Origin of the sequence: Rhodococcus sp. I2R, from assembly GCF_020889545.1 — a bacterium.
In the GTDB taxonomy this organism is placed as follows: domain Bacteria; phylum Actinomycetota; class Actinomycetes; order Mycobacteriales; family Mycobacteriaceae; genus Rhodococcoides.
In genome coordinates this window covers 1-57,671 of sequence record NZ_JAHUTG010000025.1, presented here as the reverse complement: position 1 = coordinate 57,671, position 57,671 = coordinate 1, and the positions used below count along the sequence as shown (strand labels likewise).

52 protein-coding genes and 1 riboswitch are annotated in these 57,671 nt (G+C 64.0%); of the genes, 27 read left to right on the top strand and 25 right to left on the bottom strand.

The window, feature by feature from the left end:
* The first annotated feature begins 60 nt into the window (after positions 1–60).
* The 8 genes from KVY23_RS21090 (at position 61) to KVY23_RS21055 (ending at position 11,973) form a co-directional block, all read left to right on the top strand.
* Positions 61–1,710, top strand: a complete 1,650-nt coding sequence (locus KVY23_RS21090) for a DEAD/DEAH box helicase (protein ID WP_374108754.1) — start codon at positions 61–63, stop codon at positions 1,708–1,710.
* Positions 1,711–1,878: 168 nt separating this feature from the next.
* The gene (gene gndA / locus KVY23_RS21085; RefSeq protein ID WP_206511471.1) at positions 1,879–3,330 is read left to right on the top strand and encodes an NADP-dependent phosphogluconate dehydrogenase; all 1,452 of its coding nucleotides are present in this window, start codon (positions 1,879–1,881) and stop codon (positions 3,328–3,330) included.
* A gap of 71 nt (positions 3,331–3,401) precedes the next feature.
* Positions 3,402–4,709, top strand: a complete 1,308-nt coding sequence (locus KVY23_RS21080; protein WP_230558112.1) for a DEAD/DEAH box helicase — start codon at positions 3,402–3,404, stop codon at positions 4,707–4,709.
* A complete protein-coding gene (locus tag KVY23_RS21075; RefSeq protein WP_206511469.1) occupies positions 4,706–5,563 on the top strand; it encodes a DMT family transporter in 858 nt (285 codons plus the stop codon). Before KVY23_RS21080 ends, KVY23_RS21075 begins: the two co-directional genes overlap by 4 nt.
* An 18-nt stretch (positions 5,564–5,581) precedes the next feature.
* Entirely contained in the window at positions 5,582–7,018 is a 1,437-nt protein-coding gene (locus KVY23_RS21070) for a GuaB1 family IMP dehydrogenase-related protein (RefSeq protein ID WP_230558111.1), read from the top strand.
* Positions 7,019–7,047: 29 nt separating this feature from the next.
* Positions 7,048–7,959: a 3-methyladenine DNA glycosylase gene (locus KVY23_RS21065; RefSeq protein ID WP_230558122.1), complete on the top strand. Its 912-nt coding sequence runs from the start codon at positions 7,048–7,050 to the stop codon at positions 7,957–7,959.
* A 62-nt stretch (positions 7,960–8,021) separates the two neighbouring features.
* Positions 8,022–10,211, top strand: a complete 2,190-nt coding sequence (locus tag KVY23_RS21060; protein ID WP_230558109.1) for a malate synthase G — start codon at positions 8,022–8,024, stop codon at positions 10,209–10,211.
* A gap of 22 nt (positions 10,212–10,233) precedes the next feature.
* A complete protein-coding gene (locus KVY23_RS21055) occupies positions 10,234–11,973 on the top strand; it encodes a substrate-binding domain-containing protein (protein ID WP_230558108.1) in 1,740 nt (579 codons plus the stop codon).
* Between the two features lie 18 nt (positions 11,974–11,991).
* Here KVY23_RS21055 and KVY23_RS21050 read toward each other — a convergent pair whose 3' ends face one another.
* Positions 11,992–12,660, bottom strand: a complete 669-nt coding sequence (locus tag KVY23_RS21050; protein WP_075840306.1) for a TetR/AcrR family transcriptional regulator — start codon at positions 12,658–12,660, stop codon at positions 11,992–11,994.
* Positions 12,661–12,871: 211 nt separating this feature from the next.
* On the opposite strand from KVY23_RS21050, the gene KVY23_RS21045 reads away from it, so the two are divergent.
* From KVY23_RS21045 to KVY23_RS21030, 4 genes are all read left to right on the top strand, one after another.
* The gene (locus tag KVY23_RS21045) at positions 12,872–13,777 is read left to right on the top strand and encodes a metal-dependent hydrolase (RefSeq protein WP_075840290.1); all 906 of its coding nucleotides are present in this window, start codon (positions 12,872–12,874) and stop codon (positions 13,775–13,777) included.
* Entirely contained in the window at positions 13,777–14,880 is a 1,104-nt protein-coding gene (locus tag KVY23_RS21040) for a PDR/VanB family oxidoreductase (protein WP_230558106.1), read from the top strand. Before KVY23_RS21045 ends, KVY23_RS21040 begins: the two co-directional genes overlap by 1 nt.
* Before the next feature lie 95 nt (positions 14,881–14,975).
* Entirely contained in the window at positions 14,976–16,496 is a 1,521-nt protein-coding gene (locus KVY23_RS21035) for an NAD(P)/FAD-dependent oxidoreductase (RefSeq protein ID WP_230558104.1), read from the top strand.
* A complete protein-coding gene (locus tag KVY23_RS21030) occupies positions 16,496–17,389 on the top strand; it encodes a short-chain dehydrogenase/reductase (RefSeq protein WP_230558103.1) in 894 nt (297 codons plus the stop codon). The genes KVY23_RS21035 and KVY23_RS21030 overlap by 1 nt, the downstream gene beginning before the upstream one ends.
* A 28-nt stretch (positions 17,390–17,417) precedes the next feature.
* On the opposite strand, the gene gcvP is transcribed toward KVY23_RS21030, so the two are convergent.
* The 12 genes from gcvP to KVY23_RS20970 all read right to left on the bottom strand — a co-directional run bounded on the left by gcvP (position 17,418) and on the right by KVY23_RS20970 (position 29,067).
* Positions 17,418–20,348, bottom strand: a complete 2,931-nt coding sequence (gene gcvP / locus KVY23_RS21025) for an aminomethyl-transferring glycine dehydrogenase (RefSeq protein ID WP_374108753.1) — start codon at positions 20,346–20,348, stop codon at positions 17,418–17,420.
* A 104-nt stretch (positions 20,349–20,452) separates the two neighbouring features.
* Positions 20,453–20,550: riboswitch (glycine riboswitch) on the bottom strand.
* A 14-nt stretch (positions 20,551–20,564) separates the two neighbouring features.
* Positions 20,565–21,194: a MerR family transcriptional regulator gene (locus KVY23_RS21020; protein ID WP_075840293.1), complete on the bottom strand. Its 630-nt coding sequence runs from the start codon at positions 21,192–21,194 to the stop codon at positions 20,565–20,567.
* Positions 21,195–21,459: 265 nt separating this feature from the next.
* Positions 21,460–21,933 carry a bifunctional nuclease family protein gene (locus tag KVY23_RS21015; RefSeq protein ID WP_206511465.1) on the bottom strand — a complete coding sequence of 158 codons (474 nt, stop codon included), beginning with the start codon at positions 21,931–21,933 and terminating at the stop codon, positions 21,460–21,462.
* Positions 21,934–22,051: 118 nt separating this feature from the next.
* On the bottom strand, positions 22,052–22,789 hold the full coding sequence (locus KVY23_RS21010; RefSeq protein WP_075840294.1) for a MerR family transcriptional regulator: 738 nt from the start codon (positions 22,787–22,789) through the stop codon (positions 22,052–22,054).
* Complete coding sequence (garA, locus tag KVY23_RS21005) at positions 22,786–23,283, bottom strand: glycogen accumulation regulator GarA (RefSeq protein WP_075840295.1); 498 nt, start codon at positions 23,281–23,283, stop codon at positions 22,786–22,788. The genes KVY23_RS21010 and garA overlap by 4 nt, the downstream gene beginning before the upstream one ends.
* A 211-nt stretch (positions 23,284–23,494) precedes the next feature.
* Entirely contained in the window at positions 23,495–23,899 is a 405-nt protein-coding gene (gene gcvH, locus KVY23_RS21000) for a glycine cleavage system protein GcvH (protein WP_206511464.1), read from the bottom strand.
* Between the two features lie 47 nt (positions 23,900–23,946).
* A complete protein-coding gene (locus KVY23_RS20995; RefSeq protein ID WP_075840308.1) occupies positions 23,947–24,660 on the bottom strand; it encodes a DUF881 domain-containing protein in 714 nt (237 codons plus the stop codon).
* 61 nt (positions 24,661–24,721) lie between these two features.
* Entirely contained in the window at positions 24,722–25,051 is a 330-nt protein-coding gene (locus KVY23_RS20990) for a small basic family protein (RefSeq protein ID WP_075840307.1), read from the bottom strand.
* Positions 25,052–25,184: 133 nt separating this feature from the next.
* Positions 25,185–26,036, bottom strand: coding sequence for a DUF881 domain-containing protein (locus KVY23_RS20985; RefSeq protein WP_230558098.1), 852 nt, complete (start codon positions 26,034–26,036; stop codon positions 25,185–25,187).
* Entirely contained in the window at positions 26,029–26,640 is a 612-nt protein-coding gene (locus KVY23_RS20980; protein ID WP_230558097.1) for a CDP-alcohol phosphatidyltransferase family protein, read from the bottom strand. Before KVY23_RS20980 ends, KVY23_RS20985 begins: the two co-directional genes overlap by 8 nt.
* A 64-nt stretch (positions 26,641–26,704) precedes the next feature.
* The gene (locus tag KVY23_RS20975) at positions 26,705–27,325 is read right to left on the bottom strand and encodes a CoA pyrophosphatase (protein WP_075837661.1); all 621 of its coding nucleotides are present in this window, start codon (positions 27,323–27,325) and stop codon (positions 26,705–26,707) included.
* Positions 27,326–27,405: 80 nt separating this feature from the next.
* Positions 27,406–29,067: an FAD-binding dehydrogenase gene (locus KVY23_RS20970; RefSeq protein ID WP_230558096.1), complete on the bottom strand. Its 1,662-nt coding sequence runs from the start codon at positions 29,065–29,067 to the stop codon at positions 27,406–27,408.
* Positions 29,068–29,287: 220 nt separating this feature from the next.
* On the opposite strand from KVY23_RS20970, the gene KVY23_RS20965 reads away from it, so the two are divergent.
* The 3 genes from KVY23_RS20965 to KVY23_RS20955 all read left to right on the top strand — a co-directional run bounded on the left by KVY23_RS20965 (position 29,288) and on the right by KVY23_RS20955 (position 32,105).
* On the top strand, positions 29,288–30,622 hold the full coding sequence (locus tag KVY23_RS20965; protein ID WP_230558094.1) for an EAL domain-containing protein: 1,335 nt from the start codon (positions 29,288–29,290) through the stop codon (positions 30,620–30,622).
* Positions 30,623–30,687: 65 nt separating this feature from the next.
* Positions 30,688–31,785 carry a M4 family metallopeptidase gene (locus tag KVY23_RS20960; protein ID WP_230558093.1) on the top strand — a complete coding sequence of 366 codons (1,098 nt, stop codon included), beginning with the start codon at positions 30,688–30,690 and terminating at the stop codon, positions 31,783–31,785.
* A gap of 26 nt (positions 31,786–31,811) precedes the next feature.
* Entirely contained in the window at positions 31,812–32,105 is a 294-nt protein-coding gene (locus KVY23_RS20955; RefSeq protein WP_075840297.1) for a protealysin inhibitor emfourin, read from the top strand.
* Between the two features lie 21 nt (positions 32,106–32,126).
* Here KVY23_RS20955 and KVY23_RS20950 read toward each other — a convergent pair whose 3' ends face one another.
* Both KVY23_RS20950 and KVY23_RS20945 read right to left on the bottom strand, forming a co-directional pair.
* Positions 32,127–34,301 (bottom strand): cation-translocating P-type ATPase, encoded by a 2,175-nt coding sequence (locus KVY23_RS20950; protein ID WP_230558119.1) that lies wholly within the window; start codon positions 34,299–34,301, stop codon positions 32,127–32,129.
* Between the two features lie 38 nt (positions 34,302–34,339).
* Positions 34,340–34,624 carry a DUF1490 family protein gene (locus tag KVY23_RS20945; protein WP_075840299.1) on the bottom strand — a complete coding sequence of 95 codons (285 nt, stop codon included), beginning with the start codon at positions 34,622–34,624 and terminating at the stop codon, positions 34,340–34,342.
* A 184-nt stretch (positions 34,625–34,808) separates the two neighbouring features.
* Here KVY23_RS20945 and KVY23_RS20940 point away from each other — a divergent pair, with 184 nt between their 5' ends.
* On the top strand, positions 34,809–35,963 hold the full coding sequence (locus KVY23_RS20940) for an alpha/beta hydrolase (protein ID WP_230558092.1): 1,155 nt from the start codon (positions 34,809–34,811) through the stop codon (positions 35,961–35,963).
* A 63-nt stretch (positions 35,964–36,026) separates the two neighbouring features.
* Here KVY23_RS20940 and KVY23_RS20935 read toward each other — a convergent pair whose 3' ends face one another.
* Both KVY23_RS20935 and KVY23_RS20930 read right to left on the bottom strand, forming a co-directional pair.
* A complete protein-coding gene (locus tag KVY23_RS20935; protein ID WP_230558089.1) occupies positions 36,027–37,403 on the bottom strand; it encodes an MCE family protein in 1,377 nt (458 codons plus the stop codon).
* Positions 37,404–37,499: 96 nt separating this feature from the next.
* A complete protein-coding gene (locus tag KVY23_RS20930; RefSeq protein WP_230558088.1) occupies positions 37,500–38,402 on the bottom strand; it encodes a CPBP family intramembrane glutamic endopeptidase in 903 nt (300 codons plus the stop codon).
* 181 nt (positions 38,403–38,583) lie between these two features.
* Between KVY23_RS20930 and KVY23_RS20925 the strand changes: the two genes are divergently transcribed.
* Positions 38,584–39,045 (top strand): MarR family winged helix-turn-helix transcriptional regulator, encoded by a 462-nt coding sequence (locus tag KVY23_RS20925; protein WP_206511457.1) that lies wholly within the window; start codon positions 38,584–38,586, stop codon positions 39,043–39,045.
* A 22-nt stretch (positions 39,046–39,067) separates the two neighbouring features.
* Here KVY23_RS20925 and KVY23_RS20920 read toward each other — a convergent pair whose 3' ends face one another.
* Together KVY23_RS20920 and KVY23_RS20915 are read right to left on the bottom strand one after the other, a co-directional pair.
* The gene (locus KVY23_RS20920; protein ID WP_230558087.1) at positions 39,068–40,093 is read right to left on the bottom strand and encodes a Gfo/Idh/MocA family protein; all 1,026 of its coding nucleotides are present in this window, start codon (positions 40,091–40,093) and stop codon (positions 39,068–39,070) included.
* 24 nt (positions 40,094–40,117) lie between these two features.
* Positions 40,118–41,023 carry a sugar phosphate isomerase/epimerase gene (locus KVY23_RS20915; protein ID WP_075837611.1) on the bottom strand — a complete coding sequence of 302 codons (906 nt, stop codon included), beginning with the start codon at positions 41,021–41,023 and terminating at the stop codon, positions 40,118–40,120.
* A 233-nt stretch (positions 41,024–41,256) separates the two neighbouring features.
* Here KVY23_RS20915 and KVY23_RS20910 point away from each other — a divergent pair, with 233 nt between their 5' ends.
* Complete coding sequence (locus KVY23_RS20910; RefSeq protein WP_230558118.1) at positions 41,257–42,249, top strand: LacI family DNA-binding transcriptional regulator; 993 nt, start codon at positions 41,257–41,259, stop codon at positions 42,247–42,249.
* 119 nt (positions 42,250–42,368) lie between these two features.
* Positions 42,369–43,520: an acetyl-CoA C-acetyltransferase gene (locus KVY23_RS20905; protein ID WP_230558086.1), complete on the top strand. Its 1,152-nt coding sequence runs from the start codon at positions 42,369–42,371 to the stop codon at positions 43,518–43,520.
* A 99-nt stretch (positions 43,521–43,619) separates the two neighbouring features.
* Here KVY23_RS20905 and KVY23_RS20900 read toward each other — a convergent pair whose 3' ends face one another.
* The 4 genes from KVY23_RS20900 to KVY23_RS20885 are packed head-to-tail and all read right to left on the bottom strand — an operon-like array spanning position 43,620 to position 47,087.
* On the bottom strand, positions 43,620–44,681 hold the full coding sequence (locus tag KVY23_RS20900; protein ID WP_230558117.1) for a nitronate monooxygenase family protein: 1,062 nt from the start codon (positions 44,679–44,681) through the stop codon (positions 43,620–43,622).
* Between the two features lie 2 nt (positions 44,682–44,683).
* On the bottom strand, positions 44,684–45,436 hold the full coding sequence (locus KVY23_RS20895) for a CoA-transferase subunit beta (RefSeq protein ID WP_206511859.1): 753 nt from the start codon (positions 45,434–45,436) through the stop codon (positions 44,684–44,686).
* Positions 45,433–46,299, bottom strand: a complete 867-nt coding sequence (locus KVY23_RS20890) for a CoA transferase subunit A (protein WP_075837608.1) — start codon at positions 46,297–46,299, stop codon at positions 45,433–45,435. The genes KVY23_RS20895 and KVY23_RS20890 overlap by 4 nt, the downstream gene beginning before the upstream one ends.
* A complete protein-coding gene (locus KVY23_RS20885; RefSeq protein WP_230558085.1) occupies positions 46,296–47,087 on the bottom strand; it encodes an enoyl-CoA hydratase family protein in 792 nt (263 codons plus the stop codon). Before KVY23_RS20885 ends, KVY23_RS20890 begins: the two co-directional genes overlap by 4 nt.
* Positions 47,088–47,197: 110 nt before the next feature.
* Between KVY23_RS20885 and KVY23_RS20880 the strand changes: the two genes are divergently transcribed.
* Both KVY23_RS20880 and KVY23_RS20875 read left to right on the top strand, forming a co-directional pair.
* Positions 47,198–47,986 carry an SDR family oxidoreductase gene (locus KVY23_RS20880; protein WP_206511856.1) on the top strand — a complete coding sequence of 263 codons (789 nt, stop codon included), beginning with the start codon at positions 47,198–47,200 and terminating at the stop codon, positions 47,984–47,986.
* On the top strand, positions 47,983–48,891 hold the full coding sequence (locus KVY23_RS20875; protein ID WP_230558084.1) for an SDR family oxidoreductase: 909 nt from the start codon (positions 47,983–47,985) through the stop codon (positions 48,889–48,891). Before KVY23_RS20880 ends, KVY23_RS20875 begins: the two co-directional genes overlap by 4 nt.
* A gap of 4 nt (positions 48,892–48,895) precedes the next feature.
* Here the strand turns inward: KVY23_RS20875 and KVY23_RS20870 are convergent, their stop codons facing one another.
* Both KVY23_RS20870 and KVY23_RS20865 read right to left on the bottom strand, forming a co-directional pair.
* Positions 48,896–49,738, bottom strand: coding sequence for an SDR family oxidoreductase (locus KVY23_RS20870; RefSeq protein ID WP_230558083.1), 843 nt, complete (start codon positions 49,736–49,738; stop codon positions 48,896–48,898).
* Positions 49,735–50,922 (bottom strand): acyl-CoA dehydrogenase family protein, encoded by a 1,188-nt coding sequence (locus KVY23_RS20865; RefSeq protein ID WP_230558082.1) that lies wholly within the window; start codon positions 50,920–50,922, stop codon positions 49,735–49,737. Before KVY23_RS20865 ends, KVY23_RS20870 begins: the two co-directional genes overlap by 4 nt.
* Positions 50,923–50,968: 46 nt before the next feature.
* On the opposite strand from KVY23_RS20865, the gene KVY23_RS20860 reads away from it, so the two are divergent.
* Genes KVY23_RS20860 through KVY23_RS20835 form a run of 6 tightly spaced genes read left to right on the top strand, consistent with a single transcriptional unit; the run spans position 50,969 to position 57,431 of the window.
* Positions 50,969–52,525 (top strand): FadD3 family acyl-CoA ligase, encoded by a 1,557-nt coding sequence (locus KVY23_RS20860; RefSeq protein ID WP_230558081.1) that lies wholly within the window; start codon positions 50,969–50,971, stop codon positions 52,523–52,525.
* Entirely contained in the window at positions 52,522–53,415 is an 894-nt protein-coding gene (locus KVY23_RS20855) for an enoyl-CoA hydratase (protein ID WP_230558080.1), read from the top strand. The genes KVY23_RS20860 and KVY23_RS20855 overlap by 4 nt, the downstream gene beginning before the upstream one ends.
* A 6-nt stretch (positions 53,416–53,421) precedes the next feature.
* A complete protein-coding gene (locus tag KVY23_RS20850; RefSeq protein ID WP_230558079.1) occupies positions 53,422–54,561 on the top strand; it encodes an acyl-CoA dehydrogenase family protein in 1,140 nt (379 codons plus the stop codon).
* Entirely contained in the window at positions 54,558–55,571 is a 1,014-nt protein-coding gene (locus tag KVY23_RS20845; protein WP_230558078.1) for an acyl-CoA dehydrogenase family protein, read from the top strand. Before KVY23_RS20850 ends, KVY23_RS20845 begins: the two co-directional genes overlap by 4 nt.
* The gene (locus KVY23_RS20840; RefSeq protein WP_230558077.1) at positions 55,568–56,731 is read left to right on the top strand and encodes an acyl-CoA dehydrogenase family protein; all 1,164 of its coding nucleotides are present in this window, start codon (positions 55,568–55,570) and stop codon (positions 56,729–56,731) included. The genes KVY23_RS20845 and KVY23_RS20840 overlap by 4 nt, the downstream gene beginning before the upstream one ends.
* Before the next feature lie 31 nt (positions 56,732–56,762).
* Positions 56,763–57,431 carry a TetR/AcrR family transcriptional regulator gene (locus KVY23_RS20835; RefSeq protein ID WP_230558076.1) on the top strand — a complete coding sequence of 223 codons (669 nt, stop codon included), beginning with the start codon at positions 56,763–56,765 and terminating at the stop codon, positions 57,429–57,431.
* Positions 57,432–57,671 lie beyond the last annotated feature (240 nt).

Genomic DNA, 57,671 nt, shown 5'->3' with positions numbered 1-57,671 from the left:
GGGTGTTTCTGTACAGCTGTTGCTCTGTGGCGTGCCCGCAATCCGGAGAGGTTCAACTGCGTGACTCACGCTGTCTTGACTAGTACACCCGACGTTTCTGCTACACCCGAGGTTCCAGGCGCTGATTCGTCTGTCGCGGCCGACGTCATCACCTTCGCCCAACTCGGACTTCCCGAGCCCGTAGTCGCGGCGCTCGCACGAAACTCCATCACCATCCCCTCGCCCATCCAGGCGAAGGCTCTACCGGACGCGATCGCCGGCAAGAACGTGCTCGGCCGCGCGCAAACCGGCTCGGGCAAGACGCTGGCCTTCGGTCTGCCCATCCTTGCCCGTCTCGCACTGCATACCGACCGCCCATCCGCGAAGCGGCCGCGCGCACTCGTGCTCGTCCCTACCCGTGAACTGGCCTTCCAGGTTGTCGAGTCGATGGCACCGTACGCCGGTGCCCAGGGCTTGACGGTGCGCGCCGCAGTCGGCGGCACCCCATTCAACAAGCAGGTCGAGCAACTGCGTCGCGGCGTCGACGTTCTGGTCGCAACTCCGGGTCGCCTCGCCGACCATCTGCGGCAAGGTACTTGCGTGCTCGATTCCATCGAGATCACAGCGCTGGACGAAGCCGACCAGATGGCCGACATGGGATTCCTCCCCGAGGTCCGCGCCGTACTCTCCGACACTCCGGCAGATGGACAGCGAATGCTGTTCTCCGCCACTCTCGATCGCGAAGTACAGTCCATCGTTCGCCAGTTCCTGCCCGACCATGTCGAACACTCGACGCAGGACGGCAAGGCCAGTGTCCGGACCATGGACCACTACATGCTCATGGTCGACCGGGGCCAGAAGGACATCGTGTTGTCCGAGATCGGGGCACGCGAGGGTCGCACGATCATGTTCGCGCGCACCAAGCTCGGCTGCGACGGCATCACCGACCGTCTGCGCGCACTCGGCATCGCCGCTGAGTCGCTCCACGGTGGCAAGGCCCAGAACCAGCGCACCCGCGTGCTCGATCGATTCAAGAATGGCCGAACCCCGGTTCTGGTGGCTACCGATGTGGCCGCACGCGGAATCCACGTCGACGGGATCGATCTCGTCGTGCACGTGGACCCGCCTGCCGACCACAAGGACTACCTCCACCGTGCCGGCCGTACGGCACGCGCCGGCGAAAAGGGCACTGTCGTTGCGATCGTCCTGCCGAATCAGCGTCGACAGGTTCAGAAGTTGACGGGAATGGCCGGAGTCAAAGCGACCTCGGTGAATGTCTCGCCAGGTTCGACCGAACTGTCTTCCATCACGGGCGCGAAGAAGCCGACCGGCGAGGCACTGCGTGCAGAGAACTCCAGCCCGCGTGACCGCCGCGACAGCCGTCCCCGCACCGGCGGCTACCAGGGCGACCGTCCCCGCACCGGCGGCTACCAGGGCGACCGTCCCCGCACCGGCGGCTACCAGGGCGACCGCCCCCGCACCGGCGGCTACCAGGGCGACCGCCCCCGCACCGGCGGCTACCAGGGCGACCGTCCCCGCACCGGCGGCTACCAGGGCGACCGCCCCCGCACCGGCGGCTACCAAGGTGACCGTCCCCGCACCGGCGGCTACCAAGGTGACCGTCCCCGCACCAGCGGCTACCAGGGCGACGACACTCGATCGGGCGGATTCCGTAGCCGCACCGACCAGCGTTCGTACGACGGTTTCGACGGTCCCGCACGCAATAGCTGATGCGTGACCGCTGAACCACAGCACGGCACACCGGGCGCCGCCTCGAATGAGAATTCGAGGCGGCGCCCGGTTTCGTTTGCGCCCGAACAGGCTCGGTGGACGAGAAGGTGTCGCAGCCGCAGGAGCCCCCGACTTTCCTCCGACGGCTCGGCAAGGAAAGCTGTACCCATGACCTCAGCAGTGGAAAAGACGGACCTTGCCCAGATCGGCGTCACCGGACTCGCCGTGATGGGTTCGAACATCGCCAGGAACTTCGCACGGAACGGACATACGGTCGCGCTGCACAATCGCAGCATCGAGAAGACCGATGCACTTCTCGCCGAGCACGGGAGTGAAGGCAACTTCGTCCGCACCGAAACCATCGAGGAATTCGTCGGTGCGCTCCAGAAGCCGCGACGGGTCCTGATCATGGTGAAGGCCGGCGACCCGACGGATGCAGTGATCGAAGAGTTGGCGAGCGCCATGGAAGAGGGCGACATCATCATCGATGGTGGAAACGCTCTCTACACCGACACCATTCGACGCGAGGCTTCGATGAAGGAGCGCGGACTGCTGTTCGTGGGCGCTGGGATCTCCGGCGGTGAAGAAGGCGCGCTCAACGGACCATCGATCATGCCCGGCGGACCAGCCGACTCGTACAAGGCGCTGGGCCCGCTGCTGGAATCAATCGCCGCGCAGGTCGATGGCACACCGTGCTGCACGCATATCGGACCCGACGGATCCGGTCATTTCGTGAAGATGGTGCACAACGGAATCGAATACGCCGACATGCAGCTCATCGGCGAGGCCTACCACCTCTTTCGCGACGCTCTCGACTACACCCCCGCACAGGTTGCGGACGTCTTCTCCGAATGGAACAAGGGCGATCTGGAGAGCTACCTCGTCGAGATCACAGCCGAGGTACTGAACCAGGTCGACGCGAAGACCGGTCAGCCGCTCGTCGACGTCATCGTCGACGCCGCAGAGCAGAAGGGCACCGGCCGTTGGACCGTTAAGGCGGCCTTGGATCTGGGAGTGCCGGTCACTGGCATCGCGGAGGCCGTGTTCGCTCGCGCGCTGTCGGGCTCGCGCGGTCAGCGAAAGGCCGCCGTCGGTCTCGCCTCAGGAACTCTGGCGGCAAAGCCGTCCGACGCCGAGCAGTTCACCCACGACATCAGCCGAGCTCTGTACGCCTCCAAGATCGTTGCCTACGCCCAGGGCTTCGACCAGATCGCCGCCGGCAGTGTCGAGTACGACTGGAACCTGCACCCCGGCGATCTCGCCACCATTTGGCGCGGCGGCTGCATCATTCGCGCCCGGTTCCTCAACCGCATCAAGGATGCCTACGACGACAATGCCGACCTGCCGAGTTTGATTCTCGCGCCGTACTTCCGAGATGCGATCGAGGATGCGATCGACAGCTGGCGACGAGTCGTCGTGACCGCCGCTTCACTCGGCATTCCGGTACCTGCCTTCGCCTCGTCGCTGGCGTACTACGACGCACTTCGCGCCGAAAGGTTGCCTGCAGCGCTGACGCAGGGCCAGCGCGACTTCTTCGGTGCACACACCTACGAGCGAGTGGACTCCGAAGGCAAGTTCCACACCCTGTGGAGCGGCGACCGGAGCGAAGTCCAAGCCTGACGCACGCTCGATCCGCGGCCGGCGACCCAAGTGTGGTCCCGGCCGCGGTCGACCGGCGGTAGTGTTTTCTCATGCTCGGCCCCTCGCCCTCGTTCGCAGATCTCGGGCTCCGCCCCGTCGTGATTCACGCTCTGCGAAAAATGGGTGTCGAGTCCCCGTTCCCGATCCAGGCCGCGACCATCACCGATGCTATCGCCGGTCGAGACGTTCTCGGGCGGGCACCCACGGGATCAGGCAAGACTCTCGCCTTCGGACTCCCACTGCTGCACCGGCTTTCGGGTAGCGCAAGCCGTCCCCAGCACCCTCGTGGCCTGATCCTGGTACCAACCAGGGAGCTGGCGCTACAGATCGACAGTGCGCTCGAAGAACCCGCACTCGCATCAGGATTGCGAATCTCGAGCCTCGTCGGGGGTGTGCCCCTCAAGCGCCAGATCGACAGACTGGGACGCGGGGTGGATGTCGTCGTCGCAACACCGGGTCGTCTCGAGGACCTCGTCGGCGCGGGTCACCTCTCGCTCGCACAAATCACCACGACGGTGGTCGACGAGGCCGACCGTATGTCAGATCTAGGATTTCTCCCCCAGGTCACCGCCCTGTTGAAGCGAATTCCTGCTGGCGGACAGACCATGTTGTTCTCGGCCACCCTCGACGGCGATGTCGACGAACTGATCCGCAGGCATCTCGACAATCCAGTGCTGCACAGCGCGGAGCCCCCGGTCGTCGAAGCCGCGGATCATCACTTCTTCCGGGTCACGCAGCAGGACAAAACTTCCGTTGCGGCGGCTATCGCGGCGCGTGAGGGCAAGACAATCATGTTTCTGCGTACCAAACACGCTGTGGACCGCTTCACCGAATCACTCCTCGCAGTCGGGGTGTCGGCGGCCGCCCTGCATGGAGACAAGACACAGGCGAATCGCACACGTACGCTCGCCCAATTCGCCGACGGGTCGGTGCCGGTGCTTGTCGCCACAGACGTCGCGGCCAGGGGGATCGACGTCGACCACGTTTCGCTGGTCGTCCACGTCGACCCGCCCGAGGATGCAAAGGACTACACCCACCGTGCCGGGAGAACCGCGCGCGCAGGGCGCGGTGGAACCGTGGTGACGCTGGTGACCGAAAGCCAGGTCGAGCGCTTCCTCGCCGTGGCCGGACAGTCGCGGATCGGGATCGATGTCGTGGACGTCGGCCCGACGAGTCCGCTGCTCCGCGCCACCACCGGTGCCCGACAACCGCCGGGTCCGCCGCCACCCACGAACGAGGGGCCCACGGCCGGCACACGCAGTGCTGCTCGGCCCGGTTCTGCTCGATCCGGTTCTGCTCGGTCCAAGTCCGGAGTGAAGTCGCCGACGCATCGGTCGCGCCGAACCGGTCGCCGATGAACTGGCTGCCGATCGTACTTGCGCTCCTCGCGGCCTTCCTGTTCGCCGGCGCCTCGGTCGCCCAGCAGAGCGCCGCCGCGGCTGTCCCCGAGGGTGCATCGTTGATGGCATCGCTGCTGCGAAGCCCCCGTTGGTGGGCCGGGGTCATCGGTGACGTCGGTGGCTACGCCGTTCAGGTTGTGGCCCTGTGGGTCGGTTCGGTGCTGATCGTGCAGCCGCTGCTGGTGTCGATGCTCCTGTTCGCGCTCCCCCTGTCGGCCAAGTTCTCCGGATACGCGATGACACGTTCGACGTGGTTTCTCGCGTTTGCTCTGGCGCTGGCGCTCGCTGTGTTCATCGTGGTGGGCGACCCGACGGAGGGGCATTCGAACGCGTCGTTCGCGGAGTGGATCGGCCCGCTCGCCATCGCACTCGGTCTCGTGTCGGCCTGCACGATCGCTGGGTTGACACTGCGCGACCCCGGAATGCGGGCCCTGTTGCTGGGAGCGGCCGGCGGACTGCTCTTCGGGATGGCCGTCGCCTTCACCAAGTTCGTGACGGACGTGGTGGAAAAGGAGCGCCTCGGAGCGCTGGCTGCGTGGCAGACGTACGCGCTCGTCGGCTGCGGCGCCTTCGGCTTCTACCTGCAGCAGCGCGCCTTCCAATCCGGTCCCCTGTCGGCGTCACTGCCGGCTGTCACCATCGGTGAACCCTTCGGCGCCGCGTTCCTCGGAATCACTGTTCTGGACGAACGCGTCAGAGACGACGCGTTCGCGCTCGTCGTCATCGCAGCCTGCGTGGCGGTCATGGTGTATGCCACCATCGCGTTGTCACGGTCGCAAGCGCAGGTCGCCGAGCGCGTCGATACACACTGACCGGTACGCTGGCACAACGTGCAGTTCCTCGATGGCCACCGGCCCGCTTACGACCTGACCTACGACGACGTCTTCTTCGTTCCCAACCGAACCGATGTGACGTCGCGATTCGATGTCGATCTGTCCACCTCGGACGGTTCCGGTACGACGATTCCCATCGTTGTCTCGAACATGACCGCCGTGTCCGGTCGTCGTATGGCAGAGACAGTGGCCCGACGCGGTGGCATCTCGGTTCTTCCGCAGGATCTTCCGATCGACGCGGTCGTCGAGACCATCGCGTTCGTCAAGAGCCGCGATCTGGTGGCCGATACACCGGTGGTCCTGGGACCGGACGCGTCGGTATCGGATGCGCTGGCGCTGATGCACAAGCGCGCACACGGTGCAGTCGTCGTGGTCGAGGCAGGACGCCCGGTGGGTGTGGTCACCGAGGCCGCGTGCGCCGACGTCGATCGGTTCGCCCGCTTGCAGACCGTTGCCGCGACCGACTTCGTCACGGCGCCGGCGGATGCAACTCCCCGTTCGGTATTCGACAAGCTCGACGGAGTCCACGAGGGCCTCGCGGTGCTGGTCGGGCCCGACGGGTCACTCGCCGGAGTACTCACCAGAACCGGTGCCGTGCGCGCCGGAATCTACTCACCTGCGCTGGACGCCCAGGGCCGACTGCGGATAGCCGCCGCGGTCGGTATCAACGGTGACGTCGCGGCAAAGGCACGGGCGCTGAAAGAAGCCGGCGCCGACCTGCTCGTCATCGACACCGCCCACGGGCATCAGGCGAAGATGCTGGACGCGCTGACGGCAATCAAGTCGCTCGATCTCGGGGTGCCGTTGGTCGCCGGAAACGTCGTGTCCGCCGCCGGCACCCGCGACCTCGTGGCAGCGGGAGCGGACATCGTCAAAGTCGGTGTAGGTCCGGGCGCGATGTGTACGACGCGGATGATGACCGGCGTGGGTCGCCCGCAGTTCTCGGCTGTCGCCGAATGCTCCGCAGCGGCCGCCGAGCTGGGCGCATCGGTGTGGGCCGATGGCGGTGTCCGGCATCCTCGCGACGTCGCGCTGGCATTGGCAGCGGGTGCCGGCAACGTGATGATCGGATCATGGTTCGCCGGCACCTACGAATCGCCGGGTGACCTGCGCTTCGACACTGCCGGCAACGCCTACAAGGAGAGTTTCGGCATGGCGTCGAAACGCGCTGTCGCGGCCCGCACGGCTACAGACAGCGCATTCGACCGAGCACGTAAGGGACTGTTCGAAGAAGGCATTTCCAGTTCACGTATGCGACTCGATCCCGACCGCCCTGGTGTGGAGGATCTACTCGATCACATCTGCGCAGGTGTTCGCAGCACCTGCACCTACACCGGTGCCCGCTCCCTTGCGGAGCTTCATCAGCGCGCGGTCATCGGCGTTCAGTCCGCAGCCGGTTTCGCCGAGGGCCGTCCGCTACCAAGCGGTTGGTGAGACGCCTCATCGATTACGTATCGACGACCATGATCACCGTTGTAGCGGAGTCGGAGTGGACGGTGGCGCGAGCGGCGCACATCGACCGCATCGAGCATCTCGTCGGCGACTACCTGGCAGATCGTGGCCGCGGGACCTATCATCCCGTGCTCGACTTCCTTTTCACCTACTACAGCTTCAAGCCAGGTCACCTCAAGCGATGGGGGCCGGGGTACGGGGTCGTACTGGGAGGTGAGCAGTCTGCGGACTATGCCGGATTCGCCTCGTACGAACCGATCGATCTCGGTTTCGGTCCCGCCGGATACCGGGTGCGGGCGTCGTTGCTCGAACAGCGGCGTTCCGCCATCGAATTCACACTGGGGTTGCTCACCGCGACGACGGAGCGGCAACCGAATCTGGGCTGCTTCGGGCTGCACGAGTGGGCAATGGTGTACCGAGGCGGTGACGATGCGCTACGCCACGGCTCGGTTCCGCTCCGCCTCGGACACGAGGGCACCGACCAGGTGGTGGAGTCGATGAACTTGCGGTGCACGCACTACGACGCCTTCAGGTTCTTCACCCGCGACGCTGTCCCACGCAACGCGCTCCCCCTCGAGCCGACGGGCCGAACACAAAGCGAACAGCCAGGCTGCGTGCACGCCACGATGGATTTGTACAAGTGGAGCTACAAACTCGCCCCCCTTATCGAATCTCGGCTGGTCGCAGACTGTTTCGAACTCGCGCTGTCCGCGAGAGGCATCGACATGCGGGCGAGTCCGTACGACCTGTCGGAGTACGGACTCGATCCGATAGCCATCGAGACGCCCGCCGGCCGTGCCGAGTACGTGCGCGCGCAGACCGACCTCATGGCCAGGGCTGCCCCTCTCCGATCGGAACTGATCGCTCGGTGCCAGAATCTACTGGTGAGCGTCGATGCAATCGCTGGACTTACTGCCGAGTAACATCGATGTCGATGTCGTTGGGGCACTCTCGAGTGCCCGTGACCGGAAAGAGCGAGGGATTCATGACCGAACGGATACGTGTTGGCGGTCTTCAGGTTGCCAAGGTGCTGTACGACTTCGTCCAGAACGAGGCCCTTCCGGGTACCGGTGTCGAAGCCGAGGCATTCTGGGCGGGCGCGGAATCGGTAATCACCGACCTGGCCCCGAAGAACAAGGCACTCCTGGCTGTCCGTGACGAGATCCAGGGCAAGCTCGACGCCTGGCACGGTGAACACGCCGGCCCCGATTACGATCGCGCAGCCTACAAGAACTTCCTGAAGGAAATCGGCTACCTGCTGGACGAGCCCGCCGACTTCCAGATCACCACCTCCGGCGTCGATACCGAGATCACGTCCACTGCGGGACCGCAGCTGGTGGTTCCGGTGCTCAACGCACGTTTCGCGATCAACGCCTCGAACGCTCGGTGGGGATCGCTGTACGACGCGCTGTACGGCACCGACGCCATCCCGGAGACGGACGGTGCCGAAAAGGGCAGCTCGTACAACAAGGTTCGCGGCGACAAGGTCATTGCGTTCGCCCGTGACTTCCTCGACGAGGCCGCCCCGCTGTCTTCGGGCAGCCATGTCGGAACCACGAAGTACGTCGTCGACGCAGCGTCGCTGACAGTCACCCTCGCCGACGGCAACATCGTCGGATTGGCTGACCCGTCGCAGCTGATCGGCTTTCAGGGCCAACCCGACGCGCCCACTGCAATCCTGCTGAAGAACAACGGATTGCACTTCGAGATCCAGATCGATCCGAAGAGCCCCGTCGGTTCCACTGACGCCGCCGGTGTCAAGGACGTACTGCTCGAATCCGCCGTCACCACGATCATGGACTTCGAGGACTCCGTCGCAGCCGTCGACGCCGACGACAAGGTTCTCGGCTACCGCAATTGGCTCGGCCTCATGCGCGGCGATCTCACCGAGGAAGTCAGCAAGGGCGGCAAGACATTCACCCGCACCCTGAACAAGGACCGCAGCTACACCCCGATCGGTGGCACTCCAGGCGAGGGTACGGAACTCACCTTGCACGGCCGGTCGCTCTTGTTCGTCCGCAACGTGGGTCACCTGATGACCTCGGATGCGATCCTGGACGCCGACGGCAACGAGGTGCCCGAGGGCATACTCGACGCCCTGTTCACCTCGCTGACCGGTATGCACTCGCTGACCGGTGACAACGAGCTCACCAACAGTCGCACCGGTTCGCTGTACATCGTGAAGCCGAAGATGCACGGCCCCGACGAGGTCGCGTTCACCGTCGAATTGTTCGGGCGCGTGGAAAATGTTCTCGGACTTCCGGAGAACACCCTCAAGGTCGGCATCATGGACGAGGAACGCCGCACCACAGTCAACCTCAAGGCCGCCATCGACGCCGCGAAAGAGAGAGTGGTGTTCATCAACACCGGGTTCCTCGATCGCACGGGCGACGAAATCCACACCTCGATGGAAGCCGGGCCTGTGGTCCCCAAGGGCGAGATGAAGGCCCAGAAATGGATTTCCGCCTACGAGGATTTCAATGTCGACACGGGTCTGGCCACCGGGTTGAAAGGCAAAGCACAGATCGGGAAGGGCATGTGGGCGATGCCGGATCTCATGGCGGACATGCTCGAGCAGAAGATCGGCCACCCGAAGGCCGGAGCAAATACCGCGTGGGTGCCGTCGCCGACGGCCGCGACATTGCACGCACTGCACTACCACAAGGTCGATGTCTTCGCCCGCCAGGAGGAGATCGCGAAGGCCAAGCGAGCAACCATCGACGACATTCTCGAAATCCCTCTCGCACCGTCCACCGACTGGTCGGAGGAGCGTAAGCGCCGGGAGCTCGACAACAGTTCGCAGTCGATCCTTGGCTACGTGGTGCGGTGGATCGACGATGGCGTGGGGTGCTCGAAGGTGCCCGACATCGCCGACGTTGCGCTGATGGAAGACCGCGCCACGCTGCGGATCTCGAGTCAGTTCATCGCTAACTGGCTGCGCCACGGTGTGGTCACCGAGGAGCAGGTCCGCGAGTCGCTCGAGCGCATGGCACCGGTGGTGGACCGCCAGAACGCCCAGGATCCGACGTACACACCCCTCGCGCCGAATTTCGACGACAACATTGCGTTCCAGGCTGCCAGTGACTTGATCTTCCAGGGCACCAGCCAGCCGAACGGGTACACGGAGCCGATCCTGCACCGCCGCCGTCGCGAGTACAAGGCCGCTGCACGCTGAGTGGACTTGTAGCCTTTCCTTCGTGGGCCAACATCGAACCTCGGGAGAATCCCGAGGTATCAGCAGAGGTATCAGCAAGGGCCCGTTGATCGCGGTGGGCACCATCATCGTGATGGTGCTCGCCGTGGCCGGGTGGTTCCAGTTGCGTGAGCGCATTGTCGATCAGGGAGTTCAGGCTGCCGATACGTGTGTCGAGGGCGACGCCGTCGTAGCTGTTGTCGTCGAACCGGATCTCTCCGGCCCGGTATCTGCGCTGGCGCAGCGCTTCACGGACGGCAGACCCGTCGTACGGGACCAGTGCATCTCCGTTCGAGTGACCTCCGCGGACTCCGACACAGTCGCAGCGGCGATCAGCGCCGGGGCGTCGGTGTGGGACGAGGCGGCACTGGGACCCGTACCTGCACTGTGGATACCTCGATCCTCGGACTCGGTGGCGGCGGTTCCCGTCGAGTCCATCGACGGCACTCCCAGATCTGTCGCCACCTCCCCCGTCGTCCTGGCCGGCCCGGCTCCAGTGACCGATGCGCTCGCACGTGCGGATATCGGGTGGGCCGATCTGCCTGATCTGCAAAGCGCGCCGGATGCTCTGGACGTTCTCGGCCTGGGCGGGTGGGGTGGGCTACGCCTGCAGTTGCCAGTCGGTCCCGCCTCCGATTCCACCACTTCTGCCTTGGCCGCCGTGGTTGCCTCGTCCCTGGGTGAGCCGGATCGACCGGTGGCAGTGGAAGGCATACGTTCCGGCCTCGCCGTCTCGGCATTGTCTGCGCTCGCCACCACCGATCTCGGCATCGAGGCGGTCACACCCGAATCGACGGACGAAGCACTCGGACGTCTGACCGCGGACATGTCGGCAACCGCGCAGGCGCATGCCGTTCCGGTGACAGCTCAGCAACTGAGCAATGCCGGCGCGAGCGATCTGACGGCCTATGCCCCCGCCGGGCCTACACCGATGGCAGATCACCCGGCTGCCGTCCTGGCTGGGCAGTGGACGGACGAGACCCGCCGCCGTGCAGCTGCACAGTTCGTCGACTTCATGCGACAGACCGAGAACACACCGGTCTTCGTCGATTTGGGATTCGAGGTGGGGGCGCCCCCGGGGAACGCCCCAGTTGCCTCGCCGGACGCCCGCCGCGCCATGGTGGACCTGGTGCAGAATCCAGCGACGCCGCGTCGGGTCACCATCGTGCTCGACATATCGGGGTCGATGGACACCGCCGAGGGCGAGCGAACGAGGCTGCAGAACACCACCGATGCGCTCGTCCAGCAATTCGGCAGCGTAGTCGATTCGTCCCAACTCGGCCTGTGGGTGTACAGCAGTGACCTCGACGCCGGCCGAGCCTTCCGAACTGTGGTTCCCGCCGGACCTGTCGACGAAACTCTGCCCACAGGCACGCGGCGCGAGCAGTTGATCGCTGCGGCGTCCACGTTGCAGCCGGAGGCCGCGACGTCGACGTACGAGTCGATGTTGGCCGCCTACGCCTCCGCGGTCGATGGGTTCGTTGCCGGCAGACCGAACAGCGTTCTACTGGTCACCGATGGTCCCGACGACGATGCCCTCGCAACGTCCGATCGGTTCATCGAGGCGTTGACTGCATCGACGGATCAGAACCGTCCCGTGTCGATCGACGTCGTCTCGATCGGAGAAAATCCGGACATCGAGACGTTGCAGTCCATGGCCGATATCACCGGAGGTTCGCTGACCACGGTCGGCTCGTCGGCCGGTCCCGAGCTCCCTGACCTCCTGCGAAGGCTGTTGTACTGAAATAGGTAAGTGGTGCACTCAAAGCCGATGTTGGCGTGCGATTGCCAAGCGCTCCGCGATGGCGTGCGCATTTTCCCCGATGGTCATCATCATCTCGGTGCAAGTATCTATGAGCTCTTCGCGGCTGAGGGTGAGATCGCCTGCGACCCAGGCGATTACCAGTTCAGCCACGCCACCGGTAAGAAACAGCGTGCCTGATTCGATGAAGTCGTCGGCGCCTTTCGGTAGGTCGACGAAGGTGGTCGCCAGCGTTGCCATCAACGCGGCGACATCGTGTAGTGCGTGGGATCGGCGTTTCATCATCGCCGCGTTGCCGTAGGACTCGACAAAGATGATGCGGGCTCGGCGCGGGTCGTCGGCAAACTCGTGCACCATTGTGCTCACTGCGGCATGCACTTTCGCGGTGGTGTCGTCGGGTGCTGCAGCGAGATTGGTGACGGTGTTGGCGGACGCGGTCGCGACGATGTCATCGAGGACGGCCAGCGCCAAAGCGTCGAGGTTTTCGAAGCTTTCGTAGAGGAATCGGGGGCCGACCTTCGCCTCCTCGCACACGGTGGCGACAGTCATCGCGGACCAACCCCGCGTACCCAGAATCTCCAAAGCCGCATCCATCAATTTCTTCCGGCGCTCGTTGCGCCGCTGCCCGGCTGTGACCCCGTTGTACATGCCTGTGGTTGCCCGCGCCATCTCGAGATTGTCCCACAGTTCATATCCGGAATCAGTTCTATACGGAATTACTTACTTCCGGTATGGTTCGGAAACCGACACCGTTGCTGCACCCGGCGCGCAGGCCTTCGTCTGTGCGGTTCTCGATGACGGCGCGAACCTGTGACCTGAGCAGGCGGGTTGATCGTGGTCGAACGAAATACAGGACCCTCGAAGTGGACAGGAAGCTGATATGACACGCAGACTCGAGAAATTGGTCGACAAGGCGCGTCCCCGCGACGAAGCGCACGCCATCAACGCGCGCAACGTGCAGTTCGACTGGGACGGCATCCCGGTGCAGTACTTGCCGGGAGAACCGTTCGCGACGCAGTTCTTCAACGTGGCGCATATTGTCCTGCCCGAGGGCGAACGTGCAATGGCCGAAGCGATCGCCGAGGCGTTGCCGCTGATCGACGACGCTCGTTTGCACGAGGAAGCCGTCGGTTTCATCGGGCAGGAAGCGATGCACGCGCAGTCACATCAGGGGGTTCGCGAGCATCTGATCACGCAGGGGATCAAGGTCGAACCGGTTCTGAAGCGCTTCAATTTCGTTGTCAACAGCATCTTGGGCGATCACGGTTTGACCGGCCGGGCCAAGCATGCGTGGTTGTGTGAGCGGCTGGCGTTGTTTGCGGCAATGGAACACTTCACCGCCGTCCTGGGCCAATGGTTGCTCGATGCCGACCATCTCGAGGAGATGGGGATGCACCCGATGATGCTGGATCTTGTCAAATGGCATGGCGCAGAGGAAGTCGAACACCGCGCGGTGGTTTTCGACGTTTACCAGTACGTCGACGGCAGCTACGCCCGCCGCGCACGAACGGCATTTCTGGCCAGTAGCGCCATCGCGATCCTGTGGTTCAGCACCGCCATCTACCTGGCCAACAACGATCCATCTCCTGTCAGGGGCAAGCCATGGCCGTGGCAGTTCTTCAGCGCAGCCGTCCGCGGTGTCATCCCCACTGGCTGGCATTATCTGGCCGAGATCCCGGTTTATCTCAGGCCGGGGTTTCACCCCTCACAGATGGGCAGCCTGGACAAGGCACTCGAGTACTTGGCGACCTCTCCGGCGGCCCGCGCAGCCGAGCAACAGCAGTGATGACGATGGCCGGGTTCACCTCTCGCTGGGGCGCGCCGGCTCCCGCGTCGGACGACGGGATCGAGACCAGTCTGCGGGTGGTTACCAAGGGTTTCGCCGCCTATCAGCGGTTGTTCGTCGAAGGTGGGTTGGCGCCCCTACTGTCTCGTCCGAATCCGTTGCGCTACGACGACTTCGATATGGATCTTGTTGTGAAAGGAATCGAGACCGAAGCCGAGGATGTGGTGAGCCTGACGCTGGCGGCGCCGGGCGGCGGAGTCTTGCCGGTGTGGAATCCGGGTTCACACCTTGATGTGTTCTTGCCCTCGGGCCGCCAGCGTCAGTATTCACTGTGCGGTGATCCGGCCGATCGCCACCGGTACCGGATCGCGGTCCGCTTGATCGGTGACGGTGGCGGCGGATCCCGTGAGGTGCACGAAACCTTGCGCACAGGTGACCTGCTGCATGTACGCGGGCCTCGCAATGCCTTCAGAATGGTAGCCGCCGACTCGTACCTGTTCATCGCCGGTGGTATCGGTATCACACCGATCCTGCCGATGGTGAAAGCGGCGAACGCACGCGGAATACCCTGGCGAATGGTGTACCTCGGGCGGACCCGGGAGAACATGCCGTTTCTCGACGAGCTCGAGGCGTGCACCGGCGGTGACGTCGACGTTCGACCGGACGACGAGTTCGGCCTGCCCGATGTCGGTCGACTACTGACCCGATTGCATCCGGGAGGCGCAACCTATGTCTGCGGGCCGCCTCCGGTCTCCGACGCCGCGCGGAGACTGATCTCGGCCATCGATCCCACGGGATCGATGCACACCGAACGGTTTTCGGCTCCGCCCGTGGTAGGTGGCAAACCGTTCGATGTGAAGCTTGCGCGGAGCGGTGTGACTGTATCGGTCGCTGCCGACCAGTCCATGCTCGACGCGATCCGAGAACAGGTGGCCGGTGTTGTCTACTCGTGCCAGCAGGGCTACTGCGGCAGCTGCAAGATCGGCGTACTCGCCGGTCGGGTCGAACACCGCGACAACAGACTGCTCGAATCCGAACGAAAAGCTTCGATGTTGATCTGCGTGTCCCGCTCCGATGGCGGGCCCCTGGTTCTCGACCTCTGAACCTCACCACTCTTCTCACGCTCGCCAGAACATCGAACGGGCCGAAGACTCATTGCTGCAGCGCGCAAAGCGGCTGCGGTACGGAAGGAATCACTATGAACCAGCAACGCAACGGTGCGGTGCCTGAGCAGGTCGATATCGCCATCATCGGCGCGGGCGTCGGCGGTATCGGTCTTGCGGTCAAGTTGCGCGATGCGGGGTTCGGCGAGTTCGTCATCCTCGAACGCTCGAGTGACCTGGGCGGCACTTGGCGGGACAACACCTACCCCGGCTGTGCCTGCGATGTTCCCTCACACCTCTACAGCTACTCCTTCGCGCAGAATCCGGACTGGTCACGCACCTACGGTAAGCAACCGGAAATTCTGGCCTACTTGCACTCTGTCGCACAGGACCACGATGTCGTCCGGCATATCCGGTTCGATACCGAAGTTCTCGAGGCCGCATGGGATGAGGTGTCGCGCCGCTGGCGAGTACACACCGACAGCGGCGACTTCGCCGCCCGGATCCTGATCTCTGCGACCGGGGTCTACGGCGGAGCCAAGTTCCCCGATATCCCCGGTATGGAGAGATTCACCGGTACGAGCTTCCACTCGTTGCACTGGAACCACGACCACGATCTCACCGGCGAACGGGTCGCCGTGCTCGGCACCGGGGCATCCGCGGTCCAGTTCGTGCCCGAGATCCAACCGCGCGTCGCGCGCTTGCTCGTCTTCCAGCGCTCCGCACCCTGGATCATCCCGCGACTCGACCGCGCGACCTCCCGCGCCGAGCGGGCACTGATTGCCCGACTCCCGATCATCGGAAAAGGTCTGCGGGGCAGCTACTACGCCGCGATCGAAGCGTTCGGCCTGGTCGGGTTCATCGACAAACGATTCCGCCACCCCTACGAGGCGATGGGAAAGATGCAACTGCTCTGTCAGGTCCGCGACTCGACACTGCGCAAGCGGTTGACCCCGGACTACATGATCGGATGCAAACGTGCGATCTTCTCCGACTCGTATCTACCCTCGCTCACCAAAAACAACGTCGAGGTCATCGACGATGCCATCGCCGAGATCCGCGAACACTCGATCCTCACCCGTGATGGTGTCGAGCATCGAGTCGACACCATCATCTACGGCACCGGATTCGAGGTACCACCAGCGGTACAGGCCCGCATTCGCGGCCGCGATGGCCAGACCCTCGCCGACCTGTACACCACCCGGCCGCAAAGCTATCTCGGCGCGACGTTAGCAGGGTTCCCGAACTTCTTCACCACCCTCGGTGCGTTCGGAGCCGTCGGCAACCAATCCGCGATCTACATGATCGAATGCCAAATCCGTTACATCGTGGACGCATTGGCGACCATGCGAACCGAAGGACTCGACCGCGTCGAAGTCCGCAAAGACGCACAGGAAGCTTTTCTCGACGAAGTCAACGAACGGAGCGCGAGGACGGTGTGGCTCACCGGCGGCTGCGCCACCACCTACTACCGCACCGCCGAGGGCAAGAACGCCGGCCTGTATCCGAACTGGAGCTTCGAGTACGCCAACCGAACCCGTCGATTCGACCGTGACGCATACGAACTCGGCGCCACAGACCCCTCCCCCGCACACGCATCGGTTAGGACACATTGATGTTCCCCTTCGACAGCCGCTCCCCTGCCTACGACGTCAACGGCAAGGTCGTCTTGATCACCGGCGGTGGGCAAGGCATCGGACTGGCCTTGGCCCGGATCCTGCATACGCGTGGCGCATCCGTCGCGCTAGTCGACGTGGATACGACAGCGGTGAAATCCGCTGCCCGGACACTGGGAAAACGAGCCCTGCCCCTGACCGCGGATGTGCGAGATCGACCGAGGATGACAACAGCGGTGGCACACACCGTGGATCGCTTCGGCCGTCTCGACGTCGTGGTCGCCAATGCCGGGGTCGCACCGCCACCTGCGACGCTGCGGACCATCGACGAGGACGACTTCGATCGTGTCATCGCCATCAACCTGACCGGAGTGTTCAACACCGTCCGCCCAGCGTTGGAGCAGGTCATCCAACACCACGGTCACGTCGTCGTCGTATCCTCGGCCGCCGCGTTCACCCCCGGCGCAGCCGCATCCCCGTACATGATCAGCAAAGCAGCAGTCGAACAACTCGGGCGCGCACTGCGCATCGAACTCGCCGCGGTCGGCGCCACCGCCGGAGTGGCCTACTTCGGCATCGTAGAAACCTCGATGACTCACGACACCGTCGATCAGAATGACTTGGCCAGCGACGCCCTTGCCATGCTCCCGTGGCCGCTGAACCAACGGATCACCGCCGCGCAGGCCGCGAAATCGATTGCCGACGGAATCACAGCACGCGCCGCCAGCACCATCGCCCCCACGACATGGAAGCCCTACTCGTTGCTGCGCGGCGTCGCGAACGTGATCATCGACCACCGAATGGCCCGAGACGATGACATCCACGCACTAGTGCGCAAGGTCGAGGCACAGGCCACCTCGACAGATCACGCGACAACGTCCGAAGATCGCTGACCCGGCCACTAGCCCACGACTCGGGAGGTCAGGCGAATGCCTCTATCGGGGGGCATGCGCACACGAGATTTCGATCGCCGTGGGCTCCGTCGATCCGGCGTACAGACGGCCATACCTTGGCGCGACCGGAGACTGCTGCCGGGTAGACCGCTTCCTCGCGGGAATACGGATGTGTCCACTCCCCCACGAGGCAGCGCGCGGTGTGCGGTGCCCCCCGCAACGGATTGTCCTCGACCGGCCATTCCCCACTACCCACACGATCGATTTCTCCGCGTATCGCGATCATGGCGTCGCAGAACGCGTCGATCTCATCGAGATTCTCGCTTTCGGTCGGCTCGACCATGAGTGTGCCCGCCACCGGAAAGCTCATCGTCGGTGCGTGGAAACCGTAGTCGGCGAGCCGTTTCGCGACATCGTCGACGGTGACGCCGGTGGCCTTGGTCAGACCGCGCAGATCGAGGATGCACTCGTGCGCCACCATCGCATTGTCACCGGTGTAGAGCACGGGAAAGTGCTCGTCGAGTCGCCGGGCTATGTAGTTGGCCGACGCGATTGCTGTCAGGGTTGCGCGGCGAAGGCCCTGTGCACCCATCATCCTCACGTAGGCCCAGGTGATCGACAGGATGGACGCACTGCCGAACGGTGCAGCGGACACCGTGGGCCCGTCACCGAGCTCGGCACGCAGCGGGTGGCCGGGTAGGTACGGCGCCAGATGCGACCGAACGCCGATCGGACCGACGCCCGGTCCGCCGCCGCCGTGGGGAATGCAGAACGTCTTGTGCAGGTTGAGGTGGCTCACGTCTCCGCCGAAACGCCCCGGTCGGGCAAGTCCGACAAGCGCATTCAGGTTGGCGCCGTCGACGTAGACCTGGCCACCCGCGTCGTGCACCGCCGCGCAGATGTCGTCGATCTCGTGCTCGTAGACGCCGTGGGTCGACGGATAGGTGATCATGATGCCCGCGAGGCTGTTCGCGTGGGCCGCGATCTTGGCGCGCAGGTCATCGACGTCGACGTCGCCGTTGGATCGGCAGCCGACCACGACGACCTTCATACCCGCCATCACAGCGGACGCAGCATTGGTCCCGTGCGCGCTCGATGGGATCAGACAGACGTCGCGGCTGTCGTCCCCGCGACTGAGGTGGTACCTGCGGATGGCGAGGAGACCGGCATATTCGCCTTGACTACCGGCGTTGGGCTGAATGCTGACCGCGTCGTATCCGGTGATGTCGACCAGCCACTTCTCGACGTCGGTGATCACGGAGCGGATGCCCTCGGTGTCCTCGTCCGGCGCAAAAGGATGCAGGCGCGCGAACTGCGGCCAGGTGATCGACTCCATTTCGGCGGTGGCGTTGAGCTTCATGGTGCACGAGCCCAGGGGGATCATGCTGCGGTCGAGCGCAATGTCCTTGTCGGACAGGGCGCGAAGGTAACGCAGCATCGCCGTCTCGGTGCGGTGGCGGGTGAAGGCGGGATGGGCGAGAAACTCCGACGTCCGCGTCAGTGGCATTGGGATAGACGGGGCGTGGTCGCCGTCTGACCGGACGGCCCCGAATGCTGCCAGGACAATATCGACGTGGTCCGTAGTGGTCGCCTCGTCGCAGGAGACACCGACGGTGTCCGAGTCGACGAACAGCAGGTTGATACCGGCCGCTTTCGCTTCCTCCACGACCGTCCGAGCGCGCCCGGGAACGTCGACGGTGACCGTGTCGAAGAAGTTATCGCTCGCCAACGTCAGACCAGCTGTGCGTAACCCGTCGGCAAGCGTGAGTGCATGCAGATTGACCTGTCGAGCTATCGACCGCAATCCCTCGCTGCCGTGGTAACTCGCATACATCGCTGCAACGATGGCCAGAAGCACCTGTGCGGTGCAAATATTGGAGGTCGCCTTCTCACGGCGGATGTGCTGCTCCCGAGTTTGGAGCGCAAGGCGGTAGGCAAGATTGCCGTCGGCATCCACCGAAACTCCCACCAGACGGCCGGGCAGCTGCCGAGCGAGTAATGAGCCGACCGCGAGATAGCCGGCGTGGGGTCCGCCGAATCCCATGGGAACACCGAATCTCTGGGTGGTGCCGAAACACGCATCTGCACCCAACTCCCCGGGTGGGGTGACGAGCGTCAGCGCTAGCAGATCCGCGCCGAGAGCCACCAAAGCGCCGCGCTCATGGGCTGCGGCGACGAGGTCGCGATGATCGACGAGCGCTCCGGACGCACCCGGTATCTGCGCGAGAACTCCGAAGAACTCACCATCGGGAAGGCCGTGCGAGAGGTCGGCACGAACGAGTTCGATTCCCAGGGGTTCTGCACGGGTGGCGAGGACAGCATGTGTCTGCGGGAAGACATCGTTGTCGACGAGAAAGCGATGGGAGGCCGATTTTCGATTGGCCCGCCGGAGCAACGTCATCGCTTCGGCTGCTGCCGTGGACTCGTCGAGCATCGACGCGTTCGCCACATCCATCGCCGTCAGATCCGACACCATCGTCTGGAAATTCAGCAGGGCTTCGAGACGGCCCTGGCTGATCTCCGGCTGGTACGGCGTGTACGCGGTGTACCACGCGGGGTTCTCGAGGATGCCCCGAGTGAGAACCGGCGGGGTCAGGGTGTCGTAGTAGCCGAGTCCGATCATCGACGTCGCGACGACGTTCTTCGAGGCAATCTCGGCGAGTTCGGCCAACGCAGCGTGTTCACCCACGGCAGTCGGCAGTGTGTCGAGGCCGTCGGCCACCCCGTCGACCGAATGGTCGAGGATCGATTCCGGAACGGCTCGTGCGGCCAGTTGCTCGAGCGATTCCACTCCGACGACATCGAGGATGCGCGCAAGTTCGAGTCGATCGGGACCGATGTGCCGATCGGCGAAGGACGAGCGGGGAATCTGTTCGGTCACGAGAGGCTCCAAGGTGTGCGTGCAGAAGGTGGGCTCTTTTCGCGCGGTTGCGCGATCAGTCCTCCCCCTCTGTCGCATGCTCGTCTCAACGAGCGCCTGAGAGATTCGATCACCGTCGGCCGTGCAGCCTAAGCGTCTTTCCCCTTGGGCGGGTGGTTCTTCCACCACTTTCCAGAGTCGCCGAAGCAGATACGGTCCGGGTGCCTGAGAGATTGACGGGGAGGTATTGCTCCTTCGGCGTCCGGAACTGGCGATCCCGGAACTCTCCCGTGCCTGCGCGACGTAGCGATGAGTTTAGCCTGTTTTGCGGCTTGCGCGATTCTTGCGACGCGATGCCAGCTCGTCCTCCGGGCTGGTCTCCGACTCGCCACCGTCGGCTCGCTCGGCAGGGAAGTCGGCGATGAGGCCGGTCAGCTCACGCATGGCACCGTTGACGGCGATACCGAACACACCTTGACCACCCTGTAGCAGGTCGACGACCTCCTCAGCGGACGTGCACTCGTACACGGTCGTGCCATCCGAGAACAGGGTGATGTTCGCAAGATCACCGACACCACGCTGACGGAGGTGGTCGACTGCGACACGGATGTTCTGTAGGGAGATACCGGTGTCGAGCAGGCGCTTGACGATCTTCAGGACCAGCATGTCCTTGAACGAGTACAACCGCTGACTCCCCGAGCCGGCTGCACCGCGGATGGACGGAACCACGAGACCGGTTCGTGCCCAGTAGTCGAGCTGGCGATAGGTGATACCAGCGATTTGGCATGCGCTCGGGACTCGGTAACCCACCAGATCATCAGGCACCGAATCATCTGGGAACAATCCGGGCTGGATGTCACCGGAACTCGCGGCCCTCGGCGCAGAAGCATCGGCCCCCGGCGCAGCGCTCGCTGAACTCTGGTGCTCCTGCGGCGTATCTCCCACTGACTGCTCCCTCTCGAATGTCTCGACACTGCGCGAGGCGAGTGATCTCGCCCCGGCCGGATGCGAATTCCGGCCTACTGCAACGTGAAGTTCCATTCCGCGTACCAGGCCAGACTACTCCCCGGGACGGATCGGCGACATACGATCACCGACTGCGAACTCACAAAAGAGACGCTATGGGTCAGCAGGGAGAGGGTCAACGCAACGCGCCGTAAGGCTGAACCTAAAGTTGAGGTTGAGACTCATCCGTTACCGGAATGACCCTTCAACCGTCCGTGGCCTTGAAATCGTCCGGCGATACGGATTCGAGAAACTCCTTGAACTTTTCGACCTCGTCCTCGCGCTCGTCGGGCATCAACAGTCCCGCTTCCGCCAACACCGGCTCTTCGGCGATGATCGGCACACCCGCCCGCAATGCGATGGCGATGGAATCGGACGGCCGAGCCGACACCCTGACGTCCTTGTCGAAGACGAGATCTGCGTAGAACGTGCCCTCTTGCAGATCGACGATTCGAACTTCCTTGAGCGTGTGACCGAGAGCGATGATCAGTTCCTTGATCAGGTCATGAGTCAATGGCCGTGCCGGTTGGACACCCTGCTGCTCGAGCGCGATCGCTGCGGCCTCGGTCTGCCCGATCCAAATCGGCAGATAGCGATCGCCGTCGGATTCGCGGAGTAGCAACACCGGTTGATTCTGGGGCTGCTCGACGCGAATGCCTACTACACGCATTTCACTCATGGTGACTGCCTCCCACATGCGTTGAGAATCTGGCCGGTGGTCCGAGGGCGACCCGACTGCCCTCGAGTCTATGGGAAACCGGCGGCCGAGCGGTGTTGGCATTCTGCGAGCACCGTGATCACCGATCGAGCGAGCCACGCACCGCAGCTTTGACGAGACACGTGTGCAGTGTGAGAGACAGTGCCGCGAGTTCGCGAATCATCTCCTCGGCACGATCGCGGGCTCCGGCATCACGACCCTTGGCGACAGGGCCGGCGATCTGCGCGACAAGGCCGGCTTCGCGATCGGCGGCGAGCTTGAACGCCCGGAGATGTCTCACTTCGAGTCCGAACTGCGACATCGCGTGGGCGGTACGAGCCAGGGTCACCGCATCCTCGTCGTAGAACCCGGCTTGCCCCGGCGTGATCAACCCCGCCCGGAGCAATTCGGTCATGAACGAGTCCTCGATACCGGCGCGTTCCAACAGGTCGGACTTGCTCACTCGAACCTCTCGATCCGGGAGAAATTCTTCCGGCGACACTTCACCCGGCGCCACACTGAGAGTCCGGGGTTTCCGCGGAGCAGGGTCGGCACTTTCCACCCGCGCAACCCCACTGTCGATCGCTTCCAGTTGCTCCTTGATCACCTTCAGCGGAAGGTATTGATCTCGCTGAGCCGTCAACACGTACCGCAGCCTCTCGCAGTCCGCGATGGAGAACCGGCGGTAACCGGACGGTGTTCGCTCAGGCGAGATCAATCCCTCGGCTTCGAGAAATCTGATCTTGGAAATTGTCACATCGGGAAAGTCGGGCCGAAGCCGATCCAGGACGGAGCCTATCGACATCCCCCCGGGAGACTGTTGCCCGACGGCGGTCACTGGCTGCCTGCACCCGCAGACGAATCGCCGACCTGCGAACCAGCGCTGCCGCGGGGGCCCGTGAGGAAGACCAGGCGGAACTTGCCGATCTGAACCTCGTCACCATTGGCGAGCACTGCCGAGTCGACCGGTTCGCGATTGACATAGGTTCCGTTGAGGCTGCCGACGTCGACAACCTGGAACTCGTTTTCGTCCTGACGGAACTCGGCATGACGACGACTGACAGTCACGTCGTCGAGGAAGATGTCGCTGTCGGGATGGCGACCAGCCGAGGTGGTCGGCTGGTCGAGCAGAAAACGAGACCCAGCGTTGGGGCCGCGCTTGACCACGAGCAGCGCCGACCCGACCGGCAAGCCCTCCACGCCCGACACCGGAGCCTCGGCAGTCTGGCTCGTTGCCGACTTATCGAGCTCCTGGAGAAAATCCGCGCGGAATACCGAAGTGGTCTCCGCCGGCGACTCTCCGTAGATGCCGTCGTTGTCGTTCTCGCTCACCGTTTCTCCTTCTCAGTCCGATCGCCCGGGCTTGGAACCACCAGGGTTACGCAGTAATCAACCTGTACGCAGTAATCAACCTGCTTGTTCAACAAATCATGCGGACCTGTGCCAGATCACACAGCTACTCGGCCACGGCAACTACACCTGACGACCGTACCTTGCGAACGGGCACGTGTGTAAGCGGTCGACGGTGTCCGAGCGGGCGAAGTTACCCGGCCGTAATTCCAGCATATCCGTCGGCGTCGAGCATCTGCGCCACCGACTCGTCCAACGCTTGCGCCGATTCGACCTCGAGCTCGACCAACCAGCCCTCGGTGTAGGGACCCGAGTTGACCTTTTCCGGGCTCGTGTCCAGATCCTCGTTCACGGCAATGACTTTGGCTGTCAACGGCGCGAAAACGTCCGACACGCTCTTGGTCGATTCGACCTCTCCCATCGACGATCCCGCGGTCACCTCGTCACCGATGGCGGGCAGTTGCACGAACACCACGTCACCGAGCTGCCCCTGCGCGTAGTCGGTGATCCCGACGCGCACGGTGGTCGGCGCGGTTCGCTGAACCCACTCGTGTTCCGGTGTGTACAGCAGGTCGGCCGGCGGGGAGATCTCACTCACGTCTGCATTCCTTTCGGGCGGTTGGAGCTCGTCCTGTCGGAGCAGAGCTAGTTTCCGGGCTGAGAGTATTGAGGCAGACGAGGATCCCGCAAGGCGGACACCTCGACCAGGTCCGATCGAACCACATCGCAGCGTCCGCCGTTGCGAGCAACCGTGTCGATGACGCCACCCGGTATGTCGAGGGCAGCAGCGAGAGTCGCGGGTTCGCCGATCGCGGTGAACACGAACGGTGCGGACATCTCGACGCCGTCGACGATCACTCCCCCCGCCTTTCCGGCAATCCACGACTCGACCCCGATACGGACCGGTTCTGCATCTGCACCCGCTATCTGGACCGCCTCCGCGCCTGCCGCTCGTAGTTCCTGCAGAGCGTCGAGCAAGACGTCCGAGCCGATTCCGGTATGAGGATCGGATACCGTGACCACCACACCCGGGCCCGTCGCAGCGGTCATGCCCACCTGGATAGACAGCGACTCGAGCCGTGCACGGGCATCGGCCAGCGCCGCACCACCTGAATCGGAGCGATCCAGGGCGGCCAACGTCGCCTCGAGATCGGCGATCTCCTCCCGCAGAGCCGCCTCTCGGCGTCCGACGTTGTCGAGTACAACCAGCAGGTCGGCCGGCCTTGCCGCGTCGAGGGAGTCGCTGCTGTCGTTCTCCCGAACCTGAACCACCAGCCCGAAGCCCAGCAAGACCATCAACACAATCGTCAGGGAGCCGAACAGAATCGACCTGGGCCGCGTGCCGACGAGCCCACGTATGCGATCGCTGCGGAAATGCTGTCTGCGGAGCTTGTGCCTGCCGTCCTCGGTCACGACGCCCTCACGCACCGAGCAGTCGACGACGCAGAGCCGCGGCGTTGCCGAAGATTCGGATGCCGAGGACCACCACAATCGCAGTCGAGAGCTGAGTGCCGACACCGAGTTGATCGCCGAGCCACACGATCAGAGCTGCAACGAGCACGTTGAAAACGAAGGACACCACGAACACCTTGGAGTCGAAGATGCCGTCGAGAAACGCGCGGATTCCCCCGAACAGCGCATCGAGCGCAGCCACGACCGCGATGGGAAGATATGGAGCCAAGCTGGCCGGCACCTGCGGTCCGGAAACCGTTCCGACCGCGACACCGATGCACAGAGCCAGGACCGCCATTGCCACGAGAACACCGCCGCGACCGGACCGCCCCACCGCCGCATGCGTGCCGAGTTCGTCGCCCTGTTCGATCTGATCCTCCTTGCGCATGTTCTCCTCGCCCATTCTCTCGTCGCTCACGTTCTCCCGTTGCTCACGGCTGTCCTCCTGGGGTCGCCGACCGAATCGTGCGCACCACCGAGGCCGGCATGTCGAGTTCGTCGGCGACGCGGACATCGAAGCCGACCTGATAGAGCTGCGCCAATGCGGACAGGCGCAGGTAGGCGTCACTGACAGCGAAACGCGCCTGCAGCTGGCTGGGTGATCCGATCGCGGCCACCGTGTAGGGAGCGAAGACAGGTCGGTTGTCGACCAACATCGAACCTCCTGCCTGCCTGATGGTGACGCCCGGCCCGATGCGTACATCGTCGACGGTAACGGCCTCGGCGCCACTGACCCACAGAGAGTTGACGAGAACCTGCAGATCTCGATCGAGAACCGCGGCCTCGGACGATCCCCGCACGGGGCTCGACACGTCCGACAGGTTCACCGGCGTCGGAGGTTCGGCCACCGTCACCACGATGCCCGGACCTGAGGCCGTCGCCGCGCCGGCAGCGATCTCCAGCGCGGAGAGCTCGGTCAGCACGCTTTCACCCGCTGCGTCGTCGGTCAGCGCTGCCGCTCGAATCGCTTCGAGATCCTCGGCCAGCTCCCGACGATTGTCGTCGAGGGCGGCAGCTCGGTCCTGCGCGGCGCGGACGCTCGCGAGAATGTCACCTCGCTCACCGGAGCCATCGACGTTGTTCGAGGCCAGCTGAGACATCGCAATCCCGAAAACGCAGCCGACGAGCAAGGCCCCGAGAACCGCCACCGCGATGTCCGCCTTGTTGGGCCTGCCGCCGCGGGGCTTTTTCGACGCTGCTGCCGCGTAACCGGGATCGAGATGCTCCGACATCAGGGAGCGTAGAAGCGAGGGAACGGGATTGCGGCGGACGGGATCACGCATCGCGGGCTGACCGATCCGATGTCCTGGGCACGGCTCGGGCAATGCCCATGGCTTTGTAGGTGTAGAGGGCGCCGGTCCATATGTAGAGTCCGGTTCCCCAGATGATCAGGGCATACCCGATCGGTGCCAGTATTTGCGCGATCGTCGAATCGCCGGTGGATCCCAGTAGCACGGGGAGCGCGATCATGATGACGAACGTCGCTGCTTTGCCGAGGTATATGACCTCCGGCGGTGGGAGACCTCGTCGTCGATAGATCAGTAGCGTTGCGGCCAGGATCAGGTCCCGGCCGATGAGAATTGCCGCCACCCACCACGGGATTATCCCTCGGACAACGAATGCGAGGAGCGTCGTTACCACGGACAAACGGTCCACGAGCGGGTCCAGCAGTGCGCCGATCCGCGAGGACTGGTCGAGCACGCGAGCGAGTTTGCCGTCCAGCCAGTCGGTTGCGCCGCTCGTGAGCAGTATCGCCAGAGCCCACCCGTCCGCGCGGAGTACGAGGAACAGATACAGGAACAACGGGATGAACAGCAGTCGGACCACGCTGAGCACGTTGGGCACGGTGACGATGCGGTCGCTGAGCCCTGTGTGCGGAATGCTCACCGTGCCCACCTCGATCCCAAGTTGCTGCGCGCCCGCCGTCGAAATCCGACCACGTCGCCGCACGTCATTGCCACGCGAACACCGGCTGCTCGAAGTGTGCCACGCGAGTATGCCGACGGTGTAGCACGACTTCCCTGAACTGGTGCACTATCGCACCGGTCGGAGCATGTACCAGGGAGCCACGGAACGGCCACTGCACGACCGGCCTGTCGGATTGCGCGATGGAGACGAATCGAGGGTCGGTGTCGAGCTCGTGCGCGTGCACCTCGTAGACGGTCGCCACCTCGTCAGGACTGGGCACGACATCGCCCAGCGAGTCACCGATCCACACCACGAACGGAGTGATCACGTAGCCCGAGCGGGTGAGGAAGTCGTCGAGTCGACCGAGGATGCTCGACGGTTCGGCCGCGACACCGAGTTCTTCCTCGAGCTCACGTAGGCAAGCCTCTTCCGCCGTCTCTCCTGGGTCGATACGACCACCCGGCAGAGCGAACTGCCCGGGATGCGCGCGAAGCTGTACCGGCCTCATCGTGAGAAGCATCCGGCGCTGCCCCACGGGGCCGCCGATGGTCACCGCGACGGCGGCCGCACGACGGTCCTCGATGGCGACGCGCCGAGGGACGAACTCGGCGAGGGCCGAGTCGATCGACTGCCGCTCGAGCCGACCATCAGGATCACCGTTCATGACAACGAGCCTAGAGGCCGACCGGCGACCATCGGCACCGAAGTCGTGCGCCCGGTCCGACGACGCCGACCACGAGGTCCTCAGCGGGCTGCCGCGCGACCGGCGGCCCGGCCGGAAAAGATGCAACCACCGAGGAAGGTCCCTTCGAGCGAACGGTATCCGTGCACCCCTCCGCCGCCGAATCCCGCTACCTCACCAGCGGCGAACAATCCCTCGAACGGTGTTCCATCGGGCCGAAGAACACGCGAGTCGAGGTCGGTCTGCAAGCCGCCGAGCGATTTGCGGGTGAGCAGGTGCAGCTTGACGGCGATCAGCGGACCGGACTTCGGATCCAACATGCGGTGGGGCGCCGCGATCCGCGCCGCCCTGTCACCCTTGTATTTCCGGGCGGCGTGGATCACCGACACGGACAGGTCCTTGCTGAAGTCGTTGTCCATCTCCCGATCCCTGGCCGTCAACAGAGTTTCGATCGCCGAGGTTTCCAGCTGGACTTCGCCGATCTTGTTCATCCCTGCCACGAGCTCGTCGACCGAGTCCGCGACGACGAAATCTTCACCCCGACGTTTGAACGCCTCCACCGGACCCGGGGCTCCGGATCGAACTCGTTCGAGCAGCTTTCGCACGCTGCGGCCGGTGAGGTCCGGGTTCTGCTCTTGACCGGACAGCCCGAACTCCTTCTCGATGATCTTCTGATCGAGTACGAACCACGAGTAGTCGTACCCGGTGCGGACGATGTGCTCGAGCGTGCCGAGTGTGTCGAAACCCGGAAACAGTGGTGCGGGCAGTTGCTTGCCCGTCGCGTCCAGCCAGAGGCTGGATGGCCCGGGCAGAATCCGGATGCCGTGGTTCGGCCAGATCGACTCGTAGTTGGTGATTCCCTCTGTGTAGTGCCACATTCGGTCCGGATTGATCACGCTGGCGCCGGCATTGCGGCTGATTTCGAGCATGCGACCGTCCACGTGCGCCGGCACGCCAGTCAGCATGTGCTTCGGCGGAGATCCGAGACGTGCGGGCCAGTTCTGCTTCACGAGTTCCCAATTGGCGCCGATACCGCCGGAGGTGACGATCACCGCCCCTGCCTCCATCTCGAACTCGCCACGCGTCTCGCGCGAGGACGCGACGCCGCGGGCGGCCGAGGACGGTTCGAGGACGACGCCGCGAACACCGGTGGCTCGACCGTCGGTGACGACGATGTCGTCGACGCGGTGTCGGTGCGCCATCGTCACCAATCCCTGTTCGATCCCCTGACGGACAGTACGAGCGAAGATCTCGACGAGAGCGGGGCCTGTGCCCCAGGTGATGTGAAATCTCGGCACAGAGTTGCCGTGACCCGTTGCACCGTACCCACCCCGCTCGGCCCACCCGACGAGCGGAAAGATCTTCAGTCCGCGCTCACGCAGCCAACTTCGTTTCTCCCCGGCCGCGAACTCCACGTACGCCTGCGCCCAGCGTCGAGGCCAGGCGTCCTCGTCACGGTCGAAGCCCGCGGTGCCCATCCAATCCTGCAGGGCCAGATCGTAGGAGTCCTTGATACCGAGCCTTCGTTGCTCGGGACTGTCGACGAAGAACAGGCCACCGAACGACCAGAAAGCCTGCCCACCCAGGTTGGCCTCGTTCTCCTGGTCGAGGAGGATGACGCGTTTACCCCTCGATATCAGTTCGGCGGTGGCCACCGGTCCGGCCAGGCCGGCTCCGACGACGATGACGTCTGCTGCGCCGTCGACATGTGCTGTGCCCTTCACGGTCACCACTCCCCCGGTTCGTGCTTCTCGTTCGCACTGGTTACGAGTTCGACTGTAGCCTGCGTCACGTCGAGCCCGGCGTCCGACGCAGCTTTGGTTGTGCAGCACAAATGCCCGAAACGACCGCTTTGCAGCGCTCGGTGAACCATCTGAGATACTTTCTCCGGAGTCGGGATGATTCGTTCTGCTCGGCGATGCGCCGCGCAATGATGGAGGCGCTTTGTTCCGATCTCGCGACCAAAGGCAGAGCGAGTCCGCCCACAAGTATCTGGACTTCGCAGCGGTATCGCCCGCGCTGGAGAACGCCGCAGAAGTTACGGCACGGGCTCTGGATTTCCCTGTAGCTCTGGTCAGCATCCTCGACGACTGCAACCAATACACGCTGGTAGCCCACGGCTCCGATGCGGTTCGCGGACAGGTCATTCCCCGGTCGAGCGCGGCATGCGATGCGGTGGTCGAACAAGGCAGACCCATTGTCGTTCAGGATGTCGATTCGCCGAACGGCGCTCGTCGGAGCACAGCACGGGCGTTCGGGAACCCCACCGATTCACTCCTGAAAGTGCTGCGAGAGTCAGGGCTACGCGCCTACGCCTCCATCCCGCTGTTCGGCCGCGAATCGGTACCGATCGGCACTCTGTGCATCCTCGACGTGCTGCCGCGGACCCTGTCGCCGGAGAAGTTTCGCCTTCTCGAACAACTCGCGGTCATGGTGGAAGAACACCTCGATACCCAAAGGGATCGCGCACGGGTCGCCGCGAATCCCGCTACCCCGAGTGAGCTCACCGCGGCTGTGGACAACGGACAGATCACCCCGTGGTACGAGCCGATCGTCGATTTGCATACCGGCGGCGTGTTCGCTCTCGAGGCACTGGCGAGATGGGAGCATCCAACCCGAGGTTTGCTCACTCCCGGGGAGTTCATCGAGCAGGTGGAAAACACCGACCTCATCGTCGACTTGGACCTGACGATACTGTCTCGAGCGTTGTCCGATTTCGTGAAGTGGCACCTCGATCGCCCTGGACTCAAGTTGTCCGTCAACATTTCCGGACACCACCTCGAACGCCTGGACTGCGTGGACCGCATCGTCAGCGCCGTACACGCGTCCGGTGTGTCCCCGAAGTCGGTTGTACTGGAAGTGACGGAGACGGCTCGCGGCGCGGGAGTCGACGACGAGGCCAGAATAGTCGCGGCGCTCCGATCGAGCGGATTCACCGTGCTTCTCGACGATTTGGGCTCCGGGTGGTCGCCGATACCTCGGATCACACACGTAACCGTCGATGGCTTCAAACTCGATCGGGCGCTGGCGGCGTCGTTGCACACCAAGATCGGTGAGGCGGTCGCCCACGCGATGCTGCAGTTCGCCGGGGAGTTGGACCACTGTGTGGTCTTGGAGGGGGTCGAGAACATGGACCGCCTCGGCAGGGCACGGACGCTGGGGTTCACCCATGGCCAGGGGCATCTCTTCTCCACCGCGATGAACGCCGAGGATGTCCCGCGCTTTCTCTACGAGTGGTCCGCGCAGGAGTGGCCACGGCTGGACGCAGAGCGAAGCTGAAACCACCCCGCATCTGTCGGCCCCGTCGTCTATGGTCCTAGCGACGTCGACCGAGAGGTGTTCAGATGCCCGTACCTTCCGCTGCGCGTGACCGAATCCGTCCCGTGGTCCCGCCGTTCCTGCTGGAGCGGATAGCAGAGCATTCCGCGGAGAACAGGCAGGGCGTCAGGGTCCCTCATGCCTCGTCGAGCGCAGCCCACACGCTGGAGGTCGACCGCGAGTTTCTCGACCGCCGCGCACATGCGCAGAGTATCGACAGCGACAGCGCACCGGATACCACCCGAGCATTGATGCGCTCCATCCACGACGCGCAGAACACCCGAGAATTGCCTGGCACGCTGGTTCGCCGAGAAGGGCAGCCGCCGACGGGTGACCGATCGGTGGACGAGGCATACGCGGGTCTCGGTGTGACTTACGAGTTCTTTCGACAGGTGTACGGGCGCAACAGTCTCGACGGTCGAGGGCTGCCCCTGGTCGCGACGGTGCACTACGACCAGGACTACGACAACGCTTTCTGGGACGGCGAGCGAATGGTGTTCGGCGACGGTGACGGTGAGGTGTTCGGACGCTTCACGGCCTCGCTCAGCGTCATCGCGCATGAGCTTGCCCACGGGTTCACGCAGTACTCCTCGCAACTCGAGTATTCCGGCCAGGCAGGTGCCCTGAACGAGTCGTTGTCCGATGTGTTCGGCGTCCTCGTCGAGCAGTATTCGCTGGGCCAGAGTGCTGACGAGGCTTCGTGGTTGGTGGGGAAGGGATTGTTCCTGCCCGCTGTGCAGGGCAGAGCACTCCGGTCGATGATCGAACCGGGAACCGCATACGACGACGATGTACTCGGTCGCGATCCACAACCGGCCGATATGGACAGCTATGTGGTCACCACAGCCGACTACGGTGGCGTGCACATCAATTCGGGAATACCGAACCGCGCCTTCGCGCTGACCGCTATCGGGCTCGGCGGCGCAGCCTGGGAAAGGGCCGGGCAGGTGTGGTTCGACGTCACCACGAATTCTGCCCTGCCGCCCACGGTCGACTTCGAGGGATTTGCTTCGGCCACCGTTGCGGCTGCGCGGTCGCGCTACGGCAACGAGTCCGACGTTCGACGGGTCGTCGAACGAGCCTGGGCTACGGTGGGAGTGTCAGTGCACGACCCCGACTTCTGACGAGTCTGCGACGCGAAGGACATGACATGTTCATCGAGGTGGTTCGGTCGGGTGGTATCGCTGGTTCCATCCGACGGGCCCGGGTGGACCTGGATGCGATAGTCGACGAGGCGTCGGCCCGCGAGTGGCGTGGCCTCGTCGAGCAAGCCCGGCCTCTGATCCTTTCGCAGCCTGCGGCTGTCGCGCCCACGCGCGTGCGTGACGGTTTCGTGTGGACGGTCTCCGTCGACGAGAGCACCTGCCAGATCGACGATGCGTCGATGACCGGACCGCTCCGCGACCTGGCACAACGCGCGCTGCGTGAGGGCCGCAGAGTCTGATCGTCTTACAGGACCAGGGGGCTAGTACTGAGCCCGCTTGGGTTCGAGCCGATACGTGATCAACCGTGAACTGTTGGCAACTACGGCGACCGATGACGCGTTGTGCAGAATGGCGGCGAGGACTGGTGACAATGCCCCCGCTGCACTCACTAGTAGCCCGATCGCGTTGACCGCGATCGACATTCCATAGTTCTGACGGATGACCTCCACTGCATGTCCTCCGAGGTCGCGGACGTCGAGAAGCCTGTACAGATCGTCACTTGCCAGAGCAACGTCGGCGGTCTCCACCGCAACGTCTGTTCCAGCCAATCCCATCGCTATGCCGATATCGGCGGCCGCCAGCGCCGGAGCGTCGTTGGTGCCGTCGCCGACCATGGCAACGACATGTCCCTGTCGCTGCAGTTCCTGCACCACGGCCAACTTGTCCTCGGGCATCACCTCTGCGCGCCATTCCGTGATACCGAGTTCCGCCGCCACCGCTGCCGCGGTTTCGGCGTGGTCTCCGGTCAACATGAGCACGCGTTGCACTCCGTCGGATCGCAGGCGTGACAGGACGTCGACTGCCTCGGGCCGAACTTCGTCACGCAGACTGATCAGACCGACCAAATCACCGTCGACCGCGAGCAGCAGCGGGGTCTCGGCCTGCTGCTGCAGCCTGCGGACCCACTCCGCGGCCTTCTCCGATACTGCGACATTCTCCCCCTGCAACAGTGACGGGCTGCCGAGCAGCATCGTGCGTCCGTCAGCCCAAGTCCTCATCCCGAGCCCAACCAGGACTTCGCATTCCTCATGCGGCGGGATGGCGATGTACCGCTCCTCGGTGGAGCGAATCACTGCCTCTGCCAGTGGGTGTCGTGAGTGAATCTCCGAACTGGCCGCGTAGGCCAGAACCTGCTCGGGTTCCCAGTCGTCGGCGAAGGCCACGACGTTCGTCACCACCGGCCGTCCCATGGTCAGGGTTCCGGTCTTGTCGAAGACAATGGTGTCCACGCGGCCGGCGAGTTCCAGGTGTGAGCCACCCTTGATGAGGATCCCGCGTCGGGCACCGTTTCCGATCGCAGCGCTGATCGCAGTGGGGGTGGACAGCCCGACGGCGCACGGACACGCCACCAGCAACATCGTCATCGCGCGACGCACATCTCGGGTCACCACGAGCGTGAGTGCGGACAGTAGGAACGACGTCGGCACGAATCGTCGTGAGAAGTTCTCGCCTACCGTCTGGATCGGCGCGCGATCCTCCTGCGCCTCTTCCACGCGAGAGATGATGCGTCCGATGGTCGTGTCGTTTCCGACGGCGGTTGCACGAACCACGAGCCGACCTCGAACGACGACCGATCCGGCGTGGATGCGTGCGCCCGCGGCTACCGATACCGGCAGTGTCTCACCCGTGATCGCCGACTGATCGACGATGGACTCCCCCTCGACGACGATCCCGTCGACAGGAGCCGCGACGTGATCGTGCACCACTACGTCGTCGCCGACGCACAGCGATTCGGTATCGACCGAGACTTCGCTGCCGTCCGCAAGCCTGACCCATGCGGTGTCCTGGGTGCCGTTGAGGAGATCGGCAATCGCACGTCTCGTTCGTCGCAGAGTCAGTTCCTGCAGGTACTCACCAATGTTGAGAAGCCACAGCACAGTGAGTGCGACCACGTTCTCCCGTAGCACGAGACTGGCGACGGTGGCAGCGGAGACGAGTGCATCAGTGCCTGCGCCTCGGTTGCCCGACAGTGAGCGCAACGCGCCTCTGAGAAATGGGTAACCGGTGAAGACGGTTGCGCCGGTGGCGACCAGGCGACTGGTCGGTCCGAGAACTGGCGGACGGTTCAAGCCGTAGCGGCGAAAACCCAGTAGAACCAGCGCCGCTCCACCGACAGCCATTCGCAGGACCTCGGCGCTGCCGACATCGGCCGATCGCGGGGTGCGTTCGGGAACATCCGACCACTCGACTTCGCAACCGGTCTCGATCGCCGCGATCAGCTCGGCGCGGTCGATGCGTGTCGGTGAGATCCATACAACAACTGAGGCCGTTCGCGGGTAGGCGTGTGCGGCGCGAACCCCGAGAACCCTGTCGACTGCATCCTCGATCGCGACGGCTCGGCCGGGGCTCGCGCGGAGCCAGGGCACCTCGAATCTGATGCGTCCTGCGGCGTCGGAGACGATCCGGATACTGGTGGCCGACTCACCGGCGGGCATGTCCGGCCTTCGAAACGAAACAACCGTCGAAGACACGATCAGTGACTGTGACCGTGTCCGGTTTCACCGGCTACCGGTGGCGCAACCTCTTCACCCAACCGCTCTTTGGCCTCGGCGACCACGTCGGATACGGAAAGCCGAGCAGATTCGGCACCCTCCTCTGCCTTTCGGACGCCGCGCAGACTCCATTCGGTCGCCGTGACGGCCGCTTCGCGAAGCGGAGCTTTCGCGATCAGCGTCTTGGCGCCGTTATAGGCTGCCACGCCCACCGCTCCAGTGACGACGGTGGACACAGCTTTCGCGAGCATTATCTGAAAGGCCATTTCGACATCATATGGCGTCCGACACCAGGGTGTGAGGGCCGGATGCCTTGCAGTTTCAGGTGCACACATGCGCACGATGCGATGTCGACCATCACCGGCGGCGGGCCAACCGTGGCGGGCGTAGCGTGGAATTCGTCCGCTGAAGTGACCGTTAACGGTGGGAACGACGGGATCGGAGTGTTCGGTGGAGTGGGACGGCGGCCGACGCAGGGAGCGGCTGGCCTCGACGCGGTTGGGGCACAATTGGATTTTCCTCGGGCGCACACGCCGTGCCGCGCTATATCTCGCTCTCGGACTCGTTCCAATCCTCGTCCTGGCCGGCATGTACTGGCGGTGGGACGTCGCACCCGAGCAACGCCGTCTAGCCCAGACCGAACCGAGCATCGACCAGATATACGACGCAGCGGACCCAGCCGACAGTACGACTGCCGTCGTCGACTTGGTCGGGCTCGGCAACGTAGACGGCGCGCCGACCGCCCGAGCACTGACGAGCTTCACCGAGATCGGGCGGGTGTGGTCGGTGACGTTCGACAACCGTGGCATAGACACTCGAGTCATAAGCGATCTCGTTGCTCTGCGTGCCCGCACCGAGGGTGTCCGCAACATCGTATTGGTCGGCCACAGCATGGGTGGCGTGATCGCTCTCGAAGTGGCACAGCACATCTACGAGGACACCGACCGTGTATTGAGTGGGGTGGTTCTGGACTGCACACCGCTGGACCTGCATGCAGTACGCGGCGACGCTCGCGACGCCGGGCAAGATCTCCTGCGCTGGATCGGTTGGCTGCCGGGAGCACGAGAAAGTCGTTCGCTCCGTTCCATGGTCGAGATGGCTGCCCGTAAGGACAGGTACGTCGACATGCACTCGACGTGGTATCCAAGAATCGATTTCGCTGCGGCGGGCGAAGCATTCGAACAGGTCATGATGGACAAGATTCTCAATCCAACGGTTGCCAGCAACGGCTTCATCGAATCTCAGTTCAGGACGATCGTGGCATCCGGTGCGTTGGACAATCTGGATGCTCTAGCCGAAACCGTCGCCGACAAACCCAGGCCCGCAATCGTGTTCCTGCGTCCGGCACGGGCGGCGGCGGACAACGTGGTCGATGTCGACTACTCCCAGCGAATCCTGTTCGAACGGTCCGGCGGCACCGACGGCACTCTGCGAGTTGTGCGCATGCACGGCACCGGGCATGCCAATCCGCGCCAAGCACCCGGTGCCTACAACGGATCGATCACATCGCGGGTGATACCGGCGCTCGAAGACAGCATTGTCCGAGACCTCCGCTCGTCGCTGACCGTAGACCCGGTGTTACGGGCCGGTGTGTCAGAGCCCTGATCGAGTGCGGCCACGCTCGGTGCCGGGTCGTCGGTTCGCACTCCGGTGCCGCGGCCGCTTCAGCTACGAGGAGGTACTCGTGAAACTCACTTGTGCCCCTCTGAGCGCCGGCGCTCCCGCCGATGTCACCCACGACGGAACCTCTGTCGGAGATGTTCCAGTTGCCTGGCCGTAGATCACGGCCAGCGTGTCACGTTCGAAGTCCGAACCCTGGTAGCTCGCTGGTGCCGCGCCACCGGGCGCACCCACCAGCGACCCGGGAATTGCCGAGTACTGCGGCGCCGGAAGCTCCGGGATGTCCTGCGGACCGGGGTTGCGCGAGGGAACCTGGTAGGAGCCGTCGTTGGGCGAGCCTCCCGGGTACTGCGGGAAGAACTCCCCCGCCTCGGTGTCGGCCGGTGTGTAGCAGCGCGGTCCACGATCGTCGAAGAGCCTCGGCTCGTCCTGATTGGGCAGGTAACGGCCCTTGGGGTTGACCACTGGCATGTGAACGTTGATGCCTTGGTATTCCTCACCGACACCGATGACCGTCTGAGCTCGTTCGACGATGGGGACGAACTGCGAGAACGTGCACCCGAACGCCGGCGAATACTGCGCCAGCAGCTCGAGCGCCTCACGGGAATCGGCCGAGATACGAATCAGGTTGTCCGCGTTGACCTCCAAGAAGTCCGCCGTCGACGCACTCGTCGCCGTCAGCGACCCGATCAACGTATCGACCGCCGGACGCTGCTCCACGAAGGTGTTGCCCGTGACCGACAGATTGTCCAGCGCTTCGATCAACTGCGGCCCCGCATCGGCGTACGTCTGCGAGAAGTCCGCGAGACCGCGCAACCCCTGCTGAATGTTCGGCAACTCGGTGTTCAAGCCGGCGAAGATGTTCTCGAGCCGATCGATCGTCAACCCCAACTCCGCGCCGCGACCGTCGAGACCCTGCGAGAGCGCGCCGAGCGTGTTCGCCAGATCCTGCGGCGGAATCGCTTCGAGCAACGGCAACAGGTTGTCCAGCAACTGACCGACCTCGATCGCGTTGCCACTGACATCCTGCCGCAGCACCGTGCCGTCGACGACCGGCGACGCAGAGTTCTTCTCCGGCACCATCAATGCCACGTACCGCTCACCGAACAACGTCTTCGGCAGCAACCGGGCGGTGGTGTTGGAGGGAATCATCTCCGCCTTGTCCGGATCGATCGCCATCCGCGCGGTCACCACACCGTCGACCGCCGAGGTCGAGCGAACCTCGCCCACGATCAGACCGCGAACCTTCACATCGGCGTTCAGCGGCAACGCATTACCCACCGAATCGGTGATCAGATCGACACTGACCACCTCTTTGAACGTCTTGTTGTAACTGGTGACCGACCAACCGACGAACAGAACTACTGCGACGATGAGAAGCGCGCCCAACATACGCCGTCGAAGCGGAGACGCTGAGACGATCACGAGGCGCTGCGTCCCGGAACAGAACCGAGGCAGTCGGACACGGCGGAAACAGCGAACGAGGGAGGAACGATCATTCCCCAGACATTAATGTAACGGCTAGTAACGATCATTATCCACAGGTGTGAGACGGCTTACATCCGTCTCGAGCACTGGGATCGCGGTCCCGCTTCTACTGGCACCGGGAATCATACTATCGAGCGCGCGCGGCACGAGCCACCACATCAGCGCACCGAACAGGACGAGGATATTGACCCACTGCAACAGGGTCGCCATGCTGTCGTGCACGAGCACTCTGTCCAGCGCTTGAATGTTCATCACCATGCCGTGCACGAGGATCAGCACCCACAACCGCCTGAAACGGTAGTACACCCACACTGCAGCGGCACCCCACACGAAGGCCCAGAGAAATCCCCCCATACCGAAATACAGGTAGATGAGTCCTCGCATCGCCCCGGCGAGAACCATGATCCACCCGATCGGAATGCGGCCGACCAGGAGTACCAGCGGTAGCGCAGCAAGCAGCGGCTCTTCACGAAGGCCCGCGGACAGAGCGGCCAGCACTGCAAGCCATGGCGATTCGACCGTGGCGGGAGTTGAAAACTCGAAGCGCATGACACCGGTGCGATCGAGCACCAGAACCACAGCTGACGCCACCGCGATGGCCGCACACCATGCGACGGCCGCGTCCATCGCGCTGCCCGATCGCTCGGGTAGCACAGCCGTCAGGAACCGCCCGCGGACCGCGATCACCACCCACAGTGCGGCTGCACCGACCACCAGCTGCACCGCGAGCACGACGAGATCGATGACCTGATCGTGCGTGGTGAGCACAGGCGGCGGGGCACCCGGCTCCCGGAAACGCCATATCGAGCCGAGAATGCTCACCGAGTACAGAACTAGCCACGCGGACACAAGACCGAGAACGAGCAGGCCCGTCAGCCATCGACTGACCCCGCGGGGCGAATCGACACCCGGGTCCATCGATCGCGCGTCCGCCACCGCCGTCTCCCACTCTCTGCAGATTCTCGCCCTGTCGAGGCTTCGCCCCTCGAGGTCTCATCGGACAGGGATCTGTCTATCACGGCAACGGCGCATTGGGCGGTTCTACGATCGCGGTATCACTCGAGCCTGTGCACTGAAAAGTAGTTGTCCAATCAACCACTCTCGGTACTCTGGGCAGGTGAAATCGACACATTGGCTCGACCGCGAAGAGCAGCGGATGTGGCGCTCCTACCTGGATGCGACACGACTTCTTCTGCTTACCCTCGACCGCCAACTCGAACGCGACTCGGACATATCGTTCACCGACTTCGAGTTGCTCGTGCTGCTTTCCGAAGCCACCGAGCACCGAATGCGCATGAGCGCACTGGCCGAAGCGGTGACCACCAGCCGAAGCGGTGTCACCCGCGCGATTTCCCGGTTGGTTGCCGCCGGCTGGGTACGCCGGGTCGAATGCGAGAACGACAGGCGCGGAACACTCGCCGAACTCACCGCCGATGGCGAGCGAAAACTTGCCGCCGCAAGCCCCGGACATGTCGACGCCGTTCGCGCGAACATGTTCGACCTACTCACGCCTGAGTCTCTCGAAACCCTGGCCCAGATCTGCGAAACGATGCGCGCACACATGACCGAGCGCCGCTGAAGCTCATTCGAATACCGTCGGCTCAGATGGACGAACGGTCGACCATGGCGACCTGCACCCGCTCACCGGTTTCGAGCGAACTCACTCCGGCCTCACACACGGCCGCCGCAGCATATCCGTCCCAAGCGCCCGGGCCGTCGACGTAGTTGCCCGATTCTGCGCCCCGCACGACGGCATCGACCCAACGCTGAATCTGCACGTCGTACGCCTGCCCGAAACGCTCCTTGAACGACGGCGTGATGGCGCCACCCCACGTCCCGGGCTTGCTCTTTCGTACCAGGCCCACGTCGAGACCGATAATGGCGCTGCCGAGTTCGGCGACAACCTCGGTACGAACCTCGTAGGCAACGCCGGTGGTGACGAACACCTCGGTGTCGACGTGACGTCCCGACTCCGTCGAGAACACTGCGATCTGCGGATCCTGCAGCCCCTCGGGCGCTTTCGAGCTGGGAAACGGCTTGATTATCTGCACCGAGGTGATTTCTTCGTCGAGGAGGAAACGAGTGACGTCGACTTCGTGTACCAAGGAGTCCTTGACCACCATCGCGCTGTCGAAGTGCGAGGGCACCGATGGGTTGCGGTGCACACAGTGCACGACGAGGGGGCGGCCCAGATCACCGGAGTCGATGAGCCCCTTCAACTCCACATACTCGGCGTCGAAGCGCCGCATGAAGCCGACTTGAATCAGAGTCTTTCCCAGCGCGGCCTCTGCCTTGACAACCTCGAGGGATGTTGCGGCGTCCGTGGTCAACGGCTTTTCGCACAGCACAGGCTTTGCGTTCTCGAGGCATGCGAGCAACTGTTTCTCATGCGTGGGCCCCGGCGTCGCCAACAGCACTGCATCGACCTCGGGGTCGGCAATGGCGTCGATCGGGTCGATCACCACGCGGCATCCGTCGATCGTCGCGGCGAGTTCCTCGGCCCTTTCGGTCACATAGTCGTTGATGACAGTTACCCGTGCTCCGGCGATCCGGGACTGAATTCGGGCAACATGATCGGCGCCCATCATGCCTACGCCGAGTACGGCGATTCTCAGTTCGTTCGACATCGATTCTCTTTCGATAGATGGGCGTCACTCGAAGGTGACGGAGGAAACCCCGCAGGAACCCAGGTATTTGCGGGTGCGCTGCGCGATCGGCAGCGGGGCGTCGGGAGAGCACGGGTACATGTCCTGCTCGACGATGGCGAAAACTTCGATGTCGAGCTTGTCGATGGCGGCCAGCAACGGCGGCATTGCCGGAATTCCGAGTGGAGGCTCCGTCATCGCACCCAGCTTGACGGCCTCACCGAACGGCAAGTCCTCGGCTTCGACCTTGGCCCGAACCACCTCGTTCACCTGCTTGAGGTGGAGGTACCCGATACGTTCGGGTGCTCGCTCGATGATCGCGATGTTGTCGCCGCCGCAGTAGCTGATGTGTCCGGTGTCGAGGCACAGATTCACGAATTCAGGGGACGTACCGTCGAGGAACCGGTAGACGTTCTCCTCGGTGTCGACATGAGAATCGGCGTGCGGATGATACTGAGCCTTGACTCCGTACTGCTCGAACATGCGCTTGCCGAGTTCGTTCATGCCGTCGGTCTTCTTGCGCCACTGGTCGGCCGTCAGATTGCGGTCCTCGAGCACCTCGCCGGTACCGGGGTCACGCCACATCTCGGGGATGACGACGACGTGCTTGCCGCCGACTGCCGCAGTCAGCTTGGCGACGTCCTCGATCTGAGTCCACACCGCATCCCAGGCGTCGTCCTGGTGCAGATGTTCGAACACTGTTCCGGCCGACAGCTTCAGGCTGCGCGATGCGAGCTCGTCGGAGAGCTTCTCCGGGTCCGTTGGCAGGTATCCGTACGGCCCCAGCTCGATCCACTCGTAACCGGAGGCCGCTACCTCGTCGAGAAAACGGGTGTACGGGGTCTGCCGAGGGTCCTCGGCGAACCATACGCCCCACGAATCCGGTGCAGATCCCACGTGGATCACGCTCATGGTTGTCCTTTCGACGGTCTCGGTTGCACGCGAGCCAAGACGCGGTTGCCTGGCTACTGTGAGTGGGTACTGACGCGCGTCACTAACGCGCTTCAGTAAGCAACTATCGTGATGTGTTGTGTGATTGTCAAGACATTTGAACATCGCAGTTGTGGTAGCCACACCGACCAGGAGGATGCGTGCAGACACCCAGCGGCTCGACGGACCCGAAAGCCTCTCGTCGCCGCCCGACCATGGCCGACGTGGCCGAACGCGCAGCTGTCTCCCGCACCCTCGTTTCGCTCGTCTTCAGCGACAAGCCGGGCGCCTCCGAGGCGACACGCGAACGGGTTCTGCGCGCTGCCGACGAACTGCGCTATCAGCCCGACCGCGCCGCCCAACTGCTGGCACGCGGACGCAGTCGGACCATCGGCCTGCTCACCGATGTCAAACAGACCTTCCAAGCCGAGATGGTCGGCACCGTCTACGACGCCGCGGAAGCAGCGGGCTACGACGTGCTCTTATCGGTCGGCGGACCCAACCGTGATGAACACAAGGCCATGGAGGCTCTGCTCAGTCATCGGTGCGAGGGACTCGTGCTGTTCGATCCATTCTCCGATTCCGAATATCTGAGATCGGTGAACGAACGCGCCGTCCTCACGATGGTCGGGCGCCGTGTCGACCCCATCAATTCTGTACGCTCCGCCGACAGCACAGGGATTGCGCAATCGGTCGATCATCTCGTAGCGCTGGGCCACCGCGACATCGTGCATATCGACGGTGGAGAGCAAGCGGCATCGAAGGACAGGCGCAGCGCCTACATTGCGTGCATGCGTCGACACGGCCTGGGCCGACATGTCCGGATAGTCCCCGGCGCACACGACGAGGCCGCCGGTGCAGCGGCAGCCGTTGCGCTGCTGCAGGAATCGGCCCTTCCCACAGCCATCCTCGCGGGCAACGACCGGAGCGCTCTCGGTGTCATGGACGAGCTGGTCAAGGCCGGGATCGCCGTACCGTACGACGTCTCGATCGTGGGATACGACGATTCACCCCTGTCGAGCCTGTCTCGAATCGACCTGACGACGGTGCGTCAGGACAGCGCGGAACTTGCCCGAAAAGCTGTGGAGTTCACCGTGACCAGCCTCGAGGACGAAAACGCCGAACCCGCCAACACCGTGATCGAACCGCACCTGGTCGTGCGCGGAACCACGGCACCCGCGCCAGGGCATCGCGATCGGCGGAGCTGACCGCCGGGACGGTCGGGGATCACCCACCGGGTTCTGTAGTTAAACAACTGCTTGGTTGTTATCATCGCGGTGTCACCAGTCGCGTCGACACCCGATCGCGACCGATCGCGAGGAGAGCCATGCCCGAGGCCTACGTCATCGACGCCGTCCGAACTCCCGTAGGGAAACGAGGCGGTACGCTGTCGGAGATCCACCCGGCGGACCTGGGAGCCGGCGCAATCCGCTCTCTGTTGGACCGCTCCCCGATCGATCCCGTGAACATCGACGACGTCGTGTTCGGGTGCGTCGACGCGATCGGACCGCAGGCGGGGAACATCGCCAGAACCGCATGGTTGGCGGCCGGATACCCGGAAGAGGTGCCCGGAGTGACCGTGGACCGCCAATGCGGGTCGAGCCAGCAGGCCGTTCACTTCGCCGCGCAGGCGATCATGAGCGGCACAGCAGACATGATCGTCGCCGGTGGCGTCCAGAACATGTCGAAAATTCCCATCGCATCGGCAATGACGGCGGGGCAACAGTACGGCTTCGACACCCCGTTCGTCGGCTCGACGGGATGGGAACACCGCTATGGCAAACAGGAGATCTCGCAATTCCGTGGCGCAGAGCTGATCGCGGACAAGTGGGATGTCAGCAGGCAGGACATGGAAATGTTCGCGCTGACGAGTCACACCCGTGCACGCGCGGCGATCGCAACCGGCCGTTTCGATCGGGAGATCATCGCAGTCGACGGCCACACCGTCGACGAAGGTCCACGCTCCACCACGCTGGAGAAGATGCAGGCGTTGCCGACTCTCGTCGACGGTGGACGTCTGACCGCCGCTCTGGCCAGTCAGATCTCCGACGGCGCCAGCGCGACCCTCCTCGCATCCGAAGCCGCCGTGCGCGAATACGGGCTGCGTCCCCGCGCACGGATCCATCACCTCAGCGCCCGCGGCAGCGACCCGGTCTTCATGCTGAGCGCTCCGATACCGGCAACCAAGTACGCGCTCGAACGCGCCGGTCTGACGATCGACGATATCGATGCCGTCGAGATCAACGAGGCGTTCGCACCCGTCGTACTGGCCTGGATGAAGGAGATCGGGGCCGATCCGGAGAAGGTGAACGTCAACGGCGGCGCCATCGCCCTCGGACACCCGCTCGGCGCTACCGGCACGAAGCTGTTGGCCACACTGCTCTGCGAACTCGAGCGTATCCAAGGACGCTACGGGCTGCTGACCATCTGCGAGGGCGGCGGAACAGCCAATGTGACGATCATCGAGCGGCTCAGCTAGTCGCTACTATCCGACTCAGCTGAGCCGCTAACGCTCGGCTCAGCTGAGCCGCTAACGCTCGGCTCAGCTGAGTCGCTAACGCTCGGCTCAGCTGAGTCGCTAACGCTCGGTGATCGTTCGGGACGCCGCGTCGATCGCCAAAATAGCCTCGGAGACGACCGATTCGATCAGGTCGGCGCAGGTCGGTAGGTCGGCGAGCATGCCAACGACCTGACCGGACGCGAGCACACCTGCTTGCGCGTTACCGTCGACGAGTCCCGATTTGAGCAGCATGGGGGTGTTCGCGGCCATCAGTACCTGACCCCAGGAAAGATCCTTACCGCGGCGCATGGCCAGACCGTCACGAACCATCGTCGACCAGGACATTCCCGTCATCGACTTGAATCGGGCAGCGTTGCGCGCGGCGTGCACGAAACCGAGTGCGCGCGAGGACTTTTCCAGTGTGTCCACCAGTTCGGTTCGAAGCACCCGGTGCGGCATTCCGTCCACCCGAGTGGACACCACCGTTCCGTCGAGACCCGCGGACAGATACCGTTGCTTGACCGCGTCGGGCACCGTCGATTCCTGCGTCAAGAGAAACCGTGTTCCCATCGCAACTCCGGCAGCGCCGTACGATAATGCCGCCGCCAGTCCTCGCCCATCGAAGAAGCCACCGGCAGCGACGACCGGGATGTCGACGGCGTCCAATACCGAGGGCAGCAACAAAGTCGTTGCCACCGGCCCGGTGTGGCCCCCGCCCTCCCCACCTTGGACGATCACGGCATCGGCGCCCCAGCCCGCAACTTTTCGAGCATGCTTGGCCGCTCCGATCGATGGAATAACCACCACCCCAGCATTTTTCAACGTATCGATGAGTTCGGGACGCGGCGCCAGAGCGAACGACGCCACTCGAACCTTCTCACGGATCAGTAGACTCACGCGCTCTGCAGCATCGGCTGCATCGGCGCGGATGTTGACCCCGAACGGTCGGTCGGTGGCGGCCTTGGTCTTCGCGATCGCGGTGGCCAGCTCAGGGTAGGTCATCGTCGCCGACGCCAGTATCCCGAGACCTCCGGCGTTCGAGGTCGCCGCCACGAGACGTGGCCCCGCGACCCATCCCATTCCGGTCTGCACGATCGGGTGCTCGACGCCGACCAGTTCCGTGAAACGCGTACTGAGCATTCTCACTTCGCCGGGACCTCCTTCTCGCGCAGTCCTCGCGGATCGATGGCATTGCGGATCAAGTTCAGTTCGTCCTCGCCGGGAATCCGCGTCTGCGTCACGGACGAGATGTCGAGTTCGAAGCCGGTCGCAGCACCAACCTCGTCCGCGGTCACACCGGGGTGCACCGAGACCAACCGCATCGTGTTACCTGCGCCCGAGAAGTCGAGCACTGCGAGATTGCTGACGACTCGGTGGATGTCGAGAAACCGTCCCGCGGGATTTCCCTCGACCTTGTCGTAACCGACCCCGGACACCATGTCGACGGCGTCGACGAAGACCCGAGTCGAGTGGCGCGGAACCCAGTAGCTCGTGCGGTGGTTGATGGTGTTTCCCGGCCCACCTCGAACGCCGAACATCTGGCGCGTCGGCTTGGCGTGGTTGCCGAGGCAGGAAATGTTCTGATTGCCGTGACGATCGAGCTGATTGGCACCCATCACCACGTGACGCCGCCCCGAGGCGACGACGTCGAAGACCGCGCGATACGGAATCCACCCTTCGATGGGTGCGGAGGCCCCGAGGGCAGGGGTGTCGGCCAGCAGGTACGCCTCACCATCCGAAAGCAGCAGATCGGGTTCGGTGGTCAACCGCGCCAGTCGGGCACCGATACTCGGCATGAGCCCCATGGGGCTGGCCATTATCTCGCCAGCGCCGCTGAACAGGTCCGCGCAGGCGGTCGCGCAGATCTCCGCACGTGTCACGTGCTCGGTGGTCATGCGTCGACATCCTGTCGGTCGGTCCCGGACACGTAGTTCTCGTAGAACTTCGCCCATTCGGCATCATCGGCTGCGGCGGCGACATAGGCCTTCTGGAAAGCTTCGTCGCGATCGTAATCCGGTACGCACGAGGTGAAGTGCGCGCCTCCGGGCGCCGCGATCACTGCATCGACCATCATCCGATTGGTCAGCATCGCTTGCGGCGGTGCCGCAGCGACGAGTTCGGCTGTCGGCACGATCCTCTCGCAGGTCAGATAACGGCGTGTCGCGGCACGCAGATAGAGATCGTCGAAATACGGATCCGGCCCCAGATACACTCCGTTGCCGCTCGCGTCCGCCAGGTTCAGATGCACGAACGCAGCATCGAGTGTCAATGCGGGCATTGCTACGAGCTCCTCGAACTGGTCGGTCCCCGGTATCGGATAGGGCGATCTGATGGTGCGCAGTTCCGGGTAGTAGGTCATCACGTCGGATCCGATGCCTGCGCGTATCGGCAGAAACGGCAGACGCGCCGCTGCCGCCTGCAGGCCTGCGTTCAACATGCCCTCGTCCACCTCGCGTACCTCGATGGATCCGGTCGTCCGTGCACGCGAGAACCATGGGTCGTACGGGATCGAGTCCAATGACACGAACCCGTATACGACGCGTCGCACTTTCCCTGCCGCGCAGAGTAGTCCGACATCGGGACCGCCGTACGAGACGACTGTGAGCTCGCGCAGCGGTGATCGCAGTAGCGCGCGCACTGCTGCCATGGGCTTGCGCCGAGATCCCCACCCGCCGATGCCGATGGTCATACCGTCGGTCAGCTCGCTCACTACAGCATCGAGAGTGCTGGTCTTGTCGCGCCGCTCCGGTGCCGTCATGCGTGGCCGCCCTTTCCTCGGTGGTCCTGGTGTTCGCTGGTGCGAAAGTTGTTGTCGAGCGAGCTACGACGGGCTTCGTCGGCCGCACCCGACAGATTGAGCTCGAATGTGAAGCCTTGTTCGAAGCGGTAGCTGCGATGCACCGGCTGGATGTCGATGCCGTTCAACGCTTCCTTGGCCGCTCGGATGACACGGGTGTCCTTCGCTGCGATATCACGGGCTACTCGCAGAGCGGACTCGTCCAACTCTGCGCGCGGTACCACTTCGTATACGGATCCGAAATGCTCGAGCGCCTTCGCGTCGATCCGACGCGCCGTGTAGTAGAGCGTGCGCATCAAGTGCTGGGGTACCAGACGAGAGAGATGTGTCGCAGCTCCCAGCGCCCCACGGTCGACCTCGGGAACGCCGAATGTTGCGTCGTCCGAGGCAACGACCACGTCCGCGTTTCCCACGAGTCCGATTCCTCCACCGAGGCAGAAGCCCTGTACCGCCGCGATGACCGGGACTTCGCAGTCGTACACCGCCGAGAAAGCGACGGCACATCCCTTGTTCGCACCGATGAGATGCTCGTAGCCCGAGTAGTTTTCGATCTCCTTGATGTCGACTCCTGCACAGAAGCCGCGATTCTCGGCCCGCAGCACAACGACCCGGGTTGCCGGATTCGCGCCGGCTCTCGTCACCGCCTCGGCGAGGTCGAACCAACCTTGGACTGGAAGTGCATTCACCGGCGGGTAGTCGATGGAGACGGTGACGATTCCGGGTTCCGGCTCGCTGGAAATGACTGGCACGATCGAATCCTCACTATTGCCGTACAAAGCAAGCATGTGCTTGGTAAGTTAGCACAGTCGACGGGCCAGTTCACGAGGTTCGTCGATCCCGAATTCGAGCGGAGGCACAGGTGAACACTGGTCGAGATACGCCGGTCGCCTTGATCACTGGCGGTGTGCGCGGCGTCGGCGCCGGCCTGTCACGAGCTTTTCTACGAGCTGGATACATCGTTGTCGCGTGCGCTCGGCGTGACGCGGACGCACCGATCACCGAGGGCGATGCGACCGCGCAGTACCTCCCCTGCGACGTGCGCAGGGAGGATCAGGTCGCCGCACTGGTAGCTGACGTCGTCGACCGATACGGTCGCCTCGACGCCGTCGTCAACAATGCCGGCGGTGCGCCGTTCGCGATGGCCGCAGACGCAAGCGCCGAATTCCACCGCAAAGTCGTCGAGCTGAACCTGCTGGCGCCGCTGATCGTCGCGCGGGAGGCGAATGCGGTTATGCAACAACAGCCGCAGGGCGGCTCGATCACGATGATCAGCAGCGTCAGCGCACGCCGTCCTTCCCCCGGCACGGCTGCATACGGCGCCGCGAAAGCTGGATTGGACAGCCTCACGACATCGTTGGCCGTCGAGTGGGCGCCGAAAGTTCGGGTCAATGGGGTGACCGTGGGGATGGTGGCGACGGAACTGAGCCATCTGCACTACGGGGACGCCGACGGCGTAGCTGCAGTGGAACGCACTGTTCCACTGGGACGACTCGCGACGCCGGCGGACATCGGTGCCTGCGCTGTTTTCCTCGCCTCGTCGGCCGCTTCCTACGTCAGCGGGTCGATGCTGGCCGTTCACGGCGGCGGCGAGCGTCCCGCATTCCTCGATGCCGCAACACCAACCGATAGAGAAGGAAACCGTTCATGACAGATCTGTGCAAAGGCCGCGTCGTCGTCGTCACCGGGGCAGGACGCGGCATCGGACGTGCGCATGCGCTCGCATTCGCCGCCGAGGGGGCGAGTGTGGTGGTCAACGATGTCGGTGTCGCAATCGACGGTTCGAACGCCTCCGCCGGCCCCGCGCAGGATGTGGTCGACGAGATTGTCGCAATGGGAGGGCGCGCGGTGGCCAACACCGACGACGTAGCCGACTGGGCGGGCGCGGGGCGGCTGATCGACACGGCGCTTTCGGAGTTCGGGTCACTGGACGTACTGGTCAACAATGCCGGGTTTCTGCGTGACCGAATGCTCGCCAATCTGGCCGAGGACGAATGGGACGCCGTCATCCGCGTCCACCTCAAGGGACATTTCGCCCCGCTGCGTCATGCCGTCGCCTACTGGCGGGCTGAACACAAGGCTGGTCGTGCGGTAGATGCACGCATCGTCAACACCAGTTCGGGTGCTGGTTTGCAGGGAAGTGTCGGTCAGGGCAACTACGCGGCGGCGAAGGCGGGAATCGCTGGCTTGACGCTGGTCGCGGCAAGCGAATTCGCGAGCTACGGCGTCACGGTCAACGCCATCGCCCCCGCTGCGCGGACCCGGATGACCGAGAACGCGTTCGCCGAGGACATGGCTGCGCCCGCCGACGGTTTCGATGCGATGGCGCCCGAGAACATTTCACCGCTCGTCGTCTGGCTCGGCAGCACACAGTCGGCCGCGGTCACCGGTCGAGTCTTCGAAGTGGAAGGGGGCGTCATCGGCGTGGCGCAGGGGTGGCGGCACGGCCCGTCCGTCGACAACGGATCCCGATGGGAGCCGTCCCACGTCGGCGCAGCAGTTGAGAAGTTGCTGGCGTCCGCCGAGACTCCGGTGCCGGTCTACGGAGCTCGGTGAGCGGTCAGGCTCGCTGACTGGACACCGAGACGACCTCGCCGGTGAGGTAGGTCGAGTAGTCACTCGCCAGAAATGCGATGGTGGTGGCAATTTCCCACGGCTCTGCGGCTCGACCGAAGGCTTCGTCGGATGCCAGTCGATCGAGGAGTTCGGTCGAGGTGACCTTCGCCAGGAAGGCGTGGTTGGCGATGCTGGGGGCAACGGCGTTGATGCGGACGCCGTAGGCGGCTGCCTCGATCGCGCTGCAGCGAGTCAGTGCCATGACCCCGGCTTTCGCCGCGGCGTAGTGCGCCTGTCCGTGTTGTGCTCGCCAGCCGAGGACGCTCGCATTGTTGACAATGACGCCGCCGTGCTCGACGTCGCGGAAGTAGTTCAATGCCGCTCGCGTGCACCGAAACGTGCTGCCCAGCGTCACGTCGAGGACCCTCGACCATTGATCGTCGGTCATGTCTGCAACGGGGGTCTCGCCGCCGAGCCCGGCGTTGTTCACCAGAACGTCGACGCGGCCGAGGGTTGATACCGCGTACGCGATCAACGCATCGACCTGCGCGGTGTCGGTGACGTCGCAGGTGATCGCCGAAACCTTCCCCAACCCGAGCTCCTCGAGCTCCTCGCGTGTCTCCTCGAGCCGACGGGCGTGGACATCGGAGAGGACGACGTCGGCTCCTTCGGCGAGGGCACGACGCGCAGTCGCACTGCCTATGCCTGTTCCCGCGGCCGCGGTCACGACGACGACGCGTCCGGTGAGCAGTCCGTGACCGGGGGTCTCCTGCGGGGCGACGGACAGCGGTGTCCTCGCGGACGAGTTTGCGGTCGAGGGCTGAGGGTCGGAGCTTGGGTCTGTCATGGGCGTGCCTCTCGTGGGAGTCCGAGCACTCGCTCGGAGATGATGTTGCGCTGGATTTCGTTCGAACCGCCGTAGATGGTGTCGGCGCGGGTGAACAGGAACAGGCGCTGCCACTCGTCGAGTTCACCGTCGGGGGCCAACATCGACGGTGCGCCGACGACATCCATCGCCAACTCCCCCAGTCCCCGGTGCCAGTTCGCCCACAACAGTTTCGAGATGGAGTCTTCACCTTGGGTACCGGTTCCACCGAGCGTGGTCAGCGCATAGGCACGCATCACGCGCAATCCCATCCACGCGCGTGTCAACTTCTCCCGCACGAGCGGATCCTCGATGCTCCCGTTGCTGCGAGCAACTGCGATGACACCGTCCAGCTCGCGCGCAAAACCGACCTGCTGCCCCAGCGTCGACACGCCCCGCTCGAAACCCAAGGTCCCCATCGCGATCGACCAACCCCGGCCGGGTTCGCCGACGACCAGGTCGGCGGCGGTACGGGCACCGTCGAAGTACACCTCGTTGAATTCGGAGGTGCCGGTCAACTGGGTGATCGGACGGACCGTGATGGCGTCCTGCTTCATCGGAACGAGCAGATACGACAGCCCAGCGTGACGTGTCGATCCTCGCTCGGTGCGGGCTATTACGAACGCCCAGTCAGCTAGGTGCGCCAGCGATGTCCAGATCTTCTGCCCGGTGATCACCCACTCGTCACCGTCGAGCGCTGCCGAAGTCGACACTGCGGCCAGATCCGAACCCGCTCCGGGCTCGGAGTAGCCCTGACACCACAGTTCACCGACCGAGATGATGCCCGGCAGGAACCGTGTGCGCTGTTCCGGCGTTCCGAAGGCGATCAGTGTCGGACCGAGCAGTTCCTCGCCGATGTGACCGACCCGTGCCGGGGCATCGGCGCGGGCGTACTCCTCGTGAAAGACGACCTGGTGCGAGAGCGGGGCACCGCGGCCGCCGAATTCCACCGGCCAACCGAGGCAGGTCCATCCGGCAGCGGCGAGATGGCGATCCCACTCGAGCCGTTCCTCGAATGCCTCGTGTTCTCGCCCCGGGCCGCCCAGTCCTTTCAGGGCAGCAAATCGCCCGGTGAGGTTATCGCCCAGCCACTGTCGGATCTGGATGCGAAAGCGCTCGCCGTCGTCATCTTCGGAGTAGTCGACTCTTCCCTCTTCACGGGCCATTCAGGTACGTTAACAAACCAAGCCCTTGCTCAGCTAGGAGTTGCACGTGACCGACGAGATGCAGACGACGCCCGAGGCGTTGACGCATGCCGCCGAAACCTACGGCGATACCGTGGCGATCGTCGACGGCGCAACGGAGATCTCGTTCGCCGAGTTACGCCGCCGGGTCGTCGAGGTGGCCCGGGCGTTCGTCTCTCTCGGAGTCGAGGCAGGAGACAACGTCGCCGTCTGGGCCCCCAATAGCCACTACTGGATCGTCTGCGCACTGGCCGCTCACCATGCAGGAGGACGGGTGGTGCCGATCAACACTCGCTACACCTCCGCGGAGGCAGCGGACATTCTCGAGCGAACCCGAGCTCGAATTCTCGTCGTACCGCAGTTGTTCCTGGGCATCGACCGAACAGCGGACCTCGACCGGTCCAAGTTCGCGTCGCTACGCGCCGTGGTCACCGTTCCCCCATACGCGAGCGATGAATCAAAAGCACTGCGCGGCAGTGACAACTACACGTGGGTGGACCTTCTCGCGTTGGCGGCCCGCACACCGCAATCGGTGATCGAGCAACGCACCGGCGACCTCGACGGCGAATCCGTCAGCGACATATTGTTCACTTCGGGCACCACCGGCCGAAGCAAAGGCGCCATGAGCTCGCATCGACAATCGCTGTCGGTGGCCCGCGCGTGGGCCGAGTGCACCGGCCTGCGCCACGACGACCGATACCTGATCGTCAACCCGTTCTTTCACAGCTTCGGATTCAAAGCCGGGGTTCTGGCCGCTCTCTCGGTCGGCGCAACGGTCTACCCTCTTGCCGTCTACGACCCCGAGACTGCGATGCGCATGGTCGACCACCATCGGATCACCGTCCTGCCCGGTGCCCCGACGATCTACCGGACCATTCTCGACCACCCCGCACGGGATCAATTCGACCTGTCGTCACTTCGGCTGGCAGTCACCGGCGCAGCAGTGGTTCCGGTGACACTCATCGAGCAGATGCGTCAGGAGTTGACCATTGACACGGTTCTCACGGCATACGGCCTCACCGAAGCGGTAGTAGCCACGATGTGCCGCCCCGGTGACGATGCCGCCACCGTCTCGGCCACGTCGGGTCGTGCCGCGGCCGGGTTCGAGGTGAAGATCGGAGCGCGCGGGGAGGTCCTACTCCGCGGTCCGAACGTGATGCTCGGCTACCTCGACGATTCCAAGTCGACCAGCGAGGCAATCGACGCGGACGGCTGGCTGCACACCGGCGACATCGGTTCGCTCGACAACCGCGGCTACCTGACGATCACCGACCGGTTGAAGGACATGTACATCTCCGGCGGGTTCAACGTCTATCCCGCCGAGGTCGAACAGGTGATGCTCGCATGTTCCGAGGTCGCCGACGCCGCCGTGGTGGGTCGGCCGGACGCACGACTCGGGGAGGTCGGCGTGGCCTTCGTAGTTCCCAAAGCCGGTTCGACGCCCGATCCGGCCGCGCTCATCGAGCACTGCCGCAATCGCCTCGCCGGCTTCAAAGTTCCGAAAGAAGTCTTACTGCGCGAAAAACTGCCCCGCAACGCGGGCGGAAAGGTATTGAAACGTGTACTGCGCGAGGAGTTCGTATGAACAGTGAGACCGGAGGCACCGGGTCGGAAGATTCGGATGTGGTGCTGTACGAGGTTCGTGGCAGCGTCGCGGTCGTGACGATGAACCGGCCGGAATATCGGAACGCGCAGAACTCGGTGATGACCTATGCCCTGGACGCCGCGTTCGTCCGTGCTGTGGAGGACGACGAGGTCAAGGTGATCCTGCTGGCTGGCAACGGCCGGCATTTCTCTGCCGGACACGACATCGGTACACCGGGCCGAGACGTGGACGCGGAATACGAGAACAGGGCTGTGCTGTGGTGGGACCACGTACGCAAAACCGGTGGCGACCAACGGTTCGCGCGCGAGATGGAGGTCTATCTGGGGATGTGCCGACGGTGGCGCGAGATCCCCAAACCGACCATCGCGGTAGTACACGGCGCCTGCATCGCCGGCGGACTGATGCTGTCCTGGGTCTGCGACATGATCGTTGCCAGTGAAGACGCATTCTTCTCGGATCCAGTTGTGCGCATGGGCATCCCGGGCGTCGAGTACTTCGCACACCCCTGGGTGCTCGGCCCGCGGCGCGCCAAGGAGATACTCTTCACCGGCCAACGGTTCACCGCTGCAGAGGCTTTGGACTGGGGAATGCTCAATCGAGTGGTACCGCGCGAGAACCTCGAATCCGAGTCGTTCGCATTGGCAGAGCAGATCGCGTCCATGCCGTCCTTCGGACTGGCCTTGACCAAGAAGGCCGTCAACCAATGCGAGGATTTGATGGGCATGAGATCCGGCATGGACTCGGTGTTCGGCCTTCACCACTTCGCCCATTCCCACAACGCCGAGGTGGCCAGCGATTCCCTCGGCGGAATGGATGCGCGGTCGATGAAGACCTCCGCCGAGCAGGCGTCGAACACAGGTAGGGGCTGACCGATCATGGATCTCGATCTCGATGCATCGACCGTGGCGTTCCGCGACGAGGCTCGCGATTTTCTTCGCGCGAACGTACCGAGCGATCCCCTGCCCTCCTTCGACACCGCGGCAGGATTCGAAGCTCATCGACAATGGGAACGCGTACTCGCCGAGCACAGATACTCCGCGGTCTCGTGGCCGCGTGAGCTCGGGGGTCGAGATGCGTCCATGCTGGAGTGGGTGGTCTTCGAGGAGGAGTACTACGCCGCCGGCGCTCCCGCGCGGGTGAGCCAGAACGGGATCTTTCTGCTGGCACCGACGCTGTTCGCACACGGTACGGAAGAACAGCGTCGGCGAATACTCCCCCGCATGGCGCAGGCCGATGACATCTGGGCCCAGGCATGGTCCGAACCCGAGGCGGGCAGCGACCTCGCCGGGATCAAATCCTCCGCCCGCCGCACCGACGGGGGGTGGATCCTCGACGGCCAGAAGACCTGGAGCTCACGAGCCAGCTTCGCCGACTGCGCCTTCGGGTTGTTCCGATCCGACCCTGAAGCCGAGCGCCATCGCGGCTTGACGTACTTCATGTTTCCGCTCGACGCGGAGGGTGTCACGGTGCGCCCGATCGCACAGCTCGACGGCGAACCGGGATTTGCCGAAATATTTCTCGAAGGAGTATTCGTCCCCGACCACGACGTGATCGGTCCGCCCGACGACGGGTGGAAAGTCGCGATGAGTACGTCGAGCAACGAACGCGGTATGTCACTTCGTAGCCCCGGCAGATTCGTCACTGCCGCGGCCGAACTCGTCACGCTGTTCAGAGAACACTGCGACCCATCCGACACAGCACTGGGTGATCGCGTGGTGGACGCGTGGATCGGGGCACAGTCGTACCGGTTACACACCTACGGCACCGTGACCCGGTTGACCGAGGGCGGTTCCCTCGGTGCGGAATCGTCGGTGACCAAGGTGTTCTGGTCCGAATTGGATGTGGCGCTGCACGAGACTGCACTGGATGTCCTCGGCAGCGGCGCCGAACTCTCCGGCCGGTGGACCGACGGGTACCTCTTCTCACTTTCGGGCCCGATCTATGCCGGTACCAATGAGATTCAACGCAACGTGATCGCCGAGCGGCTCCTCGGCCTCCCCAAAGGAGATCGATGAGATTTGCACTCGACACCTCTCGACTGGACTTCGGAGCCAGCATCGACGCGATGCTGGCCGCCGCGGACGTTCCCGGCATCAGCCGCGCCCTGGCCGCAGGTGACGTCGAACCGACTCGGACACTGTGGAAGTCGCTGGGAGACATCGGAGTCACGGGTCTGCTGATCGATGCAGAGTTCGGCGGTCTAGACGCCGAACCATTGGACCTGGTGGTCGCCCTGGAACGAATGGGCAAATGGGGTGTACCCGGACCCGTCGTCGAATCGATCGCAGCGGCACCCGCCCTCCTCGGGTGGACGAACCGCACGGGCAACGACGGCACTGGGCAGGGGCTCACGGAGGAGTGGCTCACCGGCCTCGCCTCCGGTGATCTCGTCGCAACGGTCGCCATCGAGCCGCACTCCCCCCACGTGCTGGACCCACACGTGGCCGGTCTTTCACTTCTGGTCAGGGAAGGCGCGATGTCGACGGCAACAGTTACTGGAACGCACCGATCGGTCGATCCGTCACGCACTCTCGGCATTGTCGAACCCGGTACAGCTGTCACGGGCGCTGACGCGGCGGTCCAGGAGGGGGTGCGGGAGGCGGAGTTGCGCGCCACACTCGGGTGCGCCGCGCAGCTTCTCGGCGCCGGCCGGTCGCTACTGACCCGGACGGTGGACTACGCCAAGGTTCGCCAGCAGTTCGGGCGGCCGATCGGGTCCTATCAGGCGATCAAGCATCAACTCGCCGACGTGATGGTCGAGCTCGAGCTCGCCGCGCCGCTTCTGTACAACGCCGCACTTTCTCTCGCCGCGCACCCGGATATTGCTCGCCGGGACGTCTCCGCAGCAAAGGTCGCGTGCGGGGACGCCGCATACCGCGCCAGCCGAACCGCCCTGCAGGTGCACGGCGCGATCGGTTACACCGCGGAGTTCGACCTGTCGCTCTGGATCACCAAGGTTCGAGCGCTGCAATCTTCTTGGGGCACCGCGTCAGTACACCGCAGGCGAATTCTGGAGGTCCTGTGATCGTGCTGAACGACGATCAGCAGATGCTCGCCGATGCACTCCGGACGATGCTGTCCAGAAAGTGCCCGCCATCGGCAGTGCGTGCGGCCATGTCCTCTGCTGATGGATTCGACCGCGATCTGTGGACAGCCCTGTGCGAGCAGATCGGTGCCGGAGGCATCTCGCTTCCCGAGGCCCACGGAGGGCAAGGCGGCGGACCGGTCGAGGCCATGATCGTCGCCGAAGAACTCGGCAGAGTTCTCGCGCCCTCCCCCGCTCTCGGATCATCGGGGATGGCCGCCGCACTGTTGAACGCCGCGAACGACGGTGATGCCAAGGACCGACTGCTTCCGCGGATCGCGGCAGGGGCGATGATCGTGTCGGTGTGCGCCGCGGACGCACAGGGCAGGTGGTTGCGCGCCGACCCGGCGGTTTCGGCCGTCCGATCCGGTGCGGTCACCCCGCAGGGCGAGGCAGCATCCACCCCAGGCTGGCTCCTGACGGGCGATTCCCACTTCGTTCTCGACGCTGGGGTCGCCGACGTGTTCCTGGTCGTCACAGCGGCCGAGGACGGTGCCGGCATCTTCGAGGTGGACGCCCGATCACCCGGTGTGCACAGCGATGACGGATCTGCGATGGACCCGGGCAGGGCGCTGCACCGGGTCCGATTCGACGGCGCGGAGGCCCGAAGGTTGAGGGTGCAGAACGCCGAGGGTGCGCTCACCGAAGCCCTCGACCGGGCGATGATCCTCCTGGCGGGCGAACAAGTCGGTGCTGCCGCACGCTGCCTCGAGCTCACTGTCGAGTACACCACCCAACGTGTCCAGTTCGGCCGCCCGATCGGCAGCTTCCAAGCTCTCAAACACCGGATGGCCGACTTGCACGTCCTCGTCCAGTCAGCAAGAGCGGTCGCGTATGCAGCGGCGGCATCCACCACGCACGATGGACTGCACACAGATGCAGCGCTCGCCCACACCTACTGCTCGGAGGTCTTCGAATCCGTTGCGGCGGAGTGTGTTCAACTACACGGCGGAATCGCCATCACGTGGGAACACGTCATGCAGTTGTACTTCAAGCGCTCGCATTCGAGCTCCGGGCTGTTCGGCCGGCCACGCGTGCACCGAACGACGCTCGAACACGCGGCAGGAACAGCCGTCGGCGATCCGCCCTCCCCAACCTAACGCTCGAGCAGGAAAGGTGGATAATTCGATCATGGCTTCTTCATCGAGATCACCTCGGGCTCGATCGACCGAAAAAAACGCCCAGGGCTCCGAACGGCGCCGAGCGCTGGTTCAGATCGCCGCCGAGTTGTTCGCAGAGCGCGGCTTCCGCTCGACAACGGTGCGCGAAATCGGCGATGCCGCAGGCGTTCTGTCCGGCAGCCTCTACCATCACTTCGATTCCAAGGAGACCATCCTGGAAGAGATTCTGTCGAGCTATCTCGACAACCTGATGGCAACGCATACCGAGATCGTAAGTCGAGAACAAGATCCGATCGCGACGCTGCGCGAGTTGATCGTCGCGGCGTTCGTCTCACTCGGTCCGCACCGGGCCGCCATCACCGTCATACAGAACGAGCGGAACTATCTGTCACAGTTCCCTCGCTTCGCGTATCTGAATAAGACCGAGAACGAGATACGTCGCATTTGGGTCCAGGTCATCGAGGACGGAATCGCGCAGGGTGTCTTCCGCGACGATCTGGACCCCAAGATCGTCTACCGATTCCTCCGCGACTCCGTATGGGTTGCCGTGCGTTGGTTCACCCCGTCCGGAGAGCTCTCAGCGCAGCAGCTTGCCGATCAGTACCTTCGGCTCGTAATGGAGGGGCTCCAAGCGCCAACGCCGGCGAAATCACGCTCGCGGCGAGCAACACCAGCGTGAGCTCGCGCTCCATCACTTCTTGACCAGAGGTTTCGGTTTTCCTACCCGCGGGTAGCTCTCGGTTCAGTGCCGTGATCGATGCGAAGGCACATAGACGACCCATCGAACCCGACTTATCCTGGTTGCACCGATTCGGTAGCGACCAAGCGCGGGTCGCAGACACGAAATGCCCTGTCGTAGTGGAAGAATGAGATTTCTCGAGGATCAAATTCGGCCACAACGAAGGGCATCTCGCAGATG

What these genes read in the sequence shown, in the direction of transcription:
- KVY23_RS21080 (WP_230558112.1), top strand. Translation starts at nt 3,402, where the DNA reads ATGCTCGGCCCCTCGCCCTCGTTCGCAGATCTCGGGCTCCGCCCCGTC.
- KVY23_RS20875 (WP_230558084.1), top strand. Translation starts at nt 47,983, where the DNA reads ATGACAGATCTGTGCAAAGGCCGCGTCGTCGTCGTCACCGGGGCAGGA.
- KVY23_RS20950 (WP_230558119.1), bottom strand. Translation starts at nt 34,301, where the DNA reads ATGCCCGCCGGTGAGTCGGCCACCAGTATCCGGATCGTCTCCGACGCC.
- KVY23_RS20855 (WP_230558080.1), top strand. Translation starts at nt 52,522, where the DNA reads ATGAACAGTGAGACCGGAGGCACCGGGTCGGAAGATTCGGATGTGGTG.
- KVY23_RS20865 (WP_230558082.1), bottom strand. Translation starts at nt 50,922, where the DNA reads ATGGCCCGTGAAGAGGGAAGAGTCGACTACTCCGAAGATGACGACGGC.
- KVY23_RS20870 (WP_230558083.1), bottom strand. Translation starts at nt 49,738, where the DNA reads ATGACAGACCCAAGCTCCGACCCTCAGCCCTCGACCGCAAACTCGTCC.
- KVY23_RS20835 (WP_230558076.1), top strand. Translation starts at nt 56,763, where the DNA reads ATGGCTTCTTCATCGAGATCACCTCGGGCTCGATCGACCGAAAAAAAC.
- KVY23_RS20920 (WP_230558087.1), bottom strand. Translation starts at nt 40,093, where the DNA reads ATGTCGAACGAACTGAGAATCGCCGTACTCGGCGTAGGCATGATGGGC.
- KVY23_RS20895 (WP_206511859.1), bottom strand. Translation starts at nt 45,436, where the DNA reads ATGACCACCGAGCACGTGACACGTGCGGAGATCTGCGCGACCGCCTGC.
- KVY23_RS21045 (WP_075840290.1), top strand. Translation starts at nt 12,872, where the DNA reads ATGACACGCAGACTCGAGAAATTGGTCGACAAGGCGCGTCCCCGCGAC.
- KVY23_RS20960 (WP_230558093.1), top strand. Translation starts at nt 30,688, where the DNA reads ATGCCCGTACCTTCCGCTGCGCGTGACCGAATCCGTCCCGTGGTCCCG.
- KVY23_RS21040 (WP_230558106.1), top strand. Translation starts at nt 13,777, where the DNA reads ATGACGATGGCCGGGTTCACCTCTCGCTGGGGCGCGCCGGCTCCCGCG.
- KVY23_RS20890 (WP_075837608.1), bottom strand. Translation starts at nt 46,299, where the DNA reads ATGACGGCACCGGAGCGGCGCGACAAGACCAGCACTCTCGATGCTGTA.
- KVY23_RS20850 (WP_230558079.1), top strand. Translation starts at nt 53,422, where the DNA reads ATGGATCTCGATCTCGATGCATCGACCGTGGCGTTCCGCGACGAGGCT.
- KVY23_RS20900 (WP_230558117.1), bottom strand. Translation starts at nt 44,681, where the DNA reads ATGCTCAGTACGCGTTTCACGGAACTGGTCGGCGTCGAGCACCCGATC.
- KVY23_RS20985 (WP_230558098.1), bottom strand. Translation starts at nt 26,036, where the DNA reads ATGCGTGATCCCGTCCGCCGCAATCCCGTTCCCTCGCTTCTACGCTCC.
- gndA (WP_206511471.1), top strand. Translation starts at nt 1,879, where the DNA reads ATGACCTCAGCAGTGGAAAAGACGGACCTTGCCCAGATCGGCGTCACC.
- KVY23_RS21065 (WP_230558122.1), top strand. Translation starts at nt 7,048, where the DNA reads ATGATCACCGTTGTAGCGGAGTCGGAGTGGACGGTGGCGCGAGCGGCG.
- KVY23_RS21075 (WP_206511469.1), top strand. Translation starts at nt 4,706, where the DNA reads ATGAACTGGCTGCCGATCGTACTTGCGCTCCTCGCGGCCTTCCTGTTC.
- KVY23_RS20945 (WP_075840299.1), bottom strand. Translation starts at nt 34,624, where the DNA reads ATGGCCTTTCAGATAATGCTCGCGAAAGCTGTGTCCACCGTCGTCACT.
- KVY23_RS21060 (WP_230558109.1), top strand. Translation starts at nt 8,022, where the DNA reads ATGACCGAACGGATACGTGTTGGCGGTCTTCAGGTTGCCAAGGTGCTG.
- KVY23_RS20975 (WP_075837661.1), bottom strand. Translation starts at nt 27,325, where the DNA reads ATGAACGGTGATCCTGATGGTCGGCTCGAGCGGCAGTCGATCGACTCG.
- KVY23_RS20990 (WP_075840307.1), bottom strand. Translation starts at nt 25,051, where the DNA reads ATGGCGGTCCTGGCTCTGTGCATCGGTGTCGCGGTCGGAACGGTTTCC.
- KVY23_RS20905 (WP_230558086.1), top strand. Translation starts at nt 42,369, where the DNA reads ATGCCCGAGGCCTACGTCATCGACGCCGTCCGAACTCCCGTAGGGAAA.
- gcvP (WP_374108753.1), bottom strand. Translation starts at nt 20,348, where the DNA reads ATGCGACAGAGGGGGAGGACTGATCGCGCAACCGCGCGAAAAGAGCCC.
- KVY23_RS20915 (WP_075837611.1), bottom strand. Translation starts at nt 41,023, where the DNA reads ATGAGCGTGATCCACGTGGGATCTGCACCGGATTCGTGGGGCGTATGG.
- KVY23_RS21015 (WP_206511465.1), bottom strand. Translation starts at nt 21,933, where the DNA reads ATGAGTGAAATGCGTGTAGTAGGCATTCGCGTCGAGCAGCCCCAGAAT.
- KVY23_RS20910 (WP_230558118.1), top strand. Translation starts at nt 41,257, where the DNA reads ATGGCCGACGTGGCCGAACGCGCAGCTGTCTCCCGCACCCTCGTTTCG.
- KVY23_RS20955 (WP_075840297.1), top strand. Translation starts at nt 31,812, where the DNA reads ATGTTCATCGAGGTGGTTCGGTCGGGTGGTATCGCTGGTTCCATCCGA.
- KVY23_RS21035 (WP_230558104.1), top strand. Translation starts at nt 14,976, where the DNA reads ATGAACCAGCAACGCAACGGTGCGGTGCCTGAGCAGGTCGATATCGCC.
- KVY23_RS21050 (WP_075840306.1), bottom strand. Translation starts at nt 12,660, where the DNA reads ATGGCGCGGGCAACCACAGGCATGTACAACGGGGTCACAGCCGGGCAG.
- KVY23_RS20845 (WP_230558078.1), top strand. Translation starts at nt 54,558, where the DNA reads ATGAGATTTGCACTCGACACCTCTCGACTGGACTTCGGAGCCAGCATC.
- KVY23_RS21030 (WP_230558103.1), top strand. Translation starts at nt 16,496, where the DNA reads ATGTTCCCCTTCGACAGCCGCTCCCCTGCCTACGACGTCAACGGCAAG.